Annotated in this window: 57 protein-coding genes, 1 tRNA gene and 1 pseudogene (1 of these 59 only partly in view); 43 read left to right on the top strand and 16 right to left on the bottom strand. The window is 61.9% G+C overall.

All coding sequences use genetic code 11. The features are described from left to right. A protein-coding gene (gene tgt / locus NKI49_RS07535; protein WP_352599263.1) for a tRNA guanosine(34) transglycosylase Tgt crosses the window boundary here: on the top strand, positions 1–815 show its 3' portion. It extends 316 nt beyond the left edge of the window; the window shows 815 of its 1,131 coding nt (coding positions 317–1,131); the start codon falls outside the window, past its left edge; it ends in the stop codon at positions 813–815. A 72-nt stretch (positions 816–887) separates the two neighbouring features. After that, entirely contained in the window at positions 888–1,613 is a 726-nt protein-coding gene (locus NKI49_RS07530; RefSeq protein ID WP_352599265.1) for an SDR family NAD(P)-dependent oxidoreductase, read from the top strand. A 12-nt stretch (positions 1,614–1,625) separates the two neighbouring features. On the opposite strand, the gene NKI49_RS07525 is transcribed toward NKI49_RS07530, so the two are convergent. Then, positions 1,626–2,045, bottom strand: a complete 420-nt coding sequence (locus NKI49_RS07525; RefSeq protein WP_352599267.1) for a DUF4864 domain-containing protein — start codon at positions 2,043–2,045, stop codon at positions 1,626–1,628. Positions 2,046–2,236: 191 nt separating this feature from the next. Here NKI49_RS07525 and NKI49_RS07520 point away from each other — a divergent pair, with 191 nt between their 5' ends. The 17 genes from NKI49_RS07520 (at position 2,237) to NKI49_RS07440 (ending at position 19,936) form a co-directional block, all read left to right on the top strand. Next, complete coding sequence (locus tag NKI49_RS07520) at positions 2,237–2,860, top strand: DsbA family protein (protein WP_352599269.1); 624 nt, start codon at positions 2,237–2,239, stop codon at positions 2,858–2,860. 80 nt (positions 2,861–2,940) lie between these two features. After that, a complete protein-coding gene (locus NKI49_RS07515) occupies positions 2,941–3,177 on the top strand; it encodes an Lrp/AsnC family transcriptional regulator (RefSeq protein ID WP_010909609.1) in 237 nt (78 codons plus the stop codon). 171 nt (positions 3,178–3,348) lie between these two features. Beyond that, on the top strand, positions 3,349–4,761 hold the full coding sequence (locus NKI49_RS07510) for a circularly permuted type 2 ATP-grasp protein (RefSeq protein WP_352599272.1): 1,413 nt from the start codon (positions 3,349–3,351) through the stop codon (positions 4,759–4,761). Between the two features lie 227 nt (positions 4,762–4,988). After that, positions 4,989–5,930: an alpha-E domain-containing protein gene (locus NKI49_RS07505; RefSeq protein WP_027025157.1), complete on the top strand. Its 942-nt coding sequence runs from the start codon at positions 4,989–4,991 to the stop codon at positions 5,928–5,930. Between the two features lie 60 nt (positions 5,931–5,990). Continuing rightward, positions 5,991–6,785 (top strand): transglutaminase family protein, encoded by a 795-nt coding sequence (locus NKI49_RS07500; RefSeq protein WP_352599274.1) that lies wholly within the window; start codon positions 5,991–5,993, stop codon positions 6,783–6,785. Between the two features lie 129 nt (positions 6,786–6,914). Further along, a complete protein-coding gene (locus tag NKI49_RS07495) occupies positions 6,915–7,646 on the top strand; it encodes a proteasome-type protease (RefSeq protein ID WP_352599276.1) in 732 nt (243 codons plus the stop codon). 74 nt (positions 7,647–7,720) lie between these two features. Continuing rightward, positions 7,721–9,133, top strand: a complete 1,413-nt coding sequence (locus NKI49_RS07490; RefSeq protein WP_352599278.1) for a pyridoxal phosphate-dependent decarboxylase family protein — start codon at positions 7,721–7,723, stop codon at positions 9,131–9,133. Between the two features lie 123 nt (positions 9,134–9,256). After that, positions 9,257–10,024: a DeoR/GlpR family DNA-binding transcription regulator gene (locus tag NKI49_RS07485; RefSeq protein WP_027025153.1), complete on the top strand. Its 768-nt coding sequence runs from the start codon at positions 9,257–9,259 to the stop codon at positions 10,022–10,024. Between the two features lie 116 nt (positions 10,025–10,140). Then, on the top strand, positions 10,141–11,667 hold the full coding sequence (glpD, locus tag NKI49_RS07480) for a glycerol-3-phosphate dehydrogenase (protein WP_352599280.1): 1,527 nt from the start codon (positions 10,141–10,143) through the stop codon (positions 11,665–11,667). Between the two features lie 42 nt (positions 11,668–11,709). Continuing rightward, positions 11,710–12,789 (top strand): ABC transporter ATP-binding protein, encoded by a 1,080-nt coding sequence (locus tag NKI49_RS07475; RefSeq protein WP_352599282.1) that lies wholly within the window; start codon positions 11,710–11,712, stop codon positions 12,787–12,789. A gap of 9 nt (positions 12,790–12,798) precedes the next feature. Continuing rightward, on the top strand, positions 12,799–13,866 hold the full coding sequence (locus tag NKI49_RS07470; RefSeq protein WP_352599284.1) for an ABC transporter ATP-binding protein: 1,068 nt from the start codon (positions 12,799–12,801) through the stop codon (positions 13,864–13,866). After that, complete coding sequence (locus tag NKI49_RS07465; RefSeq protein ID WP_352599286.1) at positions 13,867–14,733, top strand: carbohydrate ABC transporter permease; 867 nt, start codon at positions 13,867–13,869, stop codon at positions 14,731–14,733. 1 nt (position 14,734) lies between these two features. Next, positions 14,735–15,655, top strand: a complete 921-nt coding sequence (locus NKI49_RS07460; protein WP_352599288.1) for a carbohydrate ABC transporter permease — start codon at positions 14,735–14,737, stop codon at positions 15,653–15,655. 68 nt (positions 15,656–15,723) lie between these two features. Beyond that, the gene (locus tag NKI49_RS07455) at positions 15,724–16,011 is read left to right on the top strand and encodes a DUF2160 domain-containing protein (RefSeq protein ID WP_352599290.1); all 288 of its coding nucleotides are present in this window, start codon (positions 15,724–15,726) and stop codon (positions 16,009–16,011) included. A gap of 85 nt (positions 16,012–16,096) precedes the next feature. Next, positions 16,097–17,824, top strand: coding sequence for an ABC transporter substrate-binding protein (locus tag NKI49_RS07450; protein WP_352599292.1), 1,728 nt, complete (start codon positions 16,097–16,099; stop codon positions 17,822–17,824). Between the two features lie 92 nt (positions 17,825–17,916). Beyond that, on the top strand, positions 17,917–19,410 hold the full coding sequence (gene glpK / locus NKI49_RS07445) for a glycerol kinase GlpK (RefSeq protein WP_352599294.1): 1,494 nt from the start codon (positions 17,917–17,919) through the stop codon (positions 19,408–19,410). 28 nt (positions 19,411–19,438) lie between these two features. Then, positions 19,439–19,936 (top strand): DUF6882 domain-containing protein, encoded by a 498-nt coding sequence (locus NKI49_RS07440; RefSeq protein ID WP_352599296.1) that lies wholly within the window; start codon positions 19,439–19,441, stop codon positions 19,934–19,936. 93 nt (positions 19,937–20,029) lie between these two features. Here NKI49_RS07440 and NKI49_RS07435 read toward each other — a convergent pair whose 3' ends face one another. Further along, positions 20,030–20,494, bottom strand: coding sequence for a BA14K family protein (locus NKI49_RS07435; RefSeq protein ID WP_352599298.1), 465 nt, complete (start codon positions 20,492–20,494; stop codon positions 20,030–20,032). Between the two features lie 293 nt (positions 20,495–20,787). Between NKI49_RS07435 and NKI49_RS07430 the strand changes: the two genes are divergently transcribed. Beyond that, positions 20,788–20,863: transfer RNA gene (locus NKI49_RS07430), tRNA-Lys, on the top strand. Between the two features lie 44 nt (positions 20,864–20,907). Here NKI49_RS07430 and NKI49_RS07425 read toward each other — a convergent pair. After that, positions 20,908–22,097: pseudogene (locus NKI49_RS07425) on the bottom strand (integrase core domain-containing protein). Positions 22,098–22,460: 363 nt separating this feature from the next. On the opposite strand from NKI49_RS07425, the gene NKI49_RS07420 reads away from it, so the two are divergent. The 5 genes from NKI49_RS07420 to NKI49_RS07400 all read left to right on the top strand — a co-directional run bounded on the left by NKI49_RS07420 (position 22,461) and on the right by NKI49_RS07400 (position 28,656). Further along, entirely contained in the window at positions 22,461–23,522 is a 1,062-nt protein-coding gene (locus NKI49_RS07420) for a glycosyltransferase family 4 protein (protein ID WP_352599299.1), read from the top strand. A gap of 45 nt (positions 23,523–23,567) precedes the next feature. Then, complete coding sequence (locus NKI49_RS07415; RefSeq protein ID WP_352599373.1) at positions 23,568–25,730, top strand: amylo-alpha-1,6-glucosidase; 2,163 nt, start codon at positions 23,568–23,570, stop codon at positions 25,728–25,730. Positions 25,731–25,832: 102 nt separating this feature from the next. Further along, positions 25,833–27,605 carry an alpha,alpha-trehalose-phosphate synthase (UDP-forming) gene (locus NKI49_RS07410; protein ID WP_352599301.1) on the top strand — a complete coding sequence of 591 codons (1,773 nt, stop codon included), beginning with the start codon at positions 25,833–25,835 and terminating at the stop codon, positions 27,603–27,605. Then, complete coding sequence (otsB, locus tag NKI49_RS07405) at positions 27,605–28,387, top strand: trehalose-phosphatase (RefSeq protein WP_352599303.1); 783 nt, start codon at positions 27,605–27,607, stop codon at positions 28,385–28,387. Before NKI49_RS07410 ends, otsB begins: the two co-directional genes overlap by 1 nt. A 62-nt stretch (positions 28,388–28,449) precedes the next feature. Then, positions 28,450–28,656, top strand: a complete 207-nt coding sequence (locus NKI49_RS07400; protein ID WP_352599305.1) for a hypothetical protein — start codon at positions 28,450–28,452, stop codon at positions 28,654–28,656. A gap of 8 nt (positions 28,657–28,664) precedes the next feature. On the opposite strand, the gene dprA is transcribed toward NKI49_RS07400, so the two are convergent. From dprA to NKI49_RS07380, 4 genes are read right to left on the bottom strand one after another with little or no spacing between them, the layout of a single operon-like run. After that, positions 28,665–29,798 carry a DNA-processing protein DprA gene (gene dprA / locus NKI49_RS07395; protein ID WP_352599307.1) on the bottom strand — a complete coding sequence of 378 codons (1,134 nt, stop codon included), beginning with the start codon at positions 29,796–29,798 and terminating at the stop codon, positions 28,665–28,667. Then, entirely contained in the window at positions 29,795–30,382 is a 588-nt protein-coding gene (gene plsY / locus NKI49_RS07390; protein ID WP_352599309.1) for a glycerol-3-phosphate 1-O-acyltransferase PlsY, read from the bottom strand. Before plsY ends, dprA begins: the two co-directional genes overlap by 4 nt. A gap of 57 nt (positions 30,383–30,439) precedes the next feature. Then, positions 30,440–31,726 carry a dihydroorotase gene (locus NKI49_RS07385; protein WP_352599311.1) on the bottom strand — a complete coding sequence of 429 codons (1,287 nt, stop codon included), beginning with the start codon at positions 31,724–31,726 and terminating at the stop codon, positions 30,440–30,442. Next, positions 31,723–32,706 carry an aspartate carbamoyltransferase catalytic subunit gene (locus NKI49_RS07380; protein ID WP_352599313.1) on the bottom strand — a complete coding sequence of 328 codons (984 nt, stop codon included), beginning with the start codon at positions 32,704–32,706 and terminating at the stop codon, positions 31,723–31,725. Before NKI49_RS07380 ends, NKI49_RS07385 begins: the two co-directional genes overlap by 4 nt. A gap of 178 nt (positions 32,707–32,884) precedes the next feature. Here NKI49_RS07380 and NKI49_RS07375 point away from each other — a divergent pair, with 178 nt between their 5' ends. From NKI49_RS07375 to NKI49_RS07365, 3 genes are all read left to right on the top strand, one after another. Beyond that, positions 32,885–34,513: a DNA alkylation response protein gene (locus NKI49_RS07375; RefSeq protein WP_352599315.1), complete on the top strand. Its 1,629-nt coding sequence runs from the start codon at positions 32,885–32,887 to the stop codon at positions 34,511–34,513. Between the two features lie 190 nt (positions 34,514–34,703). Then, positions 34,704–35,252, top strand: coding sequence for a hypothetical protein (locus NKI49_RS07370; RefSeq protein ID WP_352599317.1), 549 nt, complete (start codon positions 34,704–34,706; stop codon positions 35,250–35,252). Then, positions 35,252–35,593, top strand: coding sequence for a DUF6105 family protein (locus NKI49_RS07365; protein WP_352599319.1), 342 nt, complete (start codon positions 35,252–35,254; stop codon positions 35,591–35,593). Before NKI49_RS07370 ends, NKI49_RS07365 begins: the two co-directional genes overlap by 1 nt. On the opposite strand, the gene ruvX is transcribed toward NKI49_RS07365, so the two are convergent. Further along, positions 35,511–36,017: a Holliday junction resolvase RuvX gene (gene ruvX, locus NKI49_RS07360; RefSeq protein WP_352599321.1), complete on the bottom strand. Its 507-nt coding sequence runs from the start codon at positions 36,015–36,017 to the stop codon at positions 35,511–35,513. The genes NKI49_RS07365 and ruvX overlap by 83 nt on opposite strands. 125 nt (positions 36,018–36,142) lie before the next feature. Between ruvX and NKI49_RS07355 the strand changes: the two genes are divergently transcribed. The 6 genes from NKI49_RS07355 to NKI49_RS07330 all read left to right on the top strand — a co-directional run bounded on the left by NKI49_RS07355 (position 36,143) and on the right by NKI49_RS07330 (position 40,592). Further along, positions 36,143–36,850 (top strand): metal-dependent hydrolase, encoded by a 708-nt coding sequence (locus tag NKI49_RS07355; protein ID WP_352599323.1) that lies wholly within the window; start codon positions 36,143–36,145, stop codon positions 36,848–36,850. Positions 36,851–36,874: 24 nt separating this feature from the next. Then, entirely contained in the window at positions 36,875–37,291 is a 417-nt protein-coding gene (locus NKI49_RS07350) for a hypothetical protein (RefSeq protein WP_352599325.1), read from the top strand. 126 nt (positions 37,292–37,417) lie between these two features. After that, positions 37,418–37,705, top strand: coding sequence for an Asp-tRNA(Asn)/Glu-tRNA(Gln) amidotransferase subunit GatC (gene gatC / locus NKI49_RS07345; RefSeq protein ID WP_352599327.1), 288 nt, complete (start codon positions 37,418–37,420; stop codon positions 37,703–37,705). A gap of 7 nt (positions 37,706–37,712) precedes the next feature. After that, complete coding sequence (locus tag NKI49_RS07340) at positions 37,713–38,168, top strand: GNAT family N-acetyltransferase (protein WP_352599329.1); 456 nt, start codon at positions 37,713–37,715, stop codon at positions 38,166–38,168. Then, on the top strand, positions 38,168–39,733 hold the full coding sequence (locus tag NKI49_RS07335; protein WP_352599331.1) for an amidase: 1,566 nt from the start codon (positions 38,168–38,170) through the stop codon (positions 39,731–39,733). The genes NKI49_RS07340 and NKI49_RS07335 overlap by 1 nt, the downstream gene beginning before the upstream one ends. Positions 39,734–39,794: 61 nt before the next feature. Beyond that, complete coding sequence (locus NKI49_RS07330) at positions 39,795–40,592, top strand: YdcF family protein (RefSeq protein ID WP_352599333.1); 798 nt, start codon at positions 39,795–39,797, stop codon at positions 40,590–40,592. Here the strand turns inward: NKI49_RS07330 and NKI49_RS07325 are convergent. Further along, the gene (locus NKI49_RS07325) at positions 40,565–41,284 is read right to left on the bottom strand and encodes a DUF599 domain-containing protein (RefSeq protein WP_352599335.1); all 720 of its coding nucleotides are present in this window, start codon (positions 41,282–41,284) and stop codon (positions 40,565–40,567) included. The two genes, NKI49_RS07330 and NKI49_RS07325, sit on opposite strands and share 28 nt — an antisense overlap. Before the next feature lie 174 nt (positions 41,285–41,458). On the opposite strand from NKI49_RS07325, the gene NKI49_RS07320 reads away from it, so the two are divergent. From NKI49_RS07320 to NKI49_RS07310, 3 genes are all read left to right on the top strand, one after another. Continuing rightward, positions 41,459–42,862 (top strand): L-serine ammonia-lyase, encoded by a 1,404-nt coding sequence (locus NKI49_RS07320; RefSeq protein WP_352599337.1) that lies wholly within the window; start codon positions 41,459–41,461, stop codon positions 42,860–42,862. A gap of 72 nt (positions 42,863–42,934) precedes the next feature. Further along, the gene (locus NKI49_RS07315) at positions 42,935–43,372 is read left to right on the top strand and encodes a DUF1489 family protein (RefSeq protein ID WP_352599339.1); all 438 of its coding nucleotides are present in this window, start codon (positions 42,935–42,937) and stop codon (positions 43,370–43,372) included. A 242-nt stretch (positions 43,373–43,614) separates the two neighbouring features. After that, positions 43,615–44,316, top strand: a complete 702-nt coding sequence (locus tag NKI49_RS07310; RefSeq protein ID WP_352599341.1) for a DnaJ domain-containing protein — start codon at positions 43,615–43,617, stop codon at positions 44,314–44,316. A gap of 46 nt (positions 44,317–44,362) precedes the next feature. Here the strand turns inward: NKI49_RS07310 and NKI49_RS07305 are convergent, their stop codons facing one another. After that, complete coding sequence (locus NKI49_RS07305) at positions 44,363–45,814, bottom strand: D-alanyl-D-alanine carboxypeptidase (protein ID WP_352599343.1); 1,452 nt, start codon at positions 45,812–45,814, stop codon at positions 44,363–44,365. A gap of 287 nt (positions 45,815–46,101) precedes the next feature. Between NKI49_RS07305 and NKI49_RS07300 the strand changes: the two genes are divergently transcribed. The 3 genes from NKI49_RS07300 to clpA all read left to right on the top strand — a co-directional run bounded on the left by NKI49_RS07300 (position 46,102) and on the right by clpA (position 49,510). Next, positions 46,102–46,431 carry a phasin family protein gene (locus NKI49_RS07300; RefSeq protein WP_027025117.1) on the top strand — a complete coding sequence of 110 codons (330 nt, stop codon included), beginning with the start codon at positions 46,102–46,104 and terminating at the stop codon, positions 46,429–46,431. A gap of 277 nt (positions 46,432–46,708) precedes the next feature. Continuing rightward, positions 46,709–47,035: an ATP-dependent Clp protease adapter ClpS gene (gene clpS / locus NKI49_RS07295; protein ID WP_352599375.1), complete on the top strand. Its 327-nt coding sequence runs from the start codon at positions 46,709–46,711 to the stop codon at positions 47,033–47,035. A gap of 6 nt (positions 47,036–47,041) precedes the next feature. Next, a complete protein-coding gene (gene clpA, locus NKI49_RS07290; RefSeq protein ID WP_352599346.1) occupies positions 47,042–49,510 on the top strand; it encodes an ATP-dependent Clp protease ATP-binding subunit ClpA in 2,469 nt (822 codons plus the stop codon). An 86-nt stretch (positions 49,511–49,596) separates the two neighbouring features. On the opposite strand, the gene NKI49_RS33365 is transcribed toward clpA, so the two are convergent. The 5 genes from NKI49_RS33365 to NKI49_RS07265 all read right to left on the bottom strand — a co-directional run bounded on the left by NKI49_RS33365 (position 49,597) and on the right by NKI49_RS07265 (position 53,369). Continuing rightward, positions 49,597–50,250, bottom strand: a complete 654-nt coding sequence (locus NKI49_RS33365) for a hypothetical protein (protein WP_502899487.1) — start codon at positions 50,248–50,250, stop codon at positions 49,597–49,599. A gap of 118 nt (positions 50,251–50,368) precedes the next feature. After that, the gene (locus NKI49_RS07280) at positions 50,369–50,806 is read right to left on the bottom strand and encodes an HIT family protein (RefSeq protein WP_352599377.1); all 438 of its coding nucleotides are present in this window, start codon (positions 50,804–50,806) and stop codon (positions 50,369–50,371) included. Between the two features lie 92 nt (positions 50,807–50,898). Further along, complete coding sequence (locus NKI49_RS07275) at positions 50,899–52,113, bottom strand: GNAT family N-acetyltransferase (RefSeq protein WP_352599350.1); 1,215 nt, start codon at positions 52,111–52,113, stop codon at positions 50,899–50,901. Positions 52,114–52,169: 56 nt separating this feature from the next. Continuing rightward, a complete protein-coding gene (locus tag NKI49_RS07270; protein WP_352599352.1) occupies positions 52,170–52,898 on the bottom strand; it encodes a glycerophosphodiester phosphodiesterase in 729 nt (242 codons plus the stop codon). 6 nt (positions 52,899–52,904) lie between these two features. Further along, positions 52,905–53,369 (bottom strand): RidA family protein, encoded by a 465-nt coding sequence (locus NKI49_RS07265; protein WP_352599354.1) that lies wholly within the window; start codon positions 53,367–53,369, stop codon positions 52,905–52,907. Between the two features lie 138 nt (positions 53,370–53,507). On the opposite strand from NKI49_RS07265, the gene NKI49_RS07260 reads away from it, so the two are divergent. From NKI49_RS07260 to NKI49_RS07250, 3 genes are read left to right on the top strand one after another with little or no spacing between them, the layout of a single operon-like run. Next, on the top strand, positions 53,508–54,338 hold the full coding sequence (locus NKI49_RS07260) for a cell envelope integrity EipB family protein (protein ID WP_352599356.1): 831 nt from the start codon (positions 53,508–53,510) through the stop codon (positions 54,336–54,338). A gap of 34 nt (positions 54,339–54,372) precedes the next feature. Beyond that, on the top strand, positions 54,373–54,651 hold the full coding sequence (locus NKI49_RS07255; RefSeq protein ID WP_027025109.1) for a DUF4031 domain-containing protein: 279 nt from the start codon (positions 54,373–54,375) through the stop codon (positions 54,649–54,651). Continuing rightward, positions 54,648–55,259 carry a LysE family translocator gene (locus NKI49_RS07250; protein ID WP_352599358.1) on the top strand — a complete coding sequence of 204 codons (612 nt, stop codon included), beginning with the start codon at positions 54,648–54,650 and terminating at the stop codon, positions 55,257–55,259. Before NKI49_RS07255 ends, NKI49_RS07250 begins: the two co-directional genes overlap by 4 nt. A gap of 36 nt (positions 55,260–55,295) precedes the next feature. Here the strand turns inward: NKI49_RS07250 and NKI49_RS07245 are convergent. Beyond that, the coding region (locus tag NKI49_RS07245) for an ISAs1 family transposase (RefSeq protein WP_352695592.1) at positions 55,296–55,809 on the bottom strand (514 nt) is incomplete at its 5' end.

Here is a 55,809-nt window from a genome sequence, read left to right as displayed (position 1 = left end):
GGAAATTGACCGAAAAGGGTGTCACCTTCCGCTCGCATATCGATGGTGCCGCTTACGAGATGTCGCCGGAGCGCTCGATCGAAATCCAGGGGTTGCTCGATTCCGACATCCAGATGCAGCTCGACGAATGCACGGCGCTGCCGGCCGAGATCAAGGAGATCGAGCGCGCCATGGAACTGTCCCTGCGCTGGGCCGAGCGCTGCAAGACGGCGTTCGGCGATCAGCCGGGCAAGGCGATGTTCGGCATCGTTCAAGGCGGCGACAACGCGGCATTGCGGGTGCGTTCCGCGCAGGCGCTGAGCGAGATGGACCTGAAGGGCTACGCGATCGGAGGCCTTGCCGTCGGGGAGCCGCAAGCGGTGATGCTCGAGATGCTCGATATCACCTGCCCGGAACTGCCTGATAACAAGCCACGCTATCTCATGGGCGTCGGCACGCCCGACGATATTTTGAAATCGGTGGCGCGCGGTATCGACATGTTCGACTGCGTGATGCCGACGCGGGCCGGCCGGCACGGTCTTGCCTATACCAGGCGCGGCAAGGTCAACCTGCGCAACGCCCGCCATGCCGACGATCCTCGCCCGCTGGACGAGGAGAGCGATTGCCCGGCGGCTCGTGACTATTCGCGCGCCTATCTGCACCACCTTGTGCGCTCGCAAGAGGCGCTTGGGGCAATGTTGCTGACCTGGAACAATCTTTCCTATTATCAGAAGCTGATGCAGGACGTCCGCGCCGCCATCGAAGCCCAGACCTTCGAAGCGCGCTCAGCGGAGATTTCCGAAGGTTGGGCGCGGGGCGATATTCCTGCCCTGTGAATGAGCCAGCGTCTGCGTGATAACGATTGACTGGTCGATTGTCCGGACGCAGGGTCCGGTCGGGGTTAAGCCATGACCGTGACGTACGACTTTGGCGGCAAGACCGCGATCGTGACCGGCGGCTCAAGGGGTATCGGCAAAGCCGTTGCCGCGCAGCTGATACAGTCCGGTGCCGATGTCTGGATATGGGATGCGGATCCCTTGCCTCTCGATGGCGCCTATTGCCAGACTGTCGATGTGACCAAGGCACACCAGATAAAGGACGCATTGGCCGGGGTCACAGTCGATGACGGGAGGATCGATATCCTCATCAACAATGCAGGCTACCTTGGCAGCTATCGTGGATTTGAGGCCTTCGATCCGATCGAATGGCAACGGATCATCGGCGTCAACCTGATGGGTGTTTTCGAAGTCACGCACCAGGTTCTGCCGATCATGCGCAAGGCCGGGAGTGGCCGTATCGTTAATATGGGTTCGCTGGCGGGCAAGGAAGGACTGCCGAACCTGGCAGCCTATTCCGCGGCAAGTGCGGGTGTCATTGCTTTCACGAAAGCATTGTCGCGGGAGGTCAGCGACACCGACATTCGCGTCAATTGCGTCGCGCCGGGGCCGATCGATACCGAACTCATCAGGCGGCTTGGCAACGATGTCGTGAACGACATGATCAATGCCAGTCCGCTCAGGCGCCTCGGCTCTGTGGATGAAGTCGCGGCATTGGTGCTTTGGCTATGCTCCGATGCCAGCGCGTTCAACACTGGAGCGGTGTTCGATATGTCGGGGGGCAGGGCGCGCTATTGAGCGTTTCTCTACTCAGGTGCTCAGCGAATTCGACGCGCGCAGGCTGCATCCGGTAATCCGGAACGTGCCGTCCGGCTGCTGCTGCAACGTATAGACCGCCTCGTAATCCTTGCCGTCGGGCCCGACGATCAACACCTGCTGGACGATCGAACCGGGGCTGGTCTCCTCGACCTTGCCGAAGGAGTAGCTCCGGGGCTTGCGCACCGGCGGATAGCCGTTGGTCACCATGTTCATAAACGTGTCTACGGTCGGGAATATCTGCTTCACGTTCGGCGCTGCGAAACTATAGGCCGTGGCGCCGTCATCGGCGATGAACGCTTTCAGCTGGCCGTCTATGGCCGTTTGCGCCGCCCTAACCTCGGTATCCCCGGCGTATGCGGACGAAACCAGAAGGAGCGGAACGAACGCGAATGCGAAAAACATGCGGCGCATGGCTTGGTCTCCGTCGTCTCCAAAAAGCCGGCTCCAGAAAAGCTGTTCCAGGCGGCATCCTAACATACGCCTGGCAGTGCCTCACGGTTTCAGCGGCCGCGAATATTCATCCCGCCAGTGCGCTTTTTCGTGCTTAAGCTTCCTTTAAGGCGGGGCGCTCATCGTGATCAGGGGCGGGAAACGTGCAACGCATGGGACGAATGATGTTCGCGCGGCCTGTCGATCGGCGCCTTTTGCTGAAGGGTGCTGCCAGCCTTGTTGCCCTGGCGCCTCTGCCGGCCTGGGCCAAAGCCGCACCAACCGTCACCGAAGTGGCTTTCGATCCGGCGATACCGGCCCTTGGCAATGCCAATGGCGACGTGACCATCGCCGAGTTCGTCGACTACCAATGCCCCGTGTGCAAGCTCGTCTTTGTCGAACTGAAGAAGCTCATGGCCGAGGATCGGGGCATCCGGCTGGTGATGAAGGATTGGCCGATCTTCGGTGACGTCTCGCGCGATGCGGCGCGAATGGCGTTGTCGGCGGAAACGCACTACGCGGCGGCTGTCGATGCGCTGATGGCCAATCAGCGTGGGCTTTCCGAGCGCCGCACCGACACCATTCTCGCCTCGGTAGGCGTCGATGTTGCCGAAGCGCGCGCCGGTCTTGCCGGCCGGAAGCCCGCGATCGACGCATTGCTGTCGCGCAATGATGGCCAGGCGACGGCCTTCAAGTTGCGAGGCACGCCGGCGCTGGTGATCGGCGGCAAGCTTTTCAAGCGCGGCATGCCGGTGGCGGAGCTGCGGGAGGTCGTGGCCAGGGTCCGCGCCGGCTGAGTACCGTCCCAGCGCTTGAAAGCGCGCCTCCAGTCTGCCAGAAGGGCCGCTTGGACCTGGAAATTTAGCGGGACGAAGCCATGAAGGCGTTTTTCGTGCAGATCAAATGCGAGCTGGGCAAATCCTACGAGGTTGCCAGCGCGCTTGCCGACGCCGAGATCGCCTCGGAGATCTACTCCACCGCCGGCAATTACGATCTGCTCGCCAAATTCTATGTCGATGACGAGGAAGACGTCGGGCATTTCGTCAACGAGAAGGTGCAGATTCTCCCAGGCATCAAGGACACGTTCACCGTCGTCACGTTTCGCGCCTTCTAGCGCCGGAGTGCGTTTGCCCGGGCATGAGGCAAAGCCTGGCCAAGCTCATATTCTCGTCGCCTAATTTTTAGGCATGAGCGACAACCTGATCGCCGGCTTCCGTCAAATCACCGATTGCGCTTGATTTTCTCCAACGACGCCAGTGAAATGGCGTCACAGGGGAGTATGCGATTGGCCGCGTTCGATGAAATGCTTCCGGAGGTCTCCGGATTGAGAAGACCGTATTCGGCTTACGATCGCTGGCTTAAGGAGCAGGATCCGGCCAGGCTCACCGAGAAAATGCAGGACGCCGAACGCGTCTTTCGCAAGACCGGCATTACCTTTGCCGTCTATGGCGAGCAGGAAGCCTCCGAACGCCTTATCCCGTTCGACATCGTTCCGCGGATCATTTCAGGCAATGAATGGCGACGCCTGACGCAAGGCATCGAACAGCGCGTGCAGGCGCTGAACGCCTTTCTCGACGATATCTACCATCGCCAGGAAATTCTGCGCGCAGGGCGCGTTCCCCGGGAATTGATCGCCAGGAACGAGGCGTTCCTGCCGGAGATGATCGGGGTCAGGCCGCCGGCCGGCGTCTATACCCACATCATCGGCGTCGATATCGTGCGCATCAGCGAGGACGAATTCTACGTGCTGGAGGACAATGCGCGCACGCCGTCCGGCGTCTCCTACATGCTGGAGAACCGCGAGACGATGATGCAGTTGTTCCCCGAGCTGTTCCAGAAGATCAAGGTGCGGCCGGTCGAGAACTATCCGCAATTGCTGCGCCAGTCGCTGGCAGCGGTGCGGCCGCAAAGCGCCAAGGGCGCGCCGACCATCGCTGTGCTGACGCCGGGCAGCTACAACTCCGCCTATTTCGAACATGCCTTCCTTGCCGACCAGATGGGCGTGCAACTGGTGGAAGGACAGGATCTGCGTGTCGTCGACGGCCATGTCGCGATGCGAACGACCGAAGGTTATAAGCAGATCGACGTGCTTTACCGCCGCGTCGACGATTCCTTCCTTGATCCACTGACCTTCCGGCCTGACTCGGCGCTTGGCGTGCCAGGCATCATGGATGTCTACCGCGCCGGCAACATCACCATCGCCAATGCGCCCGGAACCGGCATCGCCGACGACAAGGCGATCTATTCCTACATGCCCGAGATCATCGAATTCTACACCGGCCGCAAGGCGATCCTCGGCAACATCCCGACCTGGCGCTGCTCGGAACCCGACAGTTTGAAATACGTGCTCGAGCACATCGACGAACTGGTGATCAAGGAAGTGCATGGCTCCGGCGGCTACGGCATGCTGGTCGGGCCGGCCGCGACCAAGAAGGAATGCGAGGCCTTCGCCAGGAAACTGGCGGCGAAGCCTTCGAATTATATCGCCCAGCCGACGCTGGCGCTGTCGACTTGCCCGATCCTGACCGAAAAGGGGCTGGCGCCGCGCCATGTCGACCTCAGGCCTTACGTGCTGGTCTCCGACCGCATCCAGATCGTGCCCGGCGGGCTGACGCGCGTCGCGCTCAAGGAAGGCTCGCTGGTGGTCAATTCCTCGCAGGGCGGCGGGACGAAGGATACGTGGGTGTTGGATGACTGAGATGAGGGAGTAGGGAGTAGGGAGTAGGGAGACACCTGATCTTGTCCGAAAAAGTAGGATTGATGATTGAAGTGGAGATGGTGCGTTTGCTTGGCCAAACCGATGAGATCGGGAGAATGCTGCGTTCTATGATCAGGAGCCTGCAACAAAAATCATGAACCTGTTTTTTCGCTACTCGCTACTCGCTACTCGCTATTCCCTATTCGCTCAAATCGAGGCACGTTGACATGCTTCTAGGCCGCACCGCCAACGGGCTTTACTGGATGAACCGCTATATCGAGCGGGCCGAAAACATGGCGCGGCTGGTCGATGCCGGGTTGCGCATGGCGCTGACCCGGACCCAGAACGCCTCGGAAGAGTGGAATTCGGTGCTGCTCAGCGCCGGCTCCGATGCGGCTTTCACGCAGAAATATCAGGATTATTCCGCCGCGAACGTCGCCGACTTCCTGCTGCGCGACACCTCGAATCCGTCGAGTACGATGTCGTCGATCGAGACGGCCCGCAACAATGCCCGCATGGTGCGCACGGCGCTGACGCGCGAGACCTGGGAAAGCATCAACGAGGCCTGGATGGCGCTGAAGCGCATGCTGGCCAAGCCGATCGACGAGCGCGACCTGCCGAGCGTGCTCGATGCAATCAAGCGCGAGACCGCGCTGATCCGCGGCTCGTTCTACGGCACCATGCTGCGCAACGAGATCTTCGATTTCTCGCAGCTCGGCACCTATGTCGAGCGCGCCGACAACACGGCGCGCATCCTCGACGTGAAATACTACGTGTTGTTGCCGTCGATCTCCTGGGTCGGCTCGACGCTCGACAATTATCAGTGGGAATCGATCCTGCGCTCGGTGTCGGCGCATCGCTCCTACCGCTGGGTCTACGACGCCGATTACAAGCCGACCAACATTGCCGATTACCTGATCCTCAATGTCCGCATGCCGCGTTCGCTGACCTTCTGCTATCGTTTCCTGGCCGAGCATCTGAAGTTCCTGAGCGACGACTATGGCGAGCGCCACGTCTGCCATGAGACAGCCTGCAGAACCCAGGCAATGCTCACGGGTGGATCCATCAAGGACATATTCGACGCCGGCCTGCATGAATTCCTGGCCAATTTCATTCGCGACAACACCAGGCTGGGCGACGAGATCGCACAAGATTACCGGTTCAACTGAGCATGATGCCGAAGAGTGGAACCTGGCACGAGATCATGCTCGCAAGCGGGGAAATAGTGCATGCGGCTGAAGATCACCCACCGGACCGAATACCGCTACGATGCGCCGGTGCACTATCTGCTGCAGCGGTTGCGGCTGCTTCCGGTCAGCGGACCGACGCAGACCGTTCTATCCTGGGCGCTGAACATCGAGGGCGCGCGCGAGGAGGTCCGCTTCGTTGATCATTTCGGTAATGACACAAGACTGTTGAGCGTCGAGGGCGAGCGCGATTTCATCACGGTAGAGGCATCGGGCGAAGTGGTGACACGCGACACGTCAGGCGTCTCCGGACCGCATCAGGGTTTTACGCCGCTCTGGCTGTATAGCCATGAAACGCCATTGACGACGATTGGCAGCGGGGTTCGCGAACTCGCCGCATCGGTCGGCAAGGGCACCGACATCGAAAGGCTGCACCGGTTGATGGCTGTCATCGGCGAGCGCGTCGCCTACACGCCAGGCACCACCAACGCGACGACGCCGGCAGAGGAAGCCTTGGCGCTGAAAACCGGCGTCTGCCAGGATCACACCCATATCTTTGCCGCCGCCGCGCGCGCCATGGGCTATCCGGCCCGCTATGTCAGCGGCTACTTGATGCTCGACGCGACGGTCGAGCAAGCGGCAAGTCATGCCTGGGCCGAGGCCCATGTTTCGGGTCTCGGTTGGGTTGCCTTCGACGCCGCCAATGGCATTTCGCCCGACGAGCGCTATGTGAAAGTGGCAACTGGCCGCGACTACCGCGACGCCACGCCGGTGTCGGGAATTCGACTGGGACAGGCGGAAGAACAGCTTGCGGTCACCGTCACGGTGGAGCAGTAATCCCCTGGGATTGCCGCTGGAGCAATTCCAGGAAAGTGTGAAACGGTTTCCCTCCGGAGTTGCGTCAAAACAAGGAGTTAGAGCGGTTCTGCGTTTCCGTGAAGCGATGAACGCTCTAGAAGAGATTTCATGACCTATTGCGTCGGCCTGAAGATCGATCACGGGCTCGTGTTCATGTCGGACACGCGTACCAATGCCGGCATGGATTCGATCTCCACGTTCAAGAAGATGCATGTCTGGGAAGTGCCAGGCGAGCGCGTGATCGTGCTGATGTCGGCCGGCAATCTGGCGACGACGCAAGCCGTGATCAGCCAGTTGGACGAGCGCACCAAGGCCGTGGCGGATCGCCACGCGACGTTGCTCGAAACACCATCGATGTACCAGACGGTACGGATGGTCGGCGACACGGTGAAGGACGTCATCGCCCATTCCTCTCCGTCCGGAGACAAGGCCGATTCCTATTTCAACGCGTCCTTCATCCTTGGCGGCCAGATCAAGGGCAGTGCACCACGCCTGTTCATGATTTATCCGGAAGGCAATTTCATAGAATCGACCGACGACACGCCGTTCTTCCAGATCGGCGAGACCAAATACGGCAAGCCGATCATCATCCGCGCGTACGAGCGAACAATGAGCCTGGCCGAGACGGTGAAGCTGCTTTTGGTATCGTTTGATTCGACGCTGAAATCGAACCTGTCGGTCGGCCTGCCGCTCGACCTGCTTTTCCTGGAGAACGACGCCTTCAAAGTCGGCCTCAACAAGCGAATCGGCCAGGACGACCAGTATTACCGCATCGTCTCGGATGGCTGGTCGAGTGCGCTCAAGGCGGCCTTTGCCAGCCTGCCAGATTTTCCGGGATAGGGGCCGTCGCAGGCTGTTGGATCTGAAAAGCCGGCCGGAAGACGTCGGCGAGGCGATCATGTCGGGAGGACACGATGGACAACACTGAATTCCGGCAATGGTCGCGGCGCGCCGCCGACTGGGGCGCTGACTATCGCGACAGCCTGCGCGAGCGGCCGGTGCGGCCGCTTGTCGAGCCGGGCGACATTTTCCGCAGCATCGAGGCATCGCCGCCCGAAGGCGCGGAACCGATGGACAGGATCTTTGCCGATTTCGAGGAGAAGATCGTGCCGGGGATGACGCATTGGCAGCATCCGCGCTTCTTCGCCTATTTCCCTGCCAATGCCGCGCCGGTCTCGGTGGTGGCGGAATATCTGGTTTCGGCGATGGCCGCGCAATGCATGCTGTGGCAGACATCACCGGCGGCGACAGAGCTCGAAACGCGGACTGTCGACTGGATGCGCCAGGCGCTCGGCCTGCCGGACGGGTTCTCCGGCGTGATCCAGGATTCGGCCTCGTCGGCGACGCTGGCGGCGGTGTTGACCATGCGCGAGCGCGCGCTGGAGTGGCGAGGCAACAAACAAGGCCTGGCAGGGCAGGCGAAGCTGCGCATCTATTCTTCGGATCAGGTGCACACGTCGATCGACCGGGCGATCTGGGTTTCGGGCATCGGCGAGGACAATCTGGTGCGTATCCCTGTCACCGGCCGTTTTCGGGCGATGGACAGGGAGGCGCTTGAAGCGGCGATCGTCGCCGACCAGAAGGCCGGCATGCTGCCTGCGGGCATTATCGCCAGCGTCGGCGGCACCAGCACCGGCGGCACCGACGACATCTCCGGCGTCGCCGATATCGCCCGGCGGCACGGGCTTTATCTGCATGTCGATGCCGCCTGGGCAGGCTCGGCGATGATCTGCCCGGAGTACCGGCATTTCTGGGCTGGTGTGGAGCAGGCGGATTCCATCGTCTTCAACCCGCACAAATGGTTGGGCGCGCAGTTCGACTGCTCAATGCAGTTCATCCGCCGGCCGGAGGATCTCGTTCGCACGCTGGCGATCAAGCCCGAATTCCTGAAGACGCATGGCCGCGACGGCATCATCAACTATTCCGAATGGTCGGTGCCGCTCGGGCGCCGGTTCCGCGCCCTGAAATTGTGGTTCCTGCTACGAGCCTACGGGCTGGAAGGCCTGCGGAACATGATCCGCAACCACGTCGCCTGGAGCGAGGGTCTTGCCGCGCGCTTGGCCGGGGAGCCGGATTTCGAGATCGTCACCGAACCGATGCTGTCGCTGTTTTCATTCCGGCATCTGGCTGCGGCGGAAGTCGATGAGGATGACCACAACCTTCGCCTGGTCAACGCGATCAATGATGATGGCCGGATCTATCTGACGCAGACACGGGTGGGCGGGCGCGTCGCGATCCGCTTTCAGGTCGGTCAGTTCGAGACGACGGCAGCGGACGTCGACACCGCTTTCGCGGTCATCGTCGAGATCGCGCGCGGCATGAGCTAGCCGGCCGGGAATTGCGCAAGGGTTGCCTTTGCGGCCATGTGATTTTCATTAGCCGGCTTCTGCCTTTTCATTGGTTTCGTTTTCGGCTATAGACAAGAAAAACGAAAAACGGGAGGTCGTCGTATGTATCTGTCGCCACGCCATGCCGAAATCATCCAGATGGCCAAGGATCATGGTCGTGTGCTGGTCGAGGATCTGGCCACCCATTTCAATGTGACGCCGCAGACCATACGCAAGGATCTCAACGATTTGTGCGACCAGCGGCTGCTTTCCCGCATCCATGGCGGCGCGTTGTTCCCTTCAGGCATAGAGAACATGGAGTACGAGGCGCGGCGCAAGATTGCCGCCGATGAGAAGGAAGCGATCGGCCGGGCGGCGGCCAGGCTGATCCCCGACAATGCCTCGCTGTTCATCAACATCGGCACCACGACGGAGTCTGTCAGCAAAGCCCTGCTCGATCACGACGGCCTGATGGTCATCACCAATAACATCAATGTTGCCAACAGGATGCGCATATATCCTTCGATCGAGGTGGTGATCGCCGGCGGTGTCGTCCGCGGGTCGGACGGCGGTGTCGTCGGCGAGGCGGCCGTCGACTTCATCAGGCAGTTCAAGGTCGACTACGCCGTCATCGGCGCTTCCGCCATCGACCATGATGGCGCGTTGCTCGATTTCGATTTTCGCGAGGTCAAGGTGGCGCAAGCCATCATCGCCAATGCTAGACACGTCATCCTGGTTTCCGACCAGACCAAGTTCGAGCGCACGGCACCCGTTCGCATCGGCCATCTGTCGCAGGTCAACACTTTCATCACCGATCGTTGCGACATCCCGTCGGTGCGCAAGATTTGTCAGGAAGCCGAGGTCCAGCTCATTGAGACCTCGCTCGGTTGAGGTGTTTTCGCTGCTCCCGAAATATTTCGTTTGACATTCGTTGTGAGTTCGAAATAATTCCATAACGGTTTCGCAAAAAGATCAAAATGGTGCAATGCGAAATCGTGGAGGAACCGGTGAGCGCATCTCCTATCCATGACATTTTCGTCATCGGTGGCGGCATCAATGGCTGCGGCATAGCCCGCGATGCCGTCGGCCGCGGGTTTTCGGTTTTCCTAGCCGAGATGAACGATCTCGCCAGCGGAACCTCCTCCGGCTCGACCAAGCTTATTCACGGCGGTCTGCGCTACCTTGAATTCTATGAATTCCGTCTGGTGCGCGAGGCGCTGATGGAGCGCGAGGTTCTGTGGAGGAACGCGCCGCATATCATCTGGCCGATGCGGTTCGTGCTGCCCTATGCCAAGGGTCTGCGCCCGGCCTGGCTGATCCGGCTCGGCCTGTTCCTTTACGACCACATCGGCGGGCGCAAATTGCTGCCGGCGACCAGGACTCTCGACATGGCCAGCGACCCGGCCGGCAAACCGCTGAAACCCTTGTTCAAAAAGGCGTTCGAATATTCGGACGGTTGGGTCAACGATGCGCGGCTGGTGGCGCTGAACGCACGCGACGCCGCCGACCGTGGCGCGACGATCCGGACCCGTACCAAGGTTGTGGCCGCGCATCGCGATGATGGAATTTGGACGATCCAGATCGAGAACCTGCTGAGCGGCGAGACCGAAGCGGTCAAGGCGCGGCTCCTGGTCAACGCCGCCGGACCGTGGGTCGACCATGTGCTTTCCGGCGTGGTCGGCCTCAATGACGTGCACAATGTTCGTCTCGTGCAAGGCAGCCACATCGTCATCGCAAAGAAGTTCGATGATCCGCGCGCCTATTTCTTCCAGAACAAGGACGGCCGCATCATCTTCGCCATTCCCTACGAGGACGAGTTCACCCTGATCGGCACGACCGATCGGGACTATCCAGGCGATCCGCACGATGTGAAGATCAGCGACACCGAGATCGATTACCTCTGCGCCGCGGCAAGCGAATATTTCGCGCAACCGGTCAAGCGTTCGGATATCGTCTGGACGTATTCGGCGGTGCGTCCGCTCTATGATGACGGCGCCTCGAAGGCGCAGGAGGCGACGCGCGACTATGTATTGAAGGCCGATGGCGGCGAGGGGGCGGCGCCGATAGTCAATGCCTTTGGCGGCAAGATCACCACCTATCGCCGGCTGGCGGAATCGATGCTGGATAAGATCGAAGGTTTCCTGGGCAAGCGCGGCAAACCGTGGACAGCGGATGCGCCGCTGCCCGGCGGCGATTTTCCAGCCACCGGTTTCGACGCCGAAGTGGCGAAACTGAAGTTGTCATATCCCTTTCTCGACTTGCGCCTCGCCCGCCGGCTGACCCGGCTTTACGGAACCCGCGCCCGCGCCTTGCTTGGCCTTGCCAAGTCGAACGCCGACCTTGGCCGCGGTTTCGGCGCGGACCTCTACGAGGCCGAGGTGCGCTACCTCGTTGAAAACGAATGGGCCGTCACGGCCGAGGATGTATTGTGGCGCCGGACGAAGCGCGGCTTGCATCTGGGCCGCGACCAGGTAACGGCGCTCGATGAATTCATGCGCGGCATAAGCCGGCGGCATGTCGCGGCCGCCGAATGAAGGGGGCTGGAAGCTGATGCGGAAGGCCTGGGAGGAGGCATCATGCTGGAACTGAGGAACGTCACCAAGGCCGTCGGTGCGGCAGAACATATCCGCGACGTGTCGCTGACGCTTCAGCACGGCTCGCTCAACGTTCTGCTCGGACCGACGCTGTCGGGAAAAACCAGCCTGATGCGGCTGATGGCCGGCCTCGACGCGCCGACGTCCGGTTCGGTCTGGTTCGATGGCCAGAACGTCACCGGCACGCGGGTGCAGAAGCGCAACGTCGCCATGGTTTACCAGCAGTTCATCAACTATCCGGCGATGACCGTCTATGACAACATCGCCTCGCCGCTGCGGGTGGCCGGCGTCGAGCGGGCCAGAATCGACAGCCAGGTGCGCGAGGCAGCAGCCCTGCTCAAGCTGACGCCTTATCTCGACCGCACGCCGCTCAGCCTGTCAGGTGGCCAGCAGCAGCGCACCGCGCTGGCGCGGGCCATCGTGAAGAATGCCAGCCTTGTGCTGCTCGACGAGCCGCTCGCCAATCTCGACTACAAGCTGCGCGAGGAACTGCGCGCCGAACTGCCGAGGATCTTCGCCGCCGCCGGCACCATCTTCGTCTACGCCACCACTGAACCGCACGAAGCACTGCTGCTCGGCGGCAACACGGCGACGTTGTCGCAAGGCCGCGTCACCCAGTTCGGCCCGACGATCGACGTGTTCCGCAAGCCGGTCGATCTTGTAACGGCAAGAACCTTCGCCGATCCGCCGCTCAACACCATCGTTCTGGCCAAGAAGGGGCCGGCTTTCCTGCTTGAGGGCGGGGTCGAGCTGCCGGTGCCACCGGAACTCGTCGCCGTCGTCGACGGCAACTATACGATCGGCTTCCAGCCGCATCATCTTTCGCTCGAACGACCCAACGCTGGCGCCGTGCCGGTACGGGCAAAGGTCACCATCACCGAGATCACCGGGTCGGAGAGCTTCATCCATCTCGATTTCGCCGATGCGCGCTGGGTCATGCTGACCCATGGCATCCGCCATTTCGAGATAGACGAGATGGTCGAGGTGTTCATCGACCCGCGCCACATCATGGTCTTCGACGAGCATGGCCGCGCCATGGCCGCGTCGAAGCTGGCCGCGTAGGAGGTAGAAATGGCGCGCATCGACGTCAACCATGTCAGGCATTCCTACCTGCCGAACCCGCGCACGGATGCGGATTTCGCGCTGCGGGAAGTCCATCATACCTTCGAGGATGGCGGCGCCTATGCGTTGCTCGGGCCGTCCGGCTGCGGCAAGACCACTCTGCTCAACATCATTTCGGGCCTGCTTCATCCCTCGCACGGGCAATTGCTGTTCAACGGCAGGGACGTGACCAGGTTGTCGACGCAAGAGCGCAACATCGCGCAGGTGTTCCAATTCCCGGTCATCTACGACACCATGACCGTGTACGACAATCTGGCCTTTCCGCTGCGTAACCGCGGCGTGCCGGAGGCCGACGTCGACCGCAAGGTGCGCGAGACGCTGGAGATGATCGACCTGGCCGACTGGGCGAAGAGGAAGGCGAGGGGATTGACCGCCGACCAGAAGCAGAAGATTTCGCTCGGCCGCGGTCTGGTACGCTCCGACGTCAACGCCATTCTGTTCGACGAACCGCTGACCGTCATCGATCCGCATATGAAATGGGTGCTGCGCTCGCAGTTGAAGCAGCTTCACCGCCGCTTCGGCTACACCATGGTCTATGTCACCCATGACCAGACCGAAGCGCTGACCTTCGCCGACCAGGTGGTGGTCATGTATGATGGCGGCATCGTGCAGATCGGCACGCCGGCGGAATTGTTCGAGCGCCCGCGCCATACCTTCGTCGGCTATTTCATCGGTTCGCCCGGCATGAACGTCATGCCGGTCACGGTCGCCGGCAAGACGGCGACGTTCGGCTCGCAACGCATCGAGTTGCCGGGTGTGCCGAAGGCCGCCGGCGGTGCGGTCGAGCTCGGCATCCGTCCCGAATATGTGCGCCTTGGTCGCGACGGCATGGCCGTTTCTATCAGCAAGGTCGAGGATGTCGGCCGTCACAAGGTGGTGCGCGCCAAGCTGGAGGGCCGCGATATCGCGGCGATCATCGGCGAGGACGAGACGGTGGCGGCCGAACCGAAGGTGCGGTTCGATCCCGCCGGGATCAACATCTATGCCGATTCCTGGCGTGTCGAGATGGGGGCGTAGATGGACAAGACCTGGAACAACAAGGCCTGGTTCCTGGTGCTGCCGGTTCTGGTGCTGGTGGCGTTTTCGGCCGTCATTCCGCTGATGACCGTCGTAAACTATTCGGTGCAGGACACGTTCGGCAACAATGTCTTCTTCTGGGCCGGCACGGAGTGGTTCGAGGAACTGCTCTCGTCCAGCCGCTTCTGGGAGGCGATGGTCCGCAACTTGATCTTCTCCTTCATCATCCTGGCCATCGAGGTGCCGCTCGGCATCTTCATCGCCCTCAACATGCCGAAGAAGGGCTGGGGCGTGCCGGTCTGCCTGGTGTTGATGGCCTTGCCACTGCTCATTCCGTGGAACGTGGTCGGCACCATCTGGCAAGTATTCGGGCGCAACGACATCGGTCTGCTCGGCTATTACGTCAATGCCCTGGGCATCGACTACAACTATGTGCAGGACTCATTCGATGCCTGGGTCACCATCATCATCATGGATGTCTGGCACTGGACGAGCCTGGTCGTGCTGCTCTGCTACGCCGGCCTGGTCTCGATCCCCGACGCCTTCTATCAGTCGGCCAAGATCGACGGCGCCTCGCGCTGGGCGGTGTTCCGCTACATCCAGTTGCCGAAGATGCAGCGCGTGCTGCTCATCGCCGTGCTCTTGCGCTTCATGGACAGTTTCATGATCTACACCGAACCTTTTGTCGTGACCGGCGGCGGTCCTGGCAATTCGACGACCTTCCTGTCTATCGACCTCGTCAAGACGGCACTTGGCCAATTCGATCTTGGTCCGGCGGCGGCCATGTCGCTGGTCTACTTCCTTATCGTCCTGCTGTTGTCATGGGTGTTCTACACCGTGATGACCAACTACGACGCGGAGCGCTGAGATGAGCGGCGCCAACGAACGGACCGAGCGTAACGCGGTGAACGGGACGGCAGCGTCGGAAGGCCTCGCGAGTACGCTGTCGCAGAGCGAACTCGACAGGCGCATGCGCCGGCGCGGCGAGGAATCGCGCTGGTGGTGGATCGTACCGACGCTCTACATCATCGTGCTTTTGCTGCCGATCTACTGGCTCATCAACATGAGCTTCAAGACCAATGCGGAGATCGTCTCCTCGCTGACGCTCTATCCGCATTCGCCGACGATCGCTAACTACGTCACCATCTTCACCGATGCGTCCTGGTATTCGGGCTACATCAACTCGATCACCTATGTGGTTATGAACATGGTGATTTCCGTCGCGGCGGCGCTGCCGGCGGCGTATGCATTCTCGCGCTATCGCTTCCTTGGCGACAAGCATCTGTTCTTCTGGCTGCTGACCAACCGCATGGCGCCGCCCGCGGTGTTCGCGCTGCCGTTCTTCCAGCTCTATTCCGCATTCGGCCTGATCGACACGCATATCGCCGTCGCGCTGGCGCATTGCCTGTTCAACGTACCGTTGGCGGTGTGGATCCTCGAAGGCTTCATGTCGGGCGTGCCGAAGGAGATCGACGAGACCGCCTATATCGACGGCTATTCGTTCCCGCGCTTCTTCGTGCGGATATTCATGCCGCTGATCGCGAGCGGCATCGGCGTCGCCTGCTTCTTCTGCTTCATGTTCTCGTGGGTCGAATTGCTGATCGCCCGCACGCTGACGACCACGGATGCCAAGCCGATCGCCGCCGCGATGACTCGCACCGTGTCGGCCGCCGGCATGGACTGGGGCCTGCTGGCCGCCGCCGGTGTGCTGACGCTGATCCCTGGCGCGCTCGTCATTTGGTTCGTGCGAAACTACATCGCCAAGGGCTTCGCCCTGGGGAGGGTTTGATGAAACGAACGCACGGGTTCGTCCACGGCACGATCGCCGGCGGCATTGCGCTCGGGAGGAGCTGACCCATGAATCTCGACCTCTCCTGGATGGCATGGACCTGGCCGACCGCGGCTTTCTTCGGAACCATCTTTCTGCTGCTCTGCGGCATGGCGGCTTGGGAATATGCCTCGCCGGGCGGCAATCCGCGCGTCGGCGTGCTGCGCTTCGAGACGACGCGCGGCGACCGGCTTTTCCTATCGCTGCTGGGCAGCGCCTTTATTCATCTCGCTTGGCTGGGTCTTGTCGGACCCAACCTATGGTGGGCTCTCGCTCTCTCCGTAGTCTACGCCGTCGGCGTGTTCCGCTACGTATAGAGGGGGAAACTGTTGGAGCGGCCGCGTGCAGGCGACCGCTCCAGATCGCACTTTAAACCTGAACGTGTAAAAGTGGAGGAAACACATGCGACGGCAATTTCTAACATCGACGACGGCCTTGGTCCTATTGCTGGGGGCAGGGAATGCCTATGCTGGAATGGATGAGGCAAAGGCTTTCCTGGACAAGGAAATCGGTCCGCTTTCGACGCTCTCGCGCGCCGATCAGGAAGCCGAAATGCAATGGTTCATCGACGCGGCAAAGCCTTTCGCCGGCATGGACATCAAGGTCGTCTCCGAAACCATCGCCACGCACCAGTATGAATCGCAGGTGCTGGCGCCGGCCTTTACCGCCATCACCGGGATCAAGATCACGCACGACGTCATCCAGGAAGGCGACGTCGTGGAGAAGATCCAGACCCAGATGCAGACCGGCCAGAACCTTTATGACGGCTGGGTCAACGATTCCGATCTGATCGGCACGCACTGGCGTTACCAGCAGGTGCGTAACCTGACCGACTGGATGGCGGGCGAGGGCAAGGATGTCACCAATCCGAACCTCGACCTCAAGGACTTTATCGGCACCTCGTTCACGACGGCACCCGACAAGAAGCTCTATCAGCTCCCCGACCAGCAGTTCGCCAACCTCTACTGGTTCCGTTACGACTGGTTCAACGACGAGAAGAACAAGGCGGACTTCAAGGCGAAGTACGGCTACGATCTCGGCGTGCCGGTCAACTGGTCGGCCTATGAAGACATCGCCGCGTTCTTCACCGGTCGAGAGATCGACGGCAAGAAGGTCTACGGCCATATGGACTATGGCAAGAAGGACCCGTCGCTCGGCTGGCGGTTCACCGACGCCTGGCTGTCCATGGCCGGCAATGGCGACAAAGGCATCCCGAATGGTCTGCCTGTCGACGAATGGGGCATCAAGGTCGACGAGAATTCGCGACCGGTCGGCTCCTGCACGGCCCGCGGAGGCGACACAAATGGCCCGGCTGCCGTCTATTCGATCCAGAAATATCTCGACTGGCTGAAGGCCTACGCACCGGCGGAAGCGCAGGGCATGACCTTCTCCGAATCGGGTCCGGTGCCGGCTCAGGGCGCGGTTGCCCAGCAGATCTTCTGGTATACCGCCTTCACCGCGTCGATGGTCGACGCCGGCGCCAAGGCGGTGCTGAACGACGACGGCACGCCGAAATGGCGCATGGCGCCGTCGCCGCACGGCGTCTACTGGAAGGACGGCATGAAGCTCGGCTATCAGGACGTCGGATCCTGGACGCTGATGAAGTCGACGCCGACCGACCGCGCCAAGGCCGCATGGCTTTACGCGCAGTTCGTCACTTCGAAGACCGTCGACGTGAAGAAGAGCCATGTCGGCCTGACCTTCATCCGCGAGAGCACGATCCACGACAAGAGCTTCACCGAACGTGCGCCCAAGCTCGGCGGTCTGATCGAGTTCTACCGTTCGCCGGCCCGCGTGCAGTGGTCGCCGACCGGCACCAACGTGCCGGATTATCCGAAGCTGGCACAGCTTTGGTGGCAGGCGATCGGCGACGCTTCGTCGGGCGCCAAGACAGCGCAGGAAGCGATGGACTCGCTTTGCGGCGAGCAGGAAAAGGTCATGACCCGCATCGAAAAGTCGGGCGTCCAGGGCGATATCGGCCCGAAGATGGCCGAAGAGCATGACCTCGCCTACTGGAACGCCGACGCGGTCAAGAAGGGCAATCTCGCTCCTCAGCTGAAGATCGAGAACGAGAAGGAAAAGCCGATCACCATCAACTACGACGAACTGGTGAAGAGCTGGCAGAAGTAGGACCGTTCTGAGCGGACGTTCGCGTCCGTGTAAAATCGGGGGAGGCGGCTCATTGCCGTCTCCCTTCTTTGCATAGAGGCGGAGGACGTGGAATGAGCGGTTTTGTGCTGGCAATCGACCAGGGAACGACATCGACCCGGACGATCCTGTTCGACGGCCAGATGAAAGTCGCAGGCAGCGGGCAGCAGGAATTCACTCAGCATTACCCGGCGTCCGGCTGGGTCGAGCACGATCCGGAAGAGATCTGGTCGAGCGTCGTGGCAACGGTGAAGACCGCCCTGAGGACCGCGGGCCGCAATGCTTCCGAAGTCGCGGCGCTCGGCATCACCAATCAGCGCGAAACCGTCGTCATCTGGGACAAGACGACAGGCAAGCCGATCCATAACGCCATCGTCTGGCAGGACAGGCGCACCGCGCCGCTTTGCGAGAAGCTCAGGAAGCAGGGGCTGGAGAAGAAGTTCACCCGCAAGACCGGCCTGCTGCTCGATCCCTATTTCTCCGGCACCAAGATCGCCTGGATGCTCGACAAGGTTAAAGGCGCCAGGAAACGCGCCGAGAAGGGCGAATTGCTCGCCGGCACGATCGACAGTTTTTTGATCTGGCGGCTGACCGGCGGCAAGGTGCATGCCACCGACGCCACCAATGCCTCGCGTACGCTGGTTTACGACATCGCGGAGAATGCCTGGGACGACGAATTGCTGGCCATCCTCAATATCCCGGCGAAAATGCTCCCGGAAGTGAAGGACTGCGCCGACGACTATGGAATCACGGAGAAAAACCTGTTTGGTGCCGGGATAAGAATCCTCGGCGTCGCCGGCGACCAGCACGCCGCGACCATTGGCCAGGCTTGTTTCGAGCCGGGCATGATGAAATCCACCTATGGCACCGGCTGTTTTGCGCTGCTCAATACAGGCAGCGATCTGGTGCGTTCGAAGAACCGGCTGCTGACCACCATCGCCTACCGGCTGAACGGCAAGACGACCTATGCGCTGGAGGGGTCGATCTTCATCGCCGGCGCAGCCGTGCAATGGTTGCGCGACGGCATCAAGGTGATCGGCAAATCCGAGCAAAGCGGCGGACTTGCGGCCGAGGCCGACCCAACCCAGAACGTTTACCTGGTGCCGGCCTTTGTGGGCCTGGGCGCACCGCATTGGGACGCCGAGGCGCGGGGCGCCATTTTCGGGCTGACCCGCAATTCCGGCCCGGCGGAGTTTGCCCGCGCGGCGCTCGAAGCCGTCGCTTACCAGACCCGTGACTTGCTCGACGCCATGCGCAAGGACTGGAAGGGCGCCTCGGCCAAGACCGTGCTTCGCGTCGATGGCGGCATGGTGGCCTCCGACTGGACCATGCAGAGACTTGCCGACATCCTCGATGCCCCGGTCGATCGCCCGATCATTCTGGAGACGACCGCGCTCGGCGCCGCGTGGCTGGCCGGCTCGAAGGCGGGTGTTTGGCCAAAGGCCAAGGAATTCGCCAAGACTTGGGCGCTTGAACGGCGGTTTCAACCGGACATGGACGCTTCGACACGTTCCGCCAAGATTGCCGGTTGGCGAGATGCTGTGCGAAGGACGCTGAGCGTGCGATAAGAGGCATGCAACAAGGAGCGATCGGGCGGTGAGTGTCAGGCGAGAGGCAACGAAGCCAGGCTGGTATCCTGCGTGGCGCGATGAAGCCATCGAACAGCTGAATGTCAAGAATGCGGGTTTGCAGAGAGATTTCCATCTCGGCACTTGGGCACGCTATGACTACGACCTCACGGCTGGAAAGCTTCTGTTTTCCGAGAAAGGGGTGGTCAAGGTCGTCGCCAAGATCCAGATCGCAGGCTCGACCAGCACCAAGGCCAGCAACTGGCTCTGGGCGTGGTCGAATTCAAACTTGCCTGGCGATATCCTTAGCGACGCAAAGCTGGTTCGATCCTTTGGCGAGGAGAACGGCATCGACGAACTGGCTCAGGCGTATGTGGCGGATACCGACAACGACCTGGAAGCGCTCGGTTGGGAGCTGACGGCAGCGATGGTTCGAATCTGCAACGCGCCTGGAGCCTACCGTTCTCCGCGCGGTGATGGCGGAGGCCTGTATCTGATCTTGAAGACCATCAACTGGGCGAACTGACCCGGGCTCGCTTCTTTCAGGCCCAGATCCGAGATGCCGACAGAGCCCATGCCGTCGAGGCACGGGCTCGGGCAACGACTCTGCTGCTGGCGCTCAGTAGGGCGAGACGCACTGACGGCGGGGACCGTAGTTCGGCTGGAACGTATTGTCCGACGCCCGATAGGACCGATAGCGGTCATAGCACCACTGCACGTGCCCATCGCCACGATAGACGCGGTTCTGGTTGGCGATTGCGCCGGTAATCAGCGCGCCGGTGGCGAAGGCAGCCAGCGGAAACCAGAAATCTCCGTGGCGGCGATAGCCCGGGCGGTATTCGCGATAGCCGCGATGCCCGCGCCAATACATGTCATCGTTGCGCGAATAGACCCGGTTGCGGGAAAAGTCGCGATTGAAGGTGCGGTGCCTACGCCACTCCCGGTACTGCACGGTCTGCACATCCGATGAGAGACCTTGGCCAAGCGGCGTGTAATTTGGCTGCGCGTTGACTGGCACGATCTCCGCCGCGGCAAACGAAAGAGATAGCACGCTGGCCAACAAGCCTGATGCGATTCTGTTCATCGTTCTGCTCCTCGATTCGAAGGGTGGATTGCCTGTCCCTTGTGGCAGGGGAACGGGCGTCCTTTGCAATTGTTCCGGGAAAAATACCAAGCCGCTGATTTGCGATAGCTCCCGCTGCTGACCTGCCACGAGAAGCCAATTTCGAAGGGCAATCCCGCCTTGCCGGGGCAGATCGAAAGGGCGCTGCAAGACCGCGGAAAAGCCCGGCCTGCAAGCGATCTTTTTCGGTTGACCGGCCGCGGCACTCTCCCTATGTTCCGCGCAATTTCGAGGGCGGCCTTTCGAGCCCGCGGGAGCGCGTAGCTCAGCCGGTAGAGCAACTGACTTTTAATCAGTAGGTCATGGGTTCGAATCCCATCGCGCTCACCACTATTTTAACTGTCCAGCCCGGACACATAGGTAACAGATTGTACCTAAGACATGGGTGACAACCTCGTGCCGAACGGGTTGTCGATGGTTTGCAAGGTCCTCTGTTCCAAGTCGATATAACCGAGATCGTAATGCATGAAGCTGACGAGCCAAATGCCGTCGTCGACCTCCTTGATTCCGAGCCTCTGACCGGCAAGGACGGTCGAGACGTTGATCTTCTTCCTGTGCATACAGATGCGGCCGCAAGCGGTAACCAGGATGTCGCGGTCGTGGAAGGGGTATTCCAGTTCCGGCAAGCCCTCATAGGCTCTTGAGGACGGCGTGTAGAGTTCGGCCGGGGTGCGCATGGCAAGCGCCTCGTGTGGCCTTTCCTCGTTGAATTCGCTGATAAAAGCGTCGAACCTCGCCTGCTGCTGGAGGATGTTCATGCCGGGCGGCCTGGTCGTCTCTTTCTTTAAGGTCAGATGCATGCGCTCGTGGCGGCCGTTCTGCTGCGGGTTGCCCGGCTGGATGCGCTCGATGACGATGCCGAGCCTGAGCCAGAACACCGACAGGCGCGAGAGATTGTAGAGGCCGTTAGGCGAAGCGAAAGGGAGCCCGTTGTCGGAGCGTATGGCGGCGGGCAGGCCGCGCTCCTTGAACAGCCGCACAAAGGCCTCGATGACCGGCGTCTCCTTTGTCATTCAAGCGCTTCGCAGGCGAGCACATAGCGCGAGGTCTGGTCGGTGACCGTCAGGGGGTAACAGTAGCTACCGTTGCCAAGCCTGAACTCCCCCTTGAAGTCGGCGCACCACAGATCGTTAGGGGCGGCGGCTTGCGACAACGGCGTGCCCACGGCCTTGTTCGCCCGGTTCCTCTTGCGGGCCTGGCTCACAAGGCCGTGACGGTCGAGCACGGCATGCACGGTGCTTTTGGCTGGGATACGCACATCACCGGCGAGCTTCCGGACCAGCAACTCCCTGATCTTGCGAGCGCCCCAATGCGGCTTCTCGCGCTTGGTCTCGACGATCAGCCGCTCGATCTGCTCGGGCAACTGATTGGCATACCTCACCGGCCGGCGCGAGCGGTCGCAAAGCGCCTCCAGCCCTTCGTCCTTGTAGCGGTTGAAGATCTTGTAGCCGGTCTTGCGCGAAATCCCAAAATCCCGGCACACATCGCTCATGCCTTCTCCCTCGAGAAGGCGGGCAACGAAACGTAGACGTTCCTCCATCACCGAACACTCTCTCCACGGCATAAACACCTCCGGCCAAAAGCCAAAAGTGTTACCCATGTGTCCGGTACAAAACGTCACCTATGTCTCAGGCCGCGCAAACGTTAAATATCAGTGGCTTAGGTGTCCTGGCGTTTGGACTAAAGCCTGAACCGCGCGATTTTTTTCGCGATCCGCGCGACTTCTAAAAACCACTCCGTCAGTGACGACACGACAGATCGTGCGGCTCTTGCAGGGTTGATTCTGTAAGCCATTGATTTTGTTAAATTGCTGAATCCCGTCGCCGGAACTGCCCGCACGCTCGACACATCTTCGCGATTATCGAGGAACGATCCCGCCGCTGATGCATTTTCGCCTGTGACCAGCTCATTGAGGGAACGCAGGCCAATGAAGATCGCCCATGTCGCGCCGCTGTATGAATCCGTGCCGCCGAGACTCTACGGAGGCACCGAGCGCATCATCTCCTATCTCACCGAAGCGCTCGTCGAACTCGGCCACGACGTGACGTTGTTCGCCAGCGGCGATACGAAAACCTCTGCCCGGCTGGTGCCTTGCCGCGAACGGGCGCTTCGCCTCGATCCCCGTCCGCTGAAGTCGGAAATCGCGGCGCATCTGTCAATGCTCGACGAGGTGAGGAAACGGGCCGACGATTTTGATGTCATTCACTTCCATCTCAGCCATTTCCTGCATTTCCCGTTTTTTCGCCACATGCCGCACCGCACGGTGACGACGCCGCATGGCAGATTGGATTACGCGGACCTCGCACCGGCCTATGACCGGTTCCCACGCTTCCCGATGATTTCCATATCGCGCAGCCAGAGGGCCCGGTTTGCCTCCGCGAACTGGCTGGCTACGATCCACCACGGCTTGCCGCTCAACATCTACGAGCCCGATTTCGAGGCTGGTTCGGATGGTGTGTATCTGGCCTTCCTGGGCAGGATGTCGCGCGACAAGCGGCCGGACCGGGCAATCGAGATCGCCAGGCGCACCGGGCTGAAGCTCAAACTCGCGGCCAAGATCGGCGACGGCGACCGCGCCTATTTCGAGGAAGTCATCCAGCCGATGATCGACGGTGACCGCGTCGAATATGTCGGCGAGATCGGCGAGGAGCAGAAGAGCAGGTTTCTCGGCAATGCTGCCGCCTTGCTGTTTCCCATCGATTGGCCGGAGCCGTTCGGGCTTGCCGTGATCGAGGCGATGGCGTGCGGAACCCCCGTCATGGCCTGGAGTTGCGGCGCCATGCCCGAGATAATCGATCATGGCACGACCGGGTTCGTCGTAGAGACAATGGAAGATGCCGTCGCTGCTATGCCGGCTCTTCTGCAACTCGACAGGCGACGAATAAGAGCGGTATTCGAAAGGCGGTTTTCAGCCGATAGAATGGCCAGGGATTATGTCGCGGCCTATTCTCGGATGAACAGCAGCGATGACGAGATCAAAGCTTCATAACGCCGAACCCCGTTCAGAAACGAGCACGGGACAATCCTCTTGACCATCACCCAACTCGACGAGCGCAAGCTCGATCCGGCAATAGCGCTGGCCTCCCTTGACGAAACGGCACCGAGAGAGCCGCACCGGCTTTTCGCCCTCAAGCACGGCGATTGTTTTGCCGTCGCCGATGCCTATGGCGACGTACGAGGCGTCGGCGATGGATTTTTCCGCGACGACACGCGCGTGCTTTCCGAATTTCGTCTGGCGATCGGTGGCCGTTCGACATCGCTGCTTGGCGCATCGCTCAGCCAGGACAACGTCCTTTTCACCACCAATCTGACCAATCTGCCGATCGAGAGCGCCGGTGGCCGGCCCATTCCGCAGGGCGCGATCCATATCGAACGCGTCAGGCTGCTGTGGCAGGACCGGTTGTATGAGCGCCTGACGCTTTCAAACTACAGCCAGGAACACTCGACGGTCCTGCTTTCGCTGCGCTTCGCCGCCGATTTTCGCGACATGTTCGAAGTTCGCGGCTCGACTCGTCCCAAGCGCGGCACTGCCCATACAGCCGAATTGGCCGAGAACTCGGTGACGCTTCGCTACGAAGGCCTGGACAAAGTCGTGCGCACGTCGGTCATATCGTTCTCGCAGACACCGGACGAGTTGACCGCTGAGCGGGCGGATTTTCTCATCGCCGTCACCAAGCGCAGCCGCAAGACACTTTATGTGGAGGTCGGGACAGAGATAACGGATGCTCCCGAACGCGAGCGATTTCGCGCGGCAGCGGCCCGCGCGCGTTTTGGCATGCGCGCCAAGCGCCGCCATGGTGCAACGCTGCACAGCTCGGGCCGGGTGTTCAACGACTGGATAGAGCGGGCGCGCGCGGATGTCGCATTGCTCACCACCGAACTGGCGACCGGGCCATATCCCTATGCCGGCATTCCCTGGTTCTCGACGGCTTTCGGCCGGGACGGAGTGATCTCGGCCTTGCAGATGCTCTGGCTCAATCCCGGCCTGGCGCGCGGCGTGCTCGCTTTTCTGGCTCAGCATCAGGCTACCGAAACCTCGCCCTTCAGCGATTCCCAGCCCGGCAAGATCATGCATGAGACCCGCAAGGGCGAGATGACGGCGCTCAGCGAGCTGCCGTTCGGCCGCTACTATGGCGGTGTCGACACAACGCCGCTCTATGTCCATCTTGCCTGCGCCTACGCGGACCGCACCGGCGATACGGGCCTGATCGACAGCCTGTGGCCGTCACTGTGCGCCGCCGCCGAATGGATCGAGGCAGCAAGCCAGGCGACAGGCTTCGTCACCTACCGGCGCGCGGCGGAATCGGGCTTGGCCAACCAGGGATGGAAAGACAGCCTCGATTCCGTCTTTCATGCCGACGGCCGCATTCCGAAGGGGCCGATCGCGCTGGTCGAGGTCCAGGGCTATGTCTTCGCGGCGTTCGAGGGGCTGGCGAAACTGGCGCGACTGCGCGGCGAAACCGAAAGAGCCGAAGGCTGGGAGAAAAGTGCGTTTGATATCCGGCAGCGGGTCGAAAGCCAATTTTGGATCGAGGAATTGGGCTATTACGCGCTGGCCCTGGACGGCGATGGCCAACCTTGCAAGGTGCGCACGTCCAATGCCGGACACCTGCTCTATGTCGGCCTTCCGGAACCGGATCGTGCGCGCATCGTCGCCGACCAGCTGCTTTCGGCCTCTTTCCACTCCGGCTGGGGACTGCGAACGCTGGCGGACGACGCGATATTCTTCAACCCGATGTCGTATCACAACGGTTCGATCTGGCCGCATGACACGGCGATCTGCGCGGCCGGCCTGGCGCGATACGGCATCCGCGACAGCGTCGTGCGGCTGATGAGCGGAACGTTCGAATCCGCGGTCCATTTCAATATGCGCTTGCCCGAACTGTTCTGCGGATTTACGCGTGCACCGGGCGAGGCGCCTATTGCCTATCCGGTTGCCTGCCTGCCGCAGGCCTGGTCGGCGGGGTCCGCCTTCATGCTCATGCAGGCCTGCCTCGGCCTTCAGATCGACGGCTGGACCGGCGAAATCCAGGTGACAAGGCCGCGCTTGCCGATAGGCATCGACAATCTGGTGATCCGCCACCTCGCCGTGGGCGACGCATCGGTCGATTTGGTCTTCCAACGGGTCGGAGACCGCGTCGGCGCATTTCTGGCCGATCGCCATGAAGGGCTGGCGCAGTTGGTCGTCAGGAGCTGAAAATCGGAACCATCGCCGACCATGTGCGTTGCACAAAGGTCGGCGCAAGCGTGAGCCCGAGACCCACCGACGAACTTCCGATCGGAGAGCAGCCTAAATTCAATGACAGACAACAGTTTCGATCTTTTGCATTCCGCCTCCGCGCTATGGTTCGTCATTCTGGCCAGTCTTTGTGTTTCCATTGCCGCTCTGGCATTAACTGCCTTGCGCACACGCCGAATAAAACCTGGCTCATTTGGTACAGAGCCTCCGCCGGTTCGCGTCGTGCTGCGGGAATTCGAGAAGAATGGCCATTCCGCCGATGCGGCGCTGGTCAACTGGTCGCCCGAAACGCTGCGCGATATTTTGGCGAGGGAACTGCCTGACGCGCAGGTCATCGTGGTCTCCAATCGCGAACCCTACATCCACAATCTCAGGGACGACCACGTCGAACTGGTGGTGCCGGCCAGCGGACTCGTCTCCGCGCTGGAACCGATCACGCGCGCCTGTGCCGGAACCTGGATCGCCTATGGCGGCGGCTCGGCGGATCATCTCGTGGTCGATCGGGACGACCGCATCGAGGTCCCGCCAGAAAATCCGTCCTATACGTTGCGGCGTGTCTGGCTCACCGAGGAGGAACAGCAGGGCTACTATCTAGGCTTTGCCAATGAGGGTCTCTGGCCGTTGTGCCACATAGCCTTCACCCGCCCCATATTCCGAGCCTCCGATTGGGAAACATACGAAGCGGTCAACCGGAAATTCGCCGACACCGTTGTCGCCGAAGCCCGTAACGAACGCCCCATCGTCCTGGTTCAGGACTATCATTTCGCGCTGTTGCCGCGAATGATCCGGGAGCGGCTCCCTGACGCGATCGTCATCACCTTCTGGCACATTCCGTGGCCGAACTCGGAAGTGTTCAGCATCTGCCCGTGGCGGGAGAAGATCCTGGACGGGCTGCTGGGAAGTTCGATCATCGGTTTCCACACGCAGTTCCATTGCAACAACTTCATCGAAAGCGTCGACCGTTTCCTGGAGAGCAGGATCGAGCGCGAGGATTCGGCGATCACTTACGGCGGCCAAATCAGCCTGGTCCATGCCTATCCGATCTCGATCGAATGGCCTCCCGCGCAACTTGGGAAGATGCCCTCGGTCGCGCAGTGCCGCGACCGAGTTCGCAAGAAATTCGGCCTGGCGGACGATGTCAGCCTGTGCGTCGGGGTCGAGCGCCTCGACTACACCAAAGGCATTCTCGACCGTTTCAATGCGCTTGACGAACTGCTCAAGCAGCATCCCGAATGGATCGGCAAGGTGGCATTCCTGCAAATCGCGGCACCGAGCCGAGGCACCTTGCCTGCCTACCGGCAACTGCATGAGGAATGCCTGCGCTGCGCCGAGGAGATCAACCAACGTTACGGCAGCGAAGGCTACAAGCCTGTATTGATGGTGGCCGAGCACCATGCGCAGAATCAGGTCTACGAAATCTACCGTGCCGCCGACGTCTGCATGGTGACCAGCCTGCACGACGGCATGAACCTGGTTGCCAAGGAGTTTGTCGCCGCGCGCGACGACGAGCAGGGCGTGCTGATGCTCAGCATGTTTGCCGGCGCCTCGAAAGAGCTTCTCGAGGCGCTGATCGTCAACCCCTATGACGCCACCATGATGGCCGAGGCGCTGCTGCAGGCCTTGACCATGGCGCCCTCGGAGCAGCAGCAGCGCATGCATCGCATGCGCGAGATCGTCCGCGACAACAATGTCTATCGCTGGGCTGGCAGCATGCTTCTCGACGCCGCCCGTTTGCGCAAACGGGCCACGATCGACCCTGGTATCCGGCCGGGGCCGTCTGCCGCCGCCAACGTGATATCGATACTCGATCGCAAACGGGTCGCGGCACTGTGATGTCCGGATCGCCAAACCTGCCAGCGCCGACCATGCCGCAAGGCCGATGGGCATTGTTCCTGGACATAGACGGCACCCTTCTCGAACATGCCGCCCATCCCGACGCGGTCGTCGTTGGCGATGAGCTGAGGGCCTTGCTACCAAGGCTGGAAGCGCGGGCGGGCGGAGCGCTGGCCTTCATCACCGGACGGTCGATCGCCGCCGTCGACCATCTCTTCCGGCCGCTCAAACTGCGCGCCGCCGGACTCTATGGCTTGGAGCACAGGCTTGAACCGGACGGGCCGGTCGAAGCGGCGGATGAGCCCGCCGACATTGCCGCATTGGCAAGCGAACTCGAGGCCGAACTCAGCGGAAACGTCTATATCGAGCGCAAGGGTCCGATCCTGGCGGTTCACACGCGTGCCGCGCCACAATTGCTCCAGCGCGCCACACAGCTGGTCGAACAGGCACTGGACAGGCTCCCGCGGGGATATCGGGTTCTGGCCGGCAATGCCGGGGTGGAACTGATGCCGCTTGAGGCGGCGAAGGGCGCGGCCATCAGGCGTTTCATGCTGGAATCGGCTTTCGCTGGCCGCAGGCCGATATTCCTGGGAGACGATACATCGGACGAGAACGGCTTCGATGCCATCAATGAAATCGATGGCGTTTCGGTTCGTATAAAACCCCGCGGGCCGACCGCTGCGCGTTACGTGCTGGCTGATGTCAGCGAGGCGTTGGCTTGGCTGGATGTCGTAAGCCGGAGTGCCGAGAGAGTGGTTGATCCAGCCACTCCTGCAAAATGAGCAAAATCATCCTGGCGCGGCCAGCAGCGATTTCTTAGGATTTCGAGTTGAAGGAGCCGTCAATGACCCAATTCACCAGTCTCATCGGCGAGATCATGCCTAACTGGCTACGCCGGCGCTCGCGCCGGAGTGTCAACCGAACCGACCCCAACTTCGATCCGTCGCGCCCCGAGGAAGCAGACGCGGTCTGGCGCAAAGTTGTCGAGAGAGATCTCTTTGGCGCAAATACGCAGGACTACGCGGAGACCGAAAAACGCGACCGCCACTGACGGCTGCTTCAGCTTTCCTCAAAAACCAGCGAAACATTGCCGCCGGCATGGCGTTCGAGGCGGCCGGCGAGGTCGAGTTCCAGGAGCACCATGAAGACCTGGGCCGGGTGCAGGCCTGTGTGGCGGATGATCTCGTCGACCGGCACCGGCGTCGGGCCGAGCGCCTCGATGACGCGGGCGCGGTCGCTCTCGCCGGGTGGCGGCGTGGCCGAAAAATCGGGCGGCTCCTCGAATGGCGGCACATCGGGCGCCCGCATACCGGTCAGCGGCGCGATTGCCCTGGAAATGTCGGATGCCTCGGTGATCAGCGTGGCGCCGTCCTTGAGCAGGCCATTGGCGCCGGCGGCGCGCGGATCGAGCGGTGAACCGGGCACGGCGAAGACCAGCCGGCCCATTTCGCCTGCAAGCCTGGCGCTGATCAGCGAGCCCGAACGCTGTGCGGCCTCGACCACCACCAACCCGAGGGCCGCACCGGCAACGAGACGGTTGCGGCGCGGAAAATCCTGGGCGCGCGGCTGCCAGCCGAACGGCATTTCCGAGATAACGGCGCCGCGTTCGGTAATTTCCTCGCACAGGCCGGCATTTTCGGGCGGATAGGGAAGATCCAGGCCTCCGGCCAGGACACCGATCGTGCCGGTCGAGAGACTGCCCTGATGGGCTGCCGTATCGATGCCACGCGCCAGGCCCGAGACGATACCATAGCCGTCGCGGCCAAGATCCGCCGCCAGCATGCGGGCCATCTTGATGCCGGCCAGCGATGCGTTGCGGGCGCCGACGATGGCCACTCCCGGCAGCTGGAACACAGCGGCATTGCCCTTGACCGCCAGCAGCGGCGGCGGATTGTCCATGCTGCGCAACAGCGGCGGATAGTCGGGCTCGCCGATGCCGACGAAGCGCGCGCCGGTCCGCCGGGCTGTTTCCATCTCCGCCTCGGCTTCGGCAACGGAAGGGATACGGGCGATCCGGCTGGCGCCGCCGGAAATCATCAGTTCCGGCAGTATCTCCAGCGCCACTTCGGCCGAACCGAAGCGGTTGATCAGGTCGCGAAAGGAGGCTGGGCCGACATTCTGGGTGCGGATCAGCCTGAGCCAGCTCAGCCGCTGCCGGTCGCTGAGGCGCGGCCCGGCGGCGGGCTCGCTCACTCCTTGGCTCCGATCTTGCCCTCGGTGCCGGCAAGGAGCCGCGAAATGTTGGCCCGGTGCTTGATGAAGACGATGATGCTCATCACCGCGAACAGAGCGGCAATCTGCGGCGTGCTCAGGACAAAGAGCGCGATCGGCACGACGACAGCCGCCGCCAGCGCGGCCAGCGACGAGTAGCGGAAGAGGTATGCCACCACCAGCCAGACGAGGGCGAAGATCAGTGCTACCTGCCAGGCAATGCCGATCAGCACGCCGAGGTAAGTCGCGACGCCCTTACCGCCCTTGAAGCCCAGCCATGCCGGATAGAGATGACCGAGAAAGGCGCCAAGACCGGCCCAGATCGCCAATTCCGGTGCAAAATGGCCGGTAATCAAAACGGCCGCCGTTCCTTTCAGCGCATCAAGCAGCAACGTGGCTGCGGCAAGGCCCTTGTTGCCGGTGCGCAGCACGTTGGTGGCGCCGATATTGCCCGAGCCGATGTTGCGGACGTCGCCCAGGCCAGCGGCACGCGTCAGCAGCAGTCCGAACGGGATCGAGCCCAGAAGATAGCCGACCACCAAGGCCAGGATCAGGTTGTAAGTCATTGTTTCCCCCGCATTCCTCCAGTCTGATCAGATCCGGCGCGATGCGCGGCAGTTGGCTCAGGCCGAAAACACTGTGCGGCCCGCCACCAGCGTTTGCAAGACCTTGCCTTGCAGCCGCGCACCCTCGAAGCAGGTGTTTTTCGAGCGCGAACGAATGCCGCTCTCGCTGACGATCCAGGGCTCGTCGAGATCGACCAGCGCAAGATCTGCGACGGCGCCCGGCTTCAACGTGCCGCCAGGCAGGCCGAACAGCTTTGCCGGAGCGGTTGACAATGTCTCGATCAGCCGGAGCAGCGGCACGTCGCCATTGTGATAGAGCCGCAGAGCAGCGCCAAAGAGCGTCTCCAGCCCGATGGCGCCGGCCGCTGCATCGGCAAAGGGCAGGCGTTTGGTATCGACGTCTTGCGGATCGTGCGAGGAAACGATGACGTCGATCGTGCCATCCCTGACCGCCTCGATCATCGCCAGCCGGTCTTCCTCGGCGCGGAGCGGCGGCGTCAGGCGGAAGAAGGTGCGGTATTCGCCGACGTCGTTTTCGTTGAGCGACAGATTGTGGATCGACACGCCTGATGTCACGTTCGCGCCATCGGCTTTCGCACGCGCCACCGATCCAGCCGCCATCGCCGTCGAGATCTTCGCCGCGTGGTAGGAGCCTCGCGTCAGGCGCGCCAGAGCCAGATCGCGTTCCAGCGGAATGGATTCGGCTTCGCGCGGGATGCCGGAAAGGCCAAGCCAGCTCGCATAGAGACCCTCGTTCATGACGCCGGCCGAGGCGAGGTCGGCGTCCTGCGTCTCATGGACGATCATGGCGCCGAAATCGCGCGCGTAAGTCAGCGCGCGGCGCATCACCAACGCGCTCGATATGGTGTGGCGGCCATCGGTGAAGGCGACGGCGCCGGCCTCGCGCAGCAGGCCGAACTCGGTCATCTCGCGGCCGTCGAGGCCTTTGGTGATCGCCGCCGCCGGAAAGATGTTGACGATTGCCGTGTCCTTGGCGGTACGCAGCACGAACTCGACCAGCGCCACATTGTCGATTACCGGATCGGTATCGGGCATCATGACGATCGAAGTGACGCCGCCGGCCGCCGCCGCGACACTCGCCGAAGCGATGGTTTCGCGATGCTCGCCGCCCGGCTCGCCGATGAAGACGCGTCCATCGACGAGGCCTGGAATGATGGTCTTGCCAGCGCAGTCGACGACGGTTGCGCCCTCGGGCGCGCCCTGGTTCAGCGCGGCCTTGCCTGCGGCGGCGATCTTCCTTCCCTCGACGATGACGGAGCCGACTTCGTCGATGCCGCGCGAGGGATCGACGATGCGGGCGCGCTGGAAGACCATCGTGCTCATGCGCCGCGACCCTCGTGATTGCGGCCCTCTTGATGATTGCGACGGGGATCGAGCAGCGCTTCCATGACCGCCATGCGCACTGCGACGCCCATCTCGACCTGTTCCTGGATGACGCTTTGCGGACCATCGGCGATTTCCGAGGCGATCTCGACGCCGCGGTTCATCGGGCCTGGATGCATCACCAGCGCGTCGTCCTTGGCTGCCTTAAGCTTCTCGGCATCGAGGCCGAAATAGCGGAAATATTCGCGAACCGAAGGCACGAAGGCGCCTTCCATCCGCTCCCGCTGCAGGCGCAGCATCATCACCACATCGGCATCCTTGAGACCCTCGGCCATCGAGCGGGAGACGATGACGCCCATCTTGTCGATGCCCGAGGGCAGCAGCGTCGACGGTGCAACGACGCGCACCTGGGCGCCGAGCGCGTTGAGCAGCATGATGTTGGAGCGCGCCACGCGCGAATGCAGTATGTCGCCGCAAATCGCCACGATCAGTTTCGACAGCGGCCCCTTGGCGCGACGGATGGTCAGAGCGTCGAGCAGCGCCTGTGTCGGGTGCTCATGGGCGCCGTCGCCGGCGTTGACCACGGAGCAACCAACCTTTTGCGCCAGCAGGGCTGCGGCACCCGCCGACTGGTGGCGGATGATCAATATGTCGGGCCGCATGGCGTTGAGCGTCATCGCCGTATCGATCAGCGTCTCGCCCTTCTTCACCGAAGAACTCGCCACCGACATGTTCATGACATCGGCGCCGAGCCGCTTTCCGGCGAGTTCGAACGACGACTGCGTGCGCGTCGAGGCTTCATAGAAAAGGTTGATCTGGGTGCGGCCGCGCAGCGTCGAGGTCTTTTTCTCGGATTGCCGCGAGATCGCGACAGCCCGATCCGCCCTGTCGAGCAGAAGCTCGATGTCGGCCGGCGAAAGATCGCGGATGCCTAGAAGATGGCGGTGAGGGTAGAGTGGCAGGGACGAAGCGTCGGTCATCTCAAGGGGCTGCTATAGGGTGCGGATTTTGTGCCCGCAAGCGCCAGCTTTGGATTGAAGCCGTTCTCCCCGGTATTTTCGTCGCGCGCATTGCATGGCTTGGTCTATATCTAGCCGACGGCCTTGGATTCGTGGCTTTCCGACGAGAAGGACCTTTCTACCGATAGAAGGATTGGGCGTGACCGACGACGTGACCAACCAGCCGCCGCCGCTGACGGGCGGCAACGCGTGGCGGGGCGATCCGTTGCTGATCCAGCTCGCCGAGCGCTTTTCCGATCCGGTGCGCAAGGATCTCGACGGGCTTGGCCGTTTCGTCCTCACGCAGGAAGCGCAAGAACTGGCCCGTCTCGCCAATGTCGAGACACCGAAGCTCAGGACGCATGACCGCCAGGGACGGCGTATCGACCTGGTCGAGTTCCACCCCGCCTATCACGCCTTGATGCGCCGCTCGGTGGCCAATGGGCTGCATTCCTCGGTGTGGGAAAACGGCGACGCCGAGATCGGCCGCCGCCATCAGGTGCGCGCCGCCCGCTTCTACCTGACGGCCGAGCTCGAGACCGGGCATCTCTGTCCCATCACCATGACCAGCGCTTCGCTGGCGGCATTGATGGCCAGCCCAAAGCTGTTTCGCGAATGGGCCCCGCGCGTGACGACGCGCAAATATGACCAGAGCCAAAAACCGCCGGTCGAGAAGAGCGGGCTGACGCTCGGCATGGGCATGACCGAGAAGCAGGGCGGCACCGATGTGCGCGCCAACGTGACGAAAGCCGAACGCGCCGGCAGCGGATTCTATCGCCTGACGGGCCACAAATGGTTCATGTCGGCGCCGATGTCGGATGCCTTCCTGGTGCTGGCGCAGGCGCCGGAGGGACTGTCGTGCTTCCTGGTGCCGCGTGTTCTCGGCGATGGCTCGGGCAACGGGTTCCGTTTCCAGCGGCTGAAGGACAAGCTCGGCAACCGCTCCAACGCGTCTTCCGAAGTGGAATTCGTCAATGCCATCGGCGAGATGGTCGGCGAACCCGGCGCCGGCGTGAAGACAATCATGGACATGGTGACGTTGACGCGGCTGGATTGCGCCGTGGCGTCCTCGGCGATCATGCGCGCCGGCCTCGCCGAGGCCATTCATCATGCCCGCCATCGCCAGGTGTTCGGCTCGACGTTGATCGAACAGCCGCTGATGCAGCGCGTGCTGGCCGACATGGCGCTCGACGTCGCCGCCGCCACGGCATTGTCGTTCCGGCTGGCGCGTTCCTTCGACGAGGCGGCCAGCGACCGCGGCGAGGCGGCGTTTGCCCGTGCCATGACGCCGGTCGTCAAATACTGGGTCTGCAAGATCGCGCCGCCGCTGCTCTACGAGGCGATGGAGTGTCTTGGCGGCAATGGTTATGTCGAGGAGGCACCGCTCGCCCGCTACTATCGCGAAGCCCCGGTCAACGCGATCTGGGAAGGGTCGGGCAATGTCATGGCGCTCGATGTGCTGCGCGTGCTTGGCCGCGCGCCCGGCCTGTTCGATGACGTCCTGGCCGGCATCGATCGTGACCTGGGGGCCGGCGGGCGAGGCACGATCGGCGTGCTGAAGGCGGCGATGCAGGTCGCCGCGACCGACGAGGGCTCGGCGCGTCTGCTTACCGAGCAACTGGCGCTTTCGGCGGCGGCGGCGGAATTGCGCCGGCTGGGGGCAGGGCGGATCGCCGATGCTTTCGTCGAGACGCGCCTAGCCGGCCAATGGCGCACCACCTATGGCATGCTCGATTCGCGTCACGACGCCCGGATGATCATCGACACGCTCTATCCGCCGGTGAATTGAGCCCGGCGCTGTCCAAAACCGGGTCCGCCCCGATTTGAGGCGCCGGCGAACATCCGCATGTGCCGTGCCCGACGGCGTTAACCTTAACAAATGGTTTCCGTTGCGAGGGGCGTCGGCAAGGCCCACTGTCCTGCCGGAGCGAGGAATGGTTCAGATTGGCTGTTCCTTGCTTTGCGAAGCAGGAATTTCGATGCGACACGTATTGACCTCTTTTTTGTCCGTACACTGGGCGATCGTCTTTGCCTTGCTGGCGCTGATCTGCATCGACGGAAACCGTGGTGTGGCAGCGGCGCTCGGCGTGCTCGGCGTAACCATCGAGAGTGCCCGGTTTGCGGACCTCGAAAATGTCGTCGTGGTCGCGCCCTTGGCGATCGCATTGCTTGTCGTGGCGGTGCTGTTCTTCTGGGCCTTTGTCGACACGCTGGTCAGCGATGCGACCAAGCTGGAGGCCGACAGCGTCGTGCGTATCGCCTTCATTTCCGCTTCCGGCGTACTGTCGATGATCCTGATCGGTGGCGCCGCGCAAGGCATTAACGGCCTTTTCATGGTCGTTGCCGTGCAACTCGCCGCACTTCAGGCGTCCTATGTCGCGATGCTTGCCGAACGGCGCTCCGCGGCCGCGCTGGTCGAAGGCGATATCCACGTCACGGCGCACGGCATGGCAAAAGCCGCGGCCCATATTTCATTGCTCTCGCTGATCTCGGGCCGGACCGGCTCGACCCGGAATGGAGGCCAGTGATGCGTTACATCTTCGCATTGTGGGCCGCTCCGATGGCGCTTTTCTGGGGCTGGTTCTACCTGTCGCTCAACGACATGAATTTCGGCTATGTCATGCTGACCCGGCAGCTGCACGATTTCGTGTTCCAGATCTACGGCGAACTGCTCGGCATCGATCCGGCCATTATCCCCGGCATGGTGGCGAAGGCCTGCGTGTTCGACGGCCTGCTTCTGATCGCGATATGGGCATTTCGCCGCCGCCGCGAAATTCTGGGTTGGATCAAGCGGCGTTGGGCGGGTCCGGTTCCGTTCGAGCGGCTGCATCGAGTGACTGAAGCCGGTCCAAAACTCCCTGCAGAATAAAGGCGGCTGCAGCCGAATCGATCTTGCCGGCGCGTTTGGCGCGCGAGAAATCCATTTCGATCAGGGTCCGTTCGGCCGCGACCGTCGACAATCTTTCATCCCAGAAAACGAAGGGCAGGTCGCTTATCTGCGCCATGTTGCGCACGAAGGCGCGCGATTTCTGTGCGCGCGGCCCTTCGGACCCATCCATATTGATCGGCAGCCCAATCGCCACTGCTCCGACGTTCTCTTTCTTCAGCAAGGCCAGTAGAACGGCGGCGTCGAGCGAGAACTTTCTGCGCATGATGACCGGTCGCGGATGGGCGAAGGAGAACCCCCGGTCCGAAACCGCGACGCCGATCGTCTTGTCGCCGAGGTCGAGCCCGGCCAGCGTCTTGCCGCCGGCAAGGCGGCCCGGCAATTCCTCGATCGTGATAATGCTCAACGGCAGTCCTTCGCCTTTTCAACGCCGCGCGTTATGTCGAAACACGCGGTGGATGCAGGAACCCTTTGATCTCTGGGCTATCGGCGTTCTATCCTCTGGCACGGCAAAAATCGAGGAACGTAGTGATGAAACTGACCTGGTATGGCCACTCCGCCTTCCGCATCGAAACCGGCGACGTCAAGATTCTCATCGATCCCTATCTGATCGGCAACCCGTCGTGGACGGGCGGCTGGGAAGGGCCGGCAGAGGACGTAACGCATGTGCTGCTGACGCATGGCCATAGCGACCATATCAGCGGCGCGCTGGAAGTGCTGGGCAAAAGCGGCGCCCAACTGGTCGCCAATTTCGAGATCTGCATGTATCTGGTCGGCAAGGGCGTCAGCGACAAGAAGATCAACCCGGGCAACATCGGTGGCACCGTCGATTGCGGCGGCTTCACCACCACTTTCGTCCAGGCATTGCATTCCTCCTCGTTTGGCGAAGAAGGTGGCAAGAATGTCTATCTCGGCAATCCGGGCGGCCTCGTCCTGCATTTCCCGCAGGACAAAACGCTCTACCACATGGGTGACACCGATATCTTTTCCGACATGGCGCTGATCAACGAGTTGCATGAACCCAAGATCGGCATCGTGCCGATCGGCGACCGCTTCACCATGGGGGGCGCGGTGGCAGCACTTGCCTGCCAGCGCTTCTTCAAGTTCGAAGCCGTTGTCCCTTGCCACTTCGGCACGTTTCCGATGATCGATCCGACCGCCGACAAGTTCGAGGCCGGACTGGAAGGATCCGGCGTGAAGGTGGCATTGCCCGGGATTGGCGAGACGATTACGATCTAGAGGCAGCAAAAATGGAACGAGAGCATGGTGTTGAGACAATCTCTTTGCGTGTCCATGTTTGTCGCGGCGTCGCCCGCGCTTGCCGCGGATGATTTCATCGAGGGCGTCTACCTTCAGTCCGAAGAGCTTTGCGCACAGGCCAAAAAAGATACGCTGCAGACGCTGATCGACGCCGGCAACATCGTGCTTTCGGCCCATGGTCTGCAAAGCGTCGAGTACAATTGCGAGTTCGTTCAGGTCAGCAAGGCGACAGCTTCGCCAAGCTGGGCGGTGACGGCAATCTGCCAGGAACCGGGCTATGTCTTTCCGGATGTCCTCTCGGTGACGCAAATGAACCCGAAGCAAGTCGATCTCGTGTCGGTCCGGCCCGTTGACGACGAAAGCTCGGCAAGCGGCAACGGCGGCAGCTACTATCTGTGTGAAGGCGTGGCGCTGCCATAGACGGCATCCTGTCGGCGACCGATGGCCGAAGTGCCGGCCGCCATGGCCTGATCTCCTGCACGATGCATGTTGCGCCGTGCGCGCGGCGCCGCTATAGCCCCGGACTGGTTTTCCCCGAGGCAAAACATGTCCGTTGATGTCAAGACAGTGAAGCGCGTAGCGCATCTCGCCCGCATCGCAGTGAACGAAGAAGACGCCGAACGCATGACAGGCGAGCTGAACGCCATCCTTGGCTTTGTCGAGCAGCTGAACGAGGTCGACGTTTCCGGAGTCGAGCCGATGACCTCGGTGACGCCGATGGAGATGAAGAAGCGCCAAGACGTCGTCACCGACGGCAGCAAGGCCGCCGACATCGTCGCCAATGCGCCGGCGACCGACGAAAATTTCTTCCTCGTTCCGAAGGTCATGGAGTAGCGCGCCGATGGCAATCGAGATCGCCATCGAGACGCCACTGCAGGACGATGTGCGCGGGCTGGTCAACGAACTCAACCAAACCTTGCTCGAACTGACGCCGCCGGAGCATTGCTACCACCTGACGGTCGAGCAGATGGCCGGTGAGGATACGACCGTTTTCATCGCCCGCGACGACGGCCTGGCCATCGGCTGCGGCGCGCTGAAGCGCCACGACGGCGCCATCGGCGAGATCAAGCGCATGTACACGCGGCCTTCGCATCGCGGCCGCAAGATCGGCGCTGGGATCGTCGAGCGGATCGGGGCGCTGGCGCGCGATGAGGGGTTGAAGCGGCTGGTGCTGGAGACGGGCGACCGTCATCCCGCCGCCTGGACAGTCTACGAACGCGCCGGGTTTTCGCGTTGCGGCCCGGTACTGGATTATCCCGATTCCGAGTGGTCGGTGTTTTACGAAAAGAGCCTTTGATGAGCGACCTGACCCAGCTGACGATTTCGCAGGCCCGCGCCAAGCTGCGCGGCAAGGAAATCACCGCGACCGAGATCACCGAGGCTTACCTCTCGGCCATCGATCGTGCCAATCCGGCGCTCAACGCATATGTGGAGGTCACCGGCGACAAGGCCCGCGACATGGCCAAGGCGTGCGACGCCAGGCTGGTCAAGGGCGAGGGCGGTGCGCTGGAAGGCATCCCGCTCGGCATCAAGGACCTGTTCGGCACCGAAGGGGTCCACACCCAAGCCTGCAGCCATGTGCTCGACGGTTTCAAGCCGCACTACGAATCGACCGTCACGGCCAATTTATGGGCCGACGGCGCGGTCATGCTGGGCAAGCTCAACATGGACGAATTCGCCATGGGCTCGTCCAACGAGACTTCCTATTATGGTCCGGTCATCAATCCGTGGCGGCGCTCGCGCCTCGACACGGTGGTGATGCCGACGACGCATCAGGGCGATGGCGGTTTTGTCTCCGCCGGCGGCACCAGGACAGCGCGCAGCCTGGACAATGCGCAGCTGGTGCCGGGTGGTTCTTCCGGCGGGTCGGCTACCGCCGTCTCGGCGTTCCTGTGCGCCGGCGCGACTGCGACGGACACTGGCGGGTCGATCCGCCAGCCGGCCGCGTTCACCGGCACGGTCGGCATCAAGCCGACCTATGGCCGCTGCTCGCGCTGGGGCATCGTCGCCTTCGCCTCGTCGCTCGATCAGGCCGGGCCGATCGCCCGCGACGTGCGCGATGCCGCGATCCTGCTCAAATCCATGGCCTCCGTCGATCCGAAGGACACGACCTCGGTCGATCGCCCAGTGCCGGACTACGAGGCTGCGATCGGCAAGCCGATCAAGGGCATGAAGATCGGCATTCCCAAGGAATACCGCGTCGACGGCATGCCCGAAGAGATCGAGGCGCTGTGGCAGAAAGGCATTGCCTGGCTGAAGGACGCGGGCGCCGAGATCGTCGACATCTCCTTGCCACACACGAAATACGCGCTGCCGGCCTACTATATCGTGGCGCCCGCCGAGGCCTCCTCCAACCTCGCCCGCTATGACGGCGTCCGCTACGGCTTGCGCGTACCGGGCAAGGATATCGCCGAGATGTACGAGAAGACCCGAGCCGCCGGCTTCGGCCGTGAGGTCAAGCGCCGCATCATGATCGGAACCTATGTGCTGTCGGCCGGCTATTACGACGCCTACTATCTGCAGGCGCAGAAAGTGCGCAGTTTGATCAAGCGCGACTTCGAGACTGTCTTCGCCGCGGGCGTCGACGTCATTCTGACCCCGGCAACGCCGTCCGCCGCCTTCGGCATCGCCGACGAGGACATGGCCGCCGATCCGGTCAAGATGTACCTCAACGACATCTTCACCGTCACCGTGAATATGGCCGGCCTGCCGGGCATCGCCGTGCCCGCCGGCCTCGACCCCAAGGGACTGCCGCTCGGTCTGCAGCTGATCGGCAGGCCATTCGAGGAAGAGACGCTGTTCCAGACGGCCGCCGTCATCGAGCGGGCAGCCGGCACGTTCCAGCCGGAGAAGTGGTGGTAAGATCCTCTCTCATCTAGCGTATGACCCCGAAAGGGCGCGCGGCGCTGCAATGGGGTGAGGGATGTTCTTCTATGTTTCCAAGATCTTCTGGTTCTTCATCCAGCCGCTGAATCTGGCTATCTTTCTGCTGCTGGCAGGGCTGATCGCGGCCATGATCGGCCGCCGTCGGCTTGCCGCCGCCGGCAGCGTGCTTTCCTTTCTGATCCTTGCTCTGTCGGCCTGGACATCGCTCGGCGCATTGCTCCTCAACCCGCTGGAGGAACGCTTTCCACGCCCGCCGCTGCCGCAGAGGATCGATGGGATCGTCGTGCTCGGTGGCGGCTTCGAGGGCGGGATCAACCTGGCGCGCGGCGGCTATGAGCTGAATGCCGGCGGCGACCGGATGGTCGAAACCGCCGTGCTGGCGCGGCGCTTTCCTGATGCGAGGGTGGTCGTCTCCGGCGGCAATGGCGAACTGTTCCTCGACGGCGAGGGCGATGCCGACACCGGGCCGCGCCTGCTTGGCGCGCTCGGGGTGGCGCCGGAACGCCTGATCCTCGAGAACAAATCCCGCAACACCTACGAGAATGCCGTCTTCACCAAGGCGTTGATAACGCCTAAACCCGGGGAAACCTGGTTGCTGGTGACCTCGGCCTTTCACATGCCTCGTGCCAAGGCGCTGTTCGACAAGGCCGGCTTCGCGACCGTTCCCTGGCCGGTGGATTACCGCACGTCGGGGCGCGAGGGCATCGGAGTGTTCCGCGACAATCCGGCCGACTCGCTGCAAGCCACGACCTTCGCGATCCGCGAATGGATCGGACTCTTTGCCTATTGGCTTTCGGGCCGCATCGATCAACCTTTCCCTGCGCCGGGCGGCTGACCGATCACGGCGCGTCGCGCTGCCGAGAAGAACTGGCGCCGCACCAGAACGGATAGCAGCAGAAGCGTCGACAGCACGAACACCAACGGGTCGACGAACCAGCCGAGATAACCGATCGAGAAGAACACGCCGCGCAGGCCCGAGTTGAAATGCTTGCCGGCAAGCATGTTCATCTGCGCCGCGCGCCACACCGCTGTCTCCGTGACCGGGTTGCGCGAGGCTTCCCCATGCGGGATCGGCACGGCGCCGATCAGGATCGTGCAATAGTTGAACAGCCGGTAGGCCCAGCCGAATTTGAAGAATGAAAAGGCGAGGATCAGCACCAGCCCCAACACCTTTATCTGGAAGGCCGAGCGCGACGGCGCGCCGCCCAGGGGCAGGCTGCTCAGCACTTCAAGGACCCGGTCGGACGCGCCCAGCAAGGCAAAGCAGCCGCCCAGCGCGATCAGCGAACTGGAGGCGAAGAAGGCGGTTCCCTGCTGCAGGCCGCTCATGATGGCGGTGTCGACGATGCGGATCTCGCGCTCGGCCATGGTGCGCATCCAGGCTTGTCGCTGCGTATCCATAGCCCTCGTCAGCGACATGCGGCTGACCAGCCTGCCGTCGGAGGCGAGCGTATGCAGCACCCATGCGGCGAGGAAAAAAGCCAGCGCCATTAGATCGGCTAAGGAAAGATCGAGGGAATCGCCCATGCGTTGAATTTACCATATCCAGCCAGCGCTTCGATCGCCGTATGTCGTGATCGACAACCAATGTCGCTGCCGGAGCAAACGAGGTCGGCAGGTGCTGGGCCGCGATCCTCAAAAGAGCGGAAACATTCCAGGGAATTCCTATATGTAGTCCTCGACATGATGCCAGGAGACAACGTGTTCCTTTCGGTTTTCGACCTGTTCAAGATCGGCATTGGACCCTCGAGTTCGCACACGATGGGTCCGATGACGGCCGCGCGGCGGTTCCTCGACGAGGTGGCGGGTGACGACTGGCCTCGTCCGGCCGGCGCCAAGGTCGCCCGTATCGGCGCCAGCCTGCACGGTTCGCTCGCCTACACCGGCATCGGCCACGGCAGCGACCGCGCCGTCATTCTGGGCCTCGCCGGCCAGACTCCGCAAACAGTCGATCCCGACCGGGCCGACGGCATTGTCAGCCATATTGCCGCGGAGAAGCTGATATCGCCGCCCGGCCATCCATCCTATCGCTTCGACCCGGCCACCGACCTGGTGCTGGATCGCAAGACGCCGCTCGCCGGCCATGCCAACGGCATGGCGTTCTATGCTTATGACGCCGGCGGCCGACTGCTGCTCAAACGCATCTACTATTCGATCGGCGGCGGCTTCGTGGTCTCTGAAGAAGAACTGCAGCGCATGAAAACCAAGGGCTCGGTGACGACCGAAGGGAAGAAAGTGCCGTATCCCTTCAAAAATGCCGTCGAAATGCTGGCGATGGCGGGCAAAAGCGGGCTCTCCATCGCCGACATGAAGCGCGTCAACGAGGAAACACAGATGTCGCGCGAGGAACTCGATGCCGGGCTCGACGGCATCTGGAACGCCATGAAGAGCTGCATCGATCGCGGCCTATCGCAGGACGGCATCATGCCAGGCGGGCTGAAGGTGCGCCGACGCGCCAGGCGACTCCACGACAAGCTGCAGGAGCAGTGGCAGCAGAACCGGCCCAACCCGCTGCTCGCCAATGACTGGTTGTCGATCTACGCGATGGCGGTCAACGAGGAGAACGCGGCCGGCGGGCGCGTCGTCACGGCGCCGACCAATGGCGCGGCGGGTACATTACCGGCGGTGCTGCGCTACTGGCTGCACTTCCATCCCGAGGCCGACCAGCCGAGCATCCGCGATTTCCTGCTCACGGCGGCGGCCGTCGGCGGCATCATCAAGACGAACGCATCGATCTCGGGCGCCGAGGTCGGCTGCCAGGGCGAGGTGGGTTCCGCCTCGGCAATGGCGGCCGCCGGTCTGTGCGCCGTCATGGGCGGCACTCCCGAGCAGGTCGAGAACGCCGCCGAGATCGCGCTGGAGCATCACCTCGGCATGACCTGCGATCCGGTCGGCGGGCTGGTGCAAGTACCGTGCATCGAGCGCAATGCGCTGGGTGCGGTCAAGGCGGTGACGGCGGCGTCACTCGCCATAAAGGGCGACGGCATCCACTTCGTGCCGCTCGATGCGGCGATCGAAACCATGCGCCAGACCGGGCTCGATATGAACGAGAAGTACAAGGAAACCAGCTTGGGTGGTCTTGCCGTCAACGTTGTCGAGTGCTGAGCCAGCATCTGGCACTGTGGAGAACTCGTTCAGGCCGTTGACGCGTTCGTTCGCCGGATTAAATCTTCGAAAATGGCTCTCAATCTCCTAAAGCTTTGCGTCGGCTGCGACAGCGTCGAGGATCTCGAGGAATGGATCGCGTTCCGCCTCGACGAACGGCACCGGGCGGGCGAACCGGCCGAGCACTGGCACACGACCCGCATGGTGCCGACGCGCGGCAACGAAATCACCGACGGCGGTTCGCTCTATTGGGTGATCAAGGGCAACGTGCAATGCCGCCAGTTGATCACCGAGATCCGGCCGTTCACCGACGACGATGGTATCGGCCGCTGCCATCTGATGCTTGATCCCGAGGTGGTGCGCACCGATTGGCAGCCGCGCCGGGCTTTCCAAGGCTGGCGTTACCTGAAACCATCGGATGCGCCGGCCGACCTCGGCAAAGGCAAGTCAGGGCTGGTCGAGATGCCGCCGAAACTCAGGCGCGAGCTTGCGGATTTGGGCTTGCTGTAAATCCAACTGTCACACTGACGCGCTCTTCTGCACCAGCCGCCGCCGGTCGGTGGCCATCAACCTTGCCTGTACTGGCCTTGCAAGCCGCGCAACAACGCCACATCTTGAAATCTGTGAGCGACGAGAACCCCTTGTGTGGCCATCCTCTCCTTGTCCGGGAAGGCCATGATTCCGGCACAGAAAAAGTGTTGAACGAAATCACGCGGTGTCTGGTCGGACAAGGGACCGCGGGGCGGTAGGAAATGTTAGGCGCAATTATCGTCCTGGTCGCGTTGGTTCTGGTGCTGCTGAGCGTAGCCACCGCGTTTCTGCGTGCCGACCCAGCGAGGTTGGCAGGCTCGATGAGAGCGCTGGGGCCAATATTGCTGGCCCTGGTGGGTGCCGCTGTGCTCGCGGTCGGTCGCGAAGGGATCGGCGGCATCATCCTGGTCGCGGCAATCGCATGGTATGGCGTCGCGCGCATGACGCGGCCGAATTCAAGGCCGGCGCCCCGAAGGCGTTCAACCGTGCGAACGGCCGCGCTGGAGATGGAACTCGATCATGATACCGGCGGCCTCGAGGGCCTGGTTCTTGCCGGCCGCCACGACGGCAAGATGCTTGGCGCGATGGGACGTGCCGAACTGATGCAGCTGTTTCGCGAACTTTCAGGCGATCGCGAGAGCCGGCAATTGCTAGAGACGTATCTTGACGGCAGATTTCCCGTCTGGCGCAAACACGCTGAGACGGACAGTGGCGAAGGGCTGGGTATTGCGCCAAGTGCGGGCGCCATGACTAAGGAGGAGGCCTACAAGGTCCTTGGTCTTGAAGCGGGGGCCGCCGCGGCGGATGTCCGCAAAGCGCACCGCCGCCTGATGCAGCGCCTGCACCCCGATGTCGGCGGCACGTCTTTCCTGGCGGCGCGGATCAACGAAGCCAAGGACGTCTTGCTCTCCAATCACAACTAGTCTCCTTCGACGCAGAATTTTTCCGGGAGATGTTTTCGACGCCGTCCTACTGCTGGACGGCGTAGCACTCGATGTTCTTCTTCTTCAAAGCGGTGCAGGCCTTCCAGGCGGCGGTTTTGGAACCAAAGCCGCCGAAGCGGGCGCGGTAGTAGGTGACGCCGTCCTTGTCGAAAGCGACAGTAAAGCCGGAAGCGTCGGCCAGGACCTTGGGTGCCTGTTTAGTGGTCTTGTCGAGGAATGCCTGGGCCTCCGACTGTTTTGGCGAAGAGGCGATTTGGATGGCCCAACCCGACGGTACCGATGCGGTGTTGACCGGATCGACAGTTGGAGCGGGTTCGGCATAGGCCGCCACCACCTGGGCCGTGGCGACCTGAGGAGCCGACACGATCACCGTCTTGACCTTCTTCGCCTTGACGAGTGGTGCAGCCTCTTCGCTCTGGGCCGTGCTGTCTTCCTGTTCGCTCTGGACAGCGCCGTCTTCCGCTACGGTGGCGTCGTCGGCGACGGCAGCGTCGTCCGTGTCATCGGCGCTGGCCACCGCCATCGGCTTTTCGTCCGGGGTCGGTGCGTCGTGCTTGGGCAGCAGCACCTTGGCAAGCGCCTTGATCGGATTGCTGTCGCCGTCGGCCTGGGCGACGAGGCCGCCGCCGCCGCGTGTCGAGGCTCTCGGCATGTAGGTGTTGATCAGGGACGCCATCTGGTTGTCGCGGCTGCCGCCCGAGGTGCCGCCCATGACCACGGCGACGAGCCTGCGATTGCCGTCGGACACCGACGAGACGAGATTGAAGCCGGAGGCGCGGGTGTAGCCGGTCTTGATGCCGTCCACGCCCTTGATGCGTCCGAGCAGCCGGTTGTGGCCGTTGATGCGCTGGCGGCCATAGAGAAAAGAGCGCTGCGAGAAATAGCCGTAATATTGCGGGAAATGCTCCCTGAGCGCGATGCCGAGCGTGGCCATGTCGCGAGCCGTGGTGAACTGGCCGGGATCGGGCAGGCCGTTGGCGTTGCGGAACACGGTGCCGCTCATGCCGAGCTGCCGCGCCTTGGCGGTCATCATGCGGGCGAAATTGGTCTCATTGCCGCCGAGCATTTCGCCGAGCGCGGTCGCTGAGTCGTTCGCCGACTTGGTGACCATCGAGAGGATCGCGGTTTCCACTGTGACCGAACCGCCCGGCTTGACGCCGAGCTTCGTCGGCGGCTCGGCCGCGGCATTGGCGGAAAAGACAACCGGCGAGTTCCTGGCGATCCTGCCCTTCGCCAGTGCTTCGAACGTCAGATAAAGCGTCATCATCTTGGTCAGCGAAGCGGGATAGCGCCGGCCGTTGGCATCCGAGGAATAGAGCACCTTGCCGGTCTTGGCGTCGACGACGATGGCCGCGGATTTCGCCGCCAGCGACGAGGCTGCGTCCGCGACGACAAACGTCATCGCCAAGGCGACGATCATGATCGTTTTGAGAGGGGACACGGATTTGGAAACGATGCCCGACAACGCCTGACGCACTGATATTTCCCTTGAATTGCCCGTTGCGTTGGAGGCGGCAAAGGGTCCTGCCTCACTTCGGGCCAAGCTACCGGGGCAGCGTTACCAATCCGTTTATGGTAACCGCCGCGTTCACCATTTTCTTCGGGCTTGAAGCTTTCTTTATTTGATTTTTAGCGATTGGCCGCTGGTGCGGGCCCAAGCCTTGGCGAAAACGTTGACTTTTGTGCGCCGCACAATATATTTATCGTGCATTGCACAAGGGCGCCCCGAAGAAGGACGCTTCAACCGTCAAGGGAAAGCGTGAAATGACCCAGACCTATGAGGACTTCAGCAAATACGGCAAGGAGTTTGCCGATACCGGATTGAAGAGCTTCGCTTCGCTCTCCAAGGGTGCGCAGGCGATCGCCAGCGAAGCCGGCGAGTACACCAAGAAGAGCTTCGATGCCGGCAGCGCCGCTGTCGAGAAGCTGTTTTCGGCCAAGTCGCTGGAGAAGGCGATCGAGATCCAGTCCGACTACGCCAAACAGTCCTACGAGGCGTTCGTCGCCGAGGCCACCAAAATTGGCGATCTTTATGCCGAACTCGCCAAGGAAGCCTACAAGCCGTTCGAATCGATTGTCGCCAAGACGAAGTAGTTTCGTCTGACATTATCGGAATCAGGCCCTTTGGGTCTGGGACAAAGCCCGGTCGCGCAAGCGTGGCCGGGTTTTTTCATGTCAATTTCCGCTTCAGGCCCCCATACCCCTTCACGATTGCGAAAATCGGTCAAGTTTGGCCACCTAGCCATATTGTCAGCTAAACAGAAGGGCTTAAAATCGTCCATCGAACACCTACATGTCGAGTTCGCATGAGGATTCGAAGAGGCAGGATTACGTGACGATCGGTTTGACTGCCACGAGACAAGTGGCGCGGATGCAGAACGGCGGCGGCGGCAATGAGGCCGGCCGCGGGACCGCTGTGATCACGCGCACCAAAACCAAGACCAAGAAGCCTAGCCTTTACCGGGTCCTCATCCTCAACGACGACTACACGCCCATGGAGTTCGTGGTTCACGTGCTGGAACGCTTTTTCCAGAAAGACCGCGAAGCCGCCACACGCATCATGCTTCATGTTCACAATCATGGAGTGGGCGAGTGCGGGGTCTATACATTCGAGGTGGCCGAGACCAAAGTGTCTCAGGTCATGGATTTCGCCCGACAGAATCAGCATCCGCTGCAATGCGTGATGGAGAAGAAGTGAGGTAACATGCCGGCTTTCTCCCAAGGCCTGGAAAAGGCGCTTCACCAGGCGCTGACGCTCGCCAATGAGCGGCACCATGAATACGCAACCCTTGAACATCTGCTGCTCGCGCTTATCGACGACACGGAAGCGGCCGCGGTCATGCGCGCCTGCAACGTCGATCTCGATGAGCTGAAGCACACGGTTCTCACCTATATCGACACCGAGCTCGACAATCTGGTCACCGGCTACGACGAGGATTCCAAGCCGACAGCCGGCTTCCAGCGCGTCATCCAGCGCGCGGTGATCCATGTGCAGTCGTCGGGCCGCGAGGAAGTGTCGGGTGCCAACGTGCTCGTCGCCATCTTCGCCGAGCGCGAGAGCCATGCCGCCTATTTCCTGCAGGAACAGCAGATGACCCGCTACGATGCGGTCAACTACATCTCGCACGGCATCGCCAAGCGTCCGGGCGCATCGGAGACGCGCTCGCCGCGCGGCGCCGATGACGAGCAGGGCGGCCAGAACGGGGCCGAACCGCAAGAGGAAGGCGGCAAGAAGAAGCAGCAGCAGGACGCGCTGACCGCTTATTGCGTCAACCTCAACAACAAGGCCAAGGCCGGCAAGATCGATCCGCTGATCGGCCGCGAGTCGGAGATCAACCGCACCATCCAGGTGCTGTGCCGCCGCTCCAAGAACAACCCGCTCTATGTCGGTGATCCCGGCGTCGGCAAGACGGCGATCGCCGAGGGGCTGGCCAAGCGGATCGTCGAGGGCGACGTGCCAGAGGTGCTGCTCAACGCGACCATCTTCGCGCTTGACATGGGCACGCTGCTCGCCGGTACGCGCTATCGCGGCGATTTCGAGGAACGGCTGAAGCAGGTCGTCAAAGAACTCGAGGACTATCCCGGCGCCGTGCTGTTCATCGACGAGATCCACACGGTGATCGGGGCAGGGGCCACGTCGGGCGGCGCCATGGATGCGTCCAACCTGTTGAAACCGGCCCTGTCGTCGGGTGCGATCCGCTGCATCGGCTCGACCACCTACAAGGAGTTCCGGCAGTTCTTCGAAAAGGACCGTGCTCTGGTGCGGCGCTTCCAGAAGATCGACGTCAATGAGCCGACCATCGAGGACGCCATCGAGATTATGAAGGGGCTGAAGCCCTATTTCGAGGAGTTCCACAAGGTTCGCTACACGAGCGAGGCGATCAAGGCCTCGGTCGAGCTGTCGGCGCGCTACATCAACGACCGCAAGCTGCCGGACAAAGCGATCGACGTGATCGACGAAACCGGCGCCTCGCAGATGCTGGTGCCGGAAGCCAAGCGCAAGAAGACGATCGGCATCAAGGAGATCGAAGCGACGATCGCCACAATGGCGCGTATCCCGCCGAAGACGGTTTCGGCCGACGACGAGAAGGTGCTGCAAGGCCTCGACATCGAGTTGAAGCGCGTCGTCTACGGCCAGGACACCGCGATCACCGCGCTGACCTCGGCGATCAAGCTGGCGCGCGCCGGCCTTCGCGAACCGGAGAAACCGATCGGCTCCTACCTGTTCTCGGGACCAACCGGCGTCGGCAAGACGGAGGTCGCCAAGCAATTGGCCGCCTCGCTCGGCGTCGAGCTGATCCGCTTCGACATGTCGGAGTACATGGAACGCCACACCGTCTCACGGCTGATCGGCGCGCCTCCCGGCTATGTCGGCTTCGACCAGGGCGGTCTTTTGACCGACGGCGTCGACCAGCATCCGCACTGCGTGCTGTTGCTGGACGAGGTGGAGAAGGCGCATCCGGACCTGTTTAACATCCTGTTGCAGGTGATGGACCACGGCAAGCTGACCGACCACAACGGCAAGCAGATCGACTTCCGCAATGTCATCCTGATCATGACCACCAATGCGGGCGCATCCGATGCGCAGCGCGCGGCGATCGGTTTTGGCTCGACCAAGCGCGAAGGCGACGATGTCGAGGCGATCAACCGGCTGTTCACGCCGGAATTCCGCAACCGTCTCGATGCGATCATCCCGTTCGGTTCGCTGCCGGTGCCGGTCATCCATCAGGTGGTGCAGAAGTTCGTCATGCAGCTCGAGGCTCAGCTCTCCGAGCGTGGCGTTACCTTCGACCTGTCGTCGGATGCGATCGCCTGGCTGGCCGACAAGGGCTATGACGAGCGCATGGGTGCACGGCCGCTCGGCCGCGTGATCCAGGAGCACATCAAGAAGCCATTGGCCGACGAGGTGCTGTTCGGCAAGTTGAAGAAGGGCGGCACGGTGCGCGTCACCGTCGAGAAGAAGGAAACCGGCGAGACCGGCCTGAAGCTCGAATCGCTGGCCGACGAAGCGCCGGTGAAACCGAAGAAGGAAGAGCCGGAAGACGCCCCCAAGCCGAGAAAGGCCGTGGCCAAGAAGCCTGCCGCAAAGAAGGCGGTGGCGCAGAAGCCGGAATCCAAGGGCAAGGACGGCGGCAAGCGCAGCCTGGTGCCGCAATTGCCCCGGAAGAACTGATCCTGAGAAAAGTCGAAAAAGCCCCGGAAACGGGGCTTTTTTCATTCGAACAATGGGGTGAGCCCTGTGCAGTGTGCGGAATGCGTCTACCGGGAGCGGCGTACCCAATAGCTTTCAGAGGCTTGTGGATCCGCCCCTCGCAACCCACCAGCGCTCCTGACTATACCGACGAAGCTTCGGGGCGGGCCAAAGGAATCTCGCTCGCGAAACAGGAAGCAATGGTCGTCCGGGACAATACCACTCCGGTGATTTTCCAGATGGCGACCGAGATCAGTATACCCGCGTAGCCGTCCGGGGCGTAGTGCCACCCAAGAACCACGGACCCGAGCATGATGATCGCCGCGAATATCCACATTGCGACGCCCAGCCGTGGAGACAGCCTCGTTGCATACAGCGCAAAAAGCACGGATGACGCGACATGAATGGAAGGGAACGCTGATATGCCCATGGTTCCTGAAGACTTCGCGATCGACCAATGCCAGTTGAAGCAGCCGGAACACTGCATATGCACATCCAAAAATCCAGAAATAGACCACCAGATAAAAGGCATATTCGTAAAGCAATGCGAAATCCGGCAAATTCCCGATCCGGGCGCCAACCGCAAAGCCTAATCCCAGAGTAAACAGCGCAACCGCATGAATAATGCGATGCCGAAGAAACGATTCGACCAAGAGTTTTGAAAAAGCGGCCTCATCATTGGCCCCGGACCGCCGGCTCAAATATTCGAAAGTATCTTGCAATGCATGTCCCTCTCGCGCGAGACGTGAGAAATGCCTCGCAAGGGCTTGCTGGAGTATTAAGAAGCAGCCGCTGGGTGGTCGTCTCAGCCGCCGCGATGATCGCTCGGTTTACAAAGGCCTAAGATTTTCCGGAAAGCGCGGCCCGTATCTTCTCGGCGTTCTGCGCCAGCACTTCAGGCTTTTCCATCACGCCCGAGTGCGGCTTCAACGGGATGCCGTCGAAACGCGGGATGACATGCACATGCAGGTGGAAAACGGTCTGCCCCGAGGCCGGCTCATTGAACTGCATGACGGTAACGCCGTCGGCGCCGAAGGCTCGTTTGACTGCCCGCGCCACGTTCTGGACGACCAAGAAAAGCGGACCGAAGGTTGACGGGTCGGCGTCGAGCAGGTTGCGCGACGGTGCCTTTGGCACCACCAGCGTATGGCCCGGCCCCTGCGGCATCACATCCATGAAGGCGATGACCGCCTCGTCCTCGTAGACGCGATGCGAGGGAATTTCGCCGCGCAAGATCTTGGCGAAGATGTTGTCGGTTTCGTAGGCGGTTTCGGCCATGGCGAAGGCTCCCGATTGTGCCTCTCGTGTAGCGAAGCCGTCGAAACTCGGCAAGATGATCATCGATCCTGCCCATCGGCGCGGCCCAGTCGCTACTCCTCCAGATCTTTGCGGAACGGCGTGTGCTCTTCCAGATATTCGCTCATCCGCTCGACCTCGCGTCGTTCGCGCCTGAGATAGTCGGCAACCGCATTGCGCAGGCCAGGATGCGCGATGTAGTGCGCGGAGTGCATCGTCACGGGCCGGTAGCCGCGCGCCAGTTTGTGCTCGCCCTGCGCGCCCGCCTCGACCACCTTCAGCTTGCGTTGGATGGCGAAGTCGATCGCCTGGTGATAGCAGACCTCGAAATGCAGGAAGGGATGATCCTCGATGCAGCCCCAGTTGCGGCCGTAGAGAGCATCGGAGCCGATGAAATTTATCGCGCCGGCAATGTAGCGGCCGTTGCGCCTGGCCATCACCAGCAGGATGTCGTCGGCCATGCGTTCGCCGATCAGCGAGAAGAATTGCCGGTTCAGGTACGGCCGGCCCCATTTGCGGCTGCCGGTGTCCATGTAGAAAGCGAAGAAATCATCCCAGGCCTTTTCAGTCAGGTCCTTGCCTGTCAGCCAGTCGATCGAGATGCCGTCGGCAAGCGCCTCGCGCCTCTCCTTCTTCATCGCCTTGCGCTTGCGCGAGGCAAGCGTGGCGAGGAAGTCGTCATAGGTCGAAAAGCCGTCATTGACGAAATGGAACTGCTGGTCGGTGCGATGCAGGAACCCCGCCGCTTCCAGCACCTCGACGTCGCTCTCGCGCGCGAAGGTGACATGCGCGGAGGAAACGCCGAGTTTCTCCGTGACTGCCTTCAGGCCCGCCGCCAGCCCGGCCTTGACGGTGCCGGCGTCCTCGTCCTTGGCGACCAGCAGGCGAGGGCCGGTTACCGGCGAGAACGGCACCGAGCATTGCAGCTTGGGATAGTAGCGGCCGCCGGCTCGTTCGAAGGCATCGGACCAGCCATGGTCGAACACATATTCGCCCTGGCTGTGCGATTTGAGGTAACAAGGAATCGCGCCAAGCAGCCTGCCTTGCGCATTCTCCAGCCGCAAATGATGGCCCTGCCAGCCGGTGCGCCGCACGGCACAGCCGGAATCCTCGAGTGCACTCAAAAAAGCAAAGGAAACGAGCGGGTTGTAATCGTCATCCGCATCCCCGCGCGCGGTGCCACCGAGGCTGTTCCACTCATCCGGGGTGAAAGCGCCGACGCCGGCGGCGACGCGGATCGAATACTCCGCATTTGTTGTCTGGCCGTCGCAGTCTTCGCCTTGATCCATGAGGCTTATTTAAGCTCCGCTCAGGCCGCTACAAGTCACGTTTCAGGCACCCGGCTTCAGGCGACATCGACCAGGTCGGGTTCGAACCCTTCGAACGTCATCTGGTCGGCATATTTGAAGGTGAGGTCGATCGCCGGCTGGTCATGCACCGTCCAGGTGATGACCGGCATTTTGAGCTTTTCACGCACGAAGCTGACGAAGGGATTCGGCAAGTCGCCTGCGGCATAAGAGGTGAAGGCGAGCTCGTGCGCCAGCATGGCGAAATGCGCCTCGATCAATTTGGCGTCCTTGCCGTAGGCGGTCAGTCCGCCGGGAATGCCCGGCGCATGTTTGGCAAAGTCGCGGATCAGCCAGTGATCGAACGACATGATCGCTGCCTTGCCCCGATAGCGCTTGAGCATCTTGCCGACGCACGCCACCAAGCCTTCGTCACGGCCTGGAATTCCTTTCAGTTCGACGACCATCGGCACGCGACCATCGACCAGGTCGAGCGCCTCCTGCAGCGTCGGCACATGGTCCGACGTGCCGCCGACCTTGAACGTCGCAAGCTCGGCCGCGGTGCGTTGCCAGACGAAACCGTCCTGTCCGGTCAGCCTTTGCAGATCCTGATCATGGATGATGACCGGAACGCCGTCCGAGGACAGATGCACATCGCATTCGATGGCATAGCCGCGCTCGGCTGCCGCGGCAAAGGCGGAAAGCGTGTTTTCCCAGCGCGTCTTGTTCATGTCGTGGAAGCCGCGGTGCGCAACGGGCCGGGCGGCCAGCCAGGATAGGTCGGTCATGGTGTTTCACTCGACTTCGAAGATCGCTTCGATTTCCACTGCGGCATTAAGCGGCAGCGAGGCGGTGCCGACGGCGGAGCGGGCATGCTTGCCGCGTTCGCCAAGAGCGGCGACCAGGAAATCGGATGCGCCGTTGGCAACCAGATGCTGCTCGATGAAATCCGACGCCGACGCAACGAAGACGGTGATCTTCACCAGCTTGCGGATCTTCTCGAGATCGCCGAGTGCAGCCTTGGCCTGCGCCAGAATGTTGATCGCGCAGTATTTTGCCGCGTCCTTGCCGGCGGCGGTGTCGACGTCGCGGCCGAGCAGGCCGCTCGCCTGCAGCTTGCCGTCCTTGAGCGGCAATTGTCCGGCGGTGAACAGCAGGCTGCCGGTCCTGCTGTAGGGCACGTAGTTGGCGGCAGGCGCGGCGGCCACGGGAAGCGTCACGCCCAGATCGGTTAGCCGCTTTTCGATTGTTTCGCTCATTGCTTTTCCCTATTGCTGGAAGGTGCCGCGCTGGCCGGGCCGAAACTGCTATTTTTGCCTCGCTTCCGCCACGACTTTTTTTAAGCTGGGCCATCTTTACCTGCGGCCTGCCATCAGCCGCGACGATCGGAGCACCTCATGCGCGCAACGCGCCTTGCATTCAACGCCGTTCTGTTGTCGGCAGTCTTCTCGATAGGCCCCGCTTTCGCCGTGCCGGCGCTGCAAGCGCACCGCGCCGTCTACGACCTGTCGCTGAACAAGGCGGACGATCGCTCCGGCATCACCGGTATCACCGGCCGGATGGTCTATGAGTTCAACGGTTCGGCCTGCGAAGGCTATACGGTGAAATTCCGTTTCGTCACCCGGATCGTCACAACTGACAGCACGAAGCTGACCGACCAGCAGACGACCACTTTCGAGGATGCCGAAGGCAAGACCTTTTCATTCGTGACCAAATCCTTTGTCGACCAGAACCTCGACAAAGAGGTCAAGGGCGTCGCCACGAAGGACACGAAAGGGCTCAAGGTCGACATCGACAAGCCCGAAAAGAACAGTCTGGAGCTCGCCGCCACCCAGTTTCCGACCCAGCATCTGGTCGAACTGATCGGCAAGGCCGAGAAAGGCGAAAACTTCTACCAGACAAACCTGTTCGACGGTTCGGAGGACGCCAACAAGGTGATGGCGACCACCGTCGTCGTCGGAAAGAAGGCGGATGGCGACAAAGCCGATCCGGAAGCGCCGGCGCTGGCGAAGCTCGCCACCGACAAGTACTGGCCGGTCGACATCGCCTATTTCGACGACAGTACCAAGGATGGCGAGGAGGTGCCGGAATACCGGATCAGCTTCAAGCTGCATGAAAACGGCATCACGCGCGACCTCGTGATGGATTATGGCCAGTTCTCGATGACCGGCAAGCTCGTCAACCTGTCGCTGTTCGACCAATCGAAGCCTTGCCCGGCGTCGAAATAGCAGCAGCGCCGAATTGAGCGCCACGGCAAGCTTGATGGCTGTCTATGTCGATGCGGCGATCTGGAAGTGGGCCGGCCATCGCTGGTGCCATCTGCTGGCCGACGATATGGACGAGTTGCATCGGTTCGCCGCCGAGCTCGGCGTCAAGCGTTCGTCCTACCAGGGGCCGCCCAAGACATCGGCTCCCCACTATGACATAACCGGCTTCGAGCGCGACCGCGCGGTGCGGCTCGGCGCCATAGAATGCAGCCGCGAGGAGATCGTTGCGATCTTCCGGCGGGTACGCGTGCCGAACGGGAAGACACGGCGATGACTTTGACGGCATTTCTGGCCTATTGCGCCGCGATCACGCTGGCCGCCGCGACGCCGGGACCGGCGATGTTCGCGGTCATCACCAATGGCGTGTCTCGCGGTTTCCTTCGTGCTTTCATGGCTGGCGTTGGGGTTGCAGCAGGCGATGCGGTGCTGGTGACGCTCGCATTGCTCGGGCTGGTGGCGTTGGCGCAGACGTTCGAATGGATCTTTCTGCTGTTGAAATATGCGGGCGCCGCCTATCTGATCTTTCTCGGCGTCAGGATGTGGCGAGCTGCCGCCACACAACCCAACGACCCCCAGGCTCCTCAATCGGGATTGTCTCGGTCGTTCCTGCTCGGCGCGTCCATTGCACTCGGCAACCCGAAGGCGATTCTGTTTCATGCCTCGATCATGCCGCTGATCCTCAATCTCGACACCATGACCTTCGCCGACGGTCTGCTGGTGGTCCTCGTCGTGATCAGCGTCAATATTCTTACAATGGGTATCTATGCAGCGCTGGCGGGCCGGGCCTCGAGCTGGTTCAGGACACCGAGACGGATGCGGCTGATGAACAGATTTGCCGGCAGCGCCATGATCGGCACCGGAGCGCTGATTGCCGCACGCTGAGCGGTGAAGCACACGGCGGGGAATCGAGGTTAACGGTCATTTTTGTTGGAGGATCTGGAGCAGGAAGTCTGGGTCCCACCCCGCGGCTTTGCGCTTTGTCTTGACGCTGCCTTTTGATTTGTCGAGGCGCACGAGGTTGAGGGCGAAGCGGCGCACGGCAGCCATGTTCTTGGCGCCGTTTCCGGCGCGATAGCGCGACAGGTCGTCCTTGAAGGCGACGTCGAGCAGCCAGTGCATGCTCTCGACACCCCAATGGCCGCGTGCTGCGGCGGCGAGGCGCTCGATGTCGCAAGGTGCGGAGCAGATGTAGTAGCGCGTCTCGGCGCTGCTGCTTCGGTCGGCATATTCGAGGCGGGTGTGAACCTTGAGGATGGTCTTGATGGTGCGGAAGCGCGGCTGGCCCGGGTAGCTGCGCTCCGAGTTGATCCAGCAGACATTGGCGGAGGCGGCGTAAGTGCGTGTTTCGAGGCGTCCATGGGCCTTTTCGAGTGTGGTCTTGGTAGCCAGCTCTGCCGCCGGCGCATCGTTGAAATAGGCCTCGACGTCACTT

The sequence above is a fragment of the Mesorhizobium sp. M0587 genome (assembly GCF_040320945.1).
Lineage (GTDB): Bacteria > Pseudomonadota > Alphaproteobacteria > Rhizobiales > Rhizobiaceae > Mesorhizobium.
The sequence above is the reverse complement of the archived record's forward strand: the minus strand, read 5'-3'. Positions and strand labels throughout refer to the sequence as shown.

Excerpts from the sequence above, each read along its gene's own strand:
- NKI49_RS07530 (WP_352599265.1), top strand. The coding sequence starts at position 888 with ATGACCGTGACGTACGACTTTGGCGGCAAGACCGCGATCGTGACCGGC.
- NKI49_RS07525 (WP_352599267.1), bottom strand. The coding sequence starts at position 2,045 with ATGCGCCGCATGTTTTTCGCATTCGCGTTCGTTCCGCTCCTTCTGGTT.
- NKI49_RS07520 (WP_352599269.1), top strand. The coding sequence starts at position 2,237 with ATGGGACGAATGATGTTCGCGCGGCCTGTCGATCGGCGCCTTTTGCTG.
- NKI49_RS07515 (WP_010909609.1), top strand. The coding sequence starts at position 2,941 with ATGAAGGCGTTTTTCGTGCAGATCAAATGCGAGCTGGGCAAATCCTAC.
- NKI49_RS07505 (WP_027025157.1), top strand. The coding sequence starts at position 4,989 with ATGCTTCTAGGCCGCACCGCCAACGGGCTTTACTGGATGAACCGCTAT.
- NKI49_RS07500 (WP_352599274.1), top strand. The coding sequence starts at position 5,991 with ATGCGGCTGAAGATCACCCACCGGACCGAATACCGCTACGATGCGCCG.
- NKI49_RS07495 (WP_352599276.1), top strand. The coding sequence starts at position 6,915 with ATGACCTATTGCGTCGGCCTGAAGATCGATCACGGGCTCGTGTTCATG.
- NKI49_RS07490 (WP_352599278.1), top strand. The coding sequence starts at position 7,721 with ATGGACAACACTGAATTCCGGCAATGGTCGCGGCGCGCCGCCGACTGG.
- NKI49_RS07485 (WP_027025153.1), top strand. The coding sequence starts at position 9,257 with ATGTATCTGTCGCCACGCCATGCCGAAATCATCCAGATGGCCAAGGAT.
- NKI49_RS07475 (WP_352599282.1), top strand. The coding sequence starts at position 11,710 with ATGCTGGAACTGAGGAACGTCACCAAGGCCGTCGGTGCGGCAGAACAT.
- NKI49_RS07470 (WP_352599284.1), top strand. The coding sequence starts at position 12,799 with ATGGCGCGCATCGACGTCAACCATGTCAGGCATTCCTACCTGCCGAAC.
- NKI49_RS07465 (WP_352599286.1), top strand. The coding sequence starts at position 13,867 with ATGGACAAGACCTGGAACAACAAGGCCTGGTTCCTGGTGCTGCCGGTT.
- NKI49_RS07460 (WP_352599288.1), top strand. The coding sequence starts at position 14,735 with ATGAGCGGCGCCAACGAACGGACCGAGCGTAACGCGGTGAACGGGACG.
- NKI49_RS07455 (WP_352599290.1), top strand. The coding sequence starts at position 15,724 with ATGAATCTCGACCTCTCCTGGATGGCATGGACCTGGCCGACCGCGGCT.
- NKI49_RS07450 (WP_352599292.1), top strand. The coding sequence starts at position 16,097 with ATGCGACGGCAATTTCTAACATCGACGACGGCCTTGGTCCTATTGCTG.
- glpK (WP_352599294.1), top strand. The coding sequence starts at position 17,917 with ATGAGCGGTTTTGTGCTGGCAATCGACCAGGGAACGACATCGACCCGG.
- NKI49_RS07435 (WP_352599298.1), bottom strand. The coding sequence starts at position 20,494 with ATGAACAGAATCGCATCAGGCTTGTTGGCCAGCGTGCTATCTCTTTCG.
- NKI49_RS07420 (WP_352599299.1), top strand. The coding sequence starts at position 22,461 with ATGAAGATCGCCCATGTCGCGCCGCTGTATGAATCCGTGCCGCCGAGA.
- NKI49_RS07410 (WP_352599301.1), top strand. The coding sequence starts at position 25,833 with ATGACAGACAACAGTTTCGATCTTTTGCATTCCGCCTCCGCGCTATGG.
- otsB (WP_352599303.1), top strand. The coding sequence starts at position 27,605 with ATGTCCGGATCGCCAAACCTGCCAGCGCCGACCATGCCGCAAGGCCGA.
- NKI49_RS07400 (WP_352599305.1), top strand. The coding sequence starts at position 28,450 with ATGACCCAATTCACCAGTCTCATCGGCGAGATCATGCCTAACTGGCTA.
- plsY (WP_352599309.1), bottom strand. The coding sequence starts at position 30,382 with ATGACTTACAACCTGATCCTGGCCTTGGTGGTCGGCTATCTTCTGGGC.
- NKI49_RS07385 (WP_352599311.1), bottom strand. The coding sequence starts at position 31,726 with ATGAGCACGATGGTCTTCCAGCGCGCCCGCATCGTCGATCCCTCGCGC.
- NKI49_RS07380 (WP_352599313.1), bottom strand. The coding sequence starts at position 32,706 with ATGACCGACGCTTCGTCCCTGCCACTCTACCCTCACCGCCATCTTCTA.
- NKI49_RS07370 (WP_352599317.1), top strand. The coding sequence starts at position 34,704 with ATGCGACACGTATTGACCTCTTTTTTGTCCGTACACTGGGCGATCGTC.
- NKI49_RS07365 (WP_352599319.1), top strand. The coding sequence starts at position 35,252 with ATGCGTTACATCTTCGCATTGTGGGCCGCTCCGATGGCGCTTTTCTGG.
- NKI49_RS07355 (WP_352599323.1), top strand. The coding sequence starts at position 36,143 with ATGAAACTGACCTGGTATGGCCACTCCGCCTTCCGCATCGAAACCGGC.
- NKI49_RS07350 (WP_352599325.1), top strand. The coding sequence starts at position 36,875 with ATGGTGTTGAGACAATCTCTTTGCGTGTCCATGTTTGTCGCGGCGTCG.
- gatC (WP_352599327.1), top strand. The coding sequence starts at position 37,418 with ATGTCCGTTGATGTCAAGACAGTGAAGCGCGTAGCGCATCTCGCCCGC.
- NKI49_RS07340 (WP_352599329.1), top strand. The coding sequence starts at position 37,713 with ATGGCAATCGAGATCGCCATCGAGACGCCACTGCAGGACGATGTGCGC.
- NKI49_RS07335 (WP_352599331.1), top strand. The coding sequence starts at position 38,168 with ATGAGCGACCTGACCCAGCTGACGATTTCGCAGGCCCGCGCCAAGCTG.
- NKI49_RS07330 (WP_352599333.1), top strand. The coding sequence starts at position 39,795 with ATGTTCTTCTATGTTTCCAAGATCTTCTGGTTCTTCATCCAGCCGCTG.
- NKI49_RS07325 (WP_352599335.1), bottom strand. The coding sequence starts at position 41,284 with ATGGGCGATTCCCTCGATCTTTCCTTAGCCGATCTAATGGCGCTGGCT.
- NKI49_RS07315 (WP_352599339.1), top strand. The coding sequence starts at position 42,935 with ATGGCTCTCAATCTCCTAAAGCTTTGCGTCGGCTGCGACAGCGTCGAG.
- NKI49_RS07310 (WP_352599341.1), top strand. The coding sequence starts at position 43,615 with ATGTTAGGCGCAATTATCGTCCTGGTCGCGTTGGTTCTGGTGCTGCTG.
- NKI49_RS07300 (WP_027025117.1), top strand. The coding sequence starts at position 46,102 with ATGACCCAGACCTATGAGGACTTCAGCAAATACGGCAAGGAGTTTGCC.
- clpS (WP_352599375.1), top strand. The coding sequence starts at position 46,709 with ATGCAGAACGGCGGCGGCGGCAATGAGGCCGGCCGCGGGACCGCTGTG.
- clpA (WP_352599346.1), top strand. The coding sequence starts at position 47,042 with ATGCCGGCTTTCTCCCAAGGCCTGGAAAAGGCGCTTCACCAGGCGCTG.
- NKI49_RS07280 (WP_352599377.1), bottom strand. The coding sequence starts at position 50,806 with ATGGCCGAAACCGCCTACGAAACCGACAACATCTTCGCCAAGATCTTG.
- NKI49_RS07275 (WP_352599350.1), bottom strand. The coding sequence starts at position 52,113 with ATGGATCAAGGCGAAGACTGCGACGGCCAGACAACAAATGCGGAGTAT.
- NKI49_RS07270 (WP_352599352.1), bottom strand. The coding sequence starts at position 52,898 with ATGACCGACCTATCCTGGCTGGCCGCCCGGCCCGTTGCGCACCGCGGC.
- NKI49_RS07265 (WP_352599354.1), bottom strand. The coding sequence starts at position 53,369 with ATGAGCGAAACAATCGAAAAGCGGCTAACCGATCTGGGCGTGACGCTT.
- NKI49_RS07260 (WP_352599356.1), top strand. The coding sequence starts at position 53,508 with ATGCGCGCAACGCGCCTTGCATTCAACGCCGTTCTGTTGTCGGCAGTC.
- NKI49_RS07255 (WP_027025109.1), top strand. The coding sequence starts at position 54,373 with ATGGCTGTCTATGTCGATGCGGCGATCTGGAAGTGGGCCGGCCATCGC.
- NKI49_RS07250 (WP_352599358.1), top strand. The coding sequence starts at position 54,648 with ATGACTTTGACGGCATTTCTGGCCTATTGCGCCGCGATCACGCTGGCC.